This is a genomic window from Prosthecobacter fluviatilis (genome assembly GCF_042655725.1).
GTDB lineage: Bacteria > Verrucomicrobiota > Verrucomicrobiia > Verrucomicrobiales > Verrucomicrobiaceae > Prosthecobacter > Prosthecobacter fluviatilis.
The window spans coordinates 56,591-114,261 of sequence record NZ_JBHSMQ010000008.1; the positions used below are offsets into that span (position 1 = coordinate 56,591).

Annotated in this window: 46 protein-coding genes (2 of these 46 running past the window's edge); 28 read left to right on the plus strand and 18 right to left on the minus strand. The window is 61.3% G+C overall.

Going from position 1 to position 57,671, the window contains the following annotated elements; genetic code table 11:
* The 6 genes from ACFQDI_RS19200 to nth form a co-directional block, all read left to right on the plus strand.
* Positions 1 to 836 carry the 3' portion of an MFS transporter gene (locus ACFQDI_RS19200; protein WP_377169843.1) on the plus strand. It extends 493 nt beyond the left edge of the window, so 836 of the gene's 1,329 nt are visible here — the last part of the coding sequence; its start codon lies beyond the left edge, outside the window; it ends in the stop codon at positions 834 to 836.
* A gap of 64 nt (positions 837 to 900) precedes the next feature.
* The gene (locus ACFQDI_RS19205) at positions 901 to 1,389 is read left to right on the plus strand and encodes a hypothetical protein (RefSeq protein ID WP_377169845.1); all 489 of its coding nucleotides are present in this window, start codon (positions 901 to 903) and stop codon (positions 1,387 to 1,389) included.
* 21 nt (positions 1,390 to 1,410) lie between these two features.
* Positions 1,411 to 2,112, plus strand: a complete 702-nt coding sequence (locus ACFQDI_RS19210) for a CDP-alcohol phosphatidyltransferase family protein (RefSeq protein ID WP_377169848.1) — start codon at positions 1,411 to 1,413, stop codon at positions 2,110 to 2,112.
* A 60-nt stretch (positions 2,113 to 2,172) separates the two neighbouring features.
* The gene (locus ACFQDI_RS19215) at positions 2,173 to 2,595 is read left to right on the plus strand and encodes a thioredoxin family protein (RefSeq protein WP_377169850.1); all 423 of its coding nucleotides are present in this window, start codon (positions 2,173 to 2,175) and stop codon (positions 2,593 to 2,595) included.
* A gap of 209 nt (positions 2,596 to 2,804) precedes the next feature.
* Positions 2,805 to 3,284: a 3D domain-containing protein gene (locus ACFQDI_RS19220; RefSeq protein WP_377169852.1), complete on the plus strand. Its 480-nt coding sequence runs from the start codon at positions 2,805 to 2,807 to the stop codon at positions 3,282 to 3,284.
* A 30-nt stretch (positions 3,285 to 3,314) separates the two neighbouring features.
* Positions 3,315 to 3,968, plus strand: a complete 654-nt coding sequence (gene nth, locus ACFQDI_RS19225; protein ID WP_377169854.1) for an endonuclease III — start codon at positions 3,315 to 3,317, stop codon at positions 3,966 to 3,968.
* 81 nt (positions 3,969 to 4,049) lie between these two features.
* Here nth and ACFQDI_RS19230 read toward each other — a convergent pair whose 3' ends face one another.
* From ACFQDI_RS19230 to ACFQDI_RS19240, 3 genes are all read right to left on the minus strand, one after another.
* Positions 4,050 to 4,847: a superantigen-like protein SSL4 gene (locus ACFQDI_RS19230; RefSeq protein ID WP_377169856.1), complete on the minus strand. Its 798-nt coding sequence runs from the start codon at positions 4,845 to 4,847 to the stop codon at positions 4,050 to 4,052.
* A gap of 294 nt (positions 4,848 to 5,141) precedes the next feature.
* Positions 5,142 to 6,161 (minus strand): hypothetical protein, encoded by a 1,020-nt coding sequence (locus ACFQDI_RS19235; RefSeq protein WP_377169858.1) that lies wholly within the window; start codon positions 6,159 to 6,161, stop codon positions 5,142 to 5,144.
* 516 nt (positions 6,162 to 6,677) lie between these two features.
* A complete protein-coding gene (locus tag ACFQDI_RS19240; protein ID WP_377169860.1) occupies positions 6,678 to 10,700 on the minus strand; it encodes an outer membrane protein assembly factor BamB family protein in 4,023 nt (1,340 codons plus the stop codon).
* 355 nt (positions 10,701 to 11,055) lie between these two features.
* Here ACFQDI_RS19240 and ACFQDI_RS19245 point away from each other — a divergent pair, with 355 nt between their 5' ends.
* From ACFQDI_RS19245 to ACFQDI_RS19255, 3 genes are all read left to right on the plus strand, one after another.
* Positions 11,056 to 11,775: a metalloprotease gene (locus ACFQDI_RS19245; protein WP_377169862.1), complete on the plus strand. Its 720-nt coding sequence runs from the start codon at positions 11,056 to 11,058 to the stop codon at positions 11,773 to 11,775.
* 28 nt (positions 11,776 to 11,803) lie between these two features.
* Complete coding sequence (locus ACFQDI_RS19250) at positions 11,804 to 12,910, plus strand: hypothetical protein (protein ID WP_377169863.1); 1,107 nt, start codon at positions 11,804 to 11,806, stop codon at positions 12,908 to 12,910.
* A gap of 638 nt (positions 12,911 to 13,548) precedes the next feature.
* The gene (locus ACFQDI_RS19255) at positions 13,549 to 13,827 is read left to right on the plus strand and encodes a hypothetical protein (protein ID WP_377169865.1); all 279 of its coding nucleotides are present in this window, start codon (positions 13,549 to 13,551) and stop codon (positions 13,825 to 13,827) included.
* Between the two features lie 817 nt (positions 13,828 to 14,644).
* On the opposite strand, the gene ACFQDI_RS19260 is transcribed toward ACFQDI_RS19255, so the two are convergent.
* Complete coding sequence (locus ACFQDI_RS19260; RefSeq protein WP_377169867.1) at positions 14,645 to 14,902, minus strand: hypothetical protein; 258 nt, start codon at positions 14,900 to 14,902, stop codon at positions 14,645 to 14,647.
* Between the two features lie 410 nt (positions 14,903 to 15,312).
* Between ACFQDI_RS19260 and ACFQDI_RS19265 the strand changes: the two genes are divergently transcribed.
* The gene (locus ACFQDI_RS19265) at positions 15,313 to 18,477 is read left to right on the plus strand and encodes a fused MFS/spermidine synthase (RefSeq protein WP_377169869.1); all 3,165 of its coding nucleotides are present in this window, start codon (positions 15,313 to 15,315) and stop codon (positions 18,475 to 18,477) included.
* A 32-nt stretch (positions 18,478 to 18,509) separates the two neighbouring features.
* On the opposite strand, the gene ACFQDI_RS19270 is transcribed toward ACFQDI_RS19265, so the two are convergent.
* Entirely contained in the window at positions 18,510 to 18,719 is a 210-nt protein-coding gene (locus tag ACFQDI_RS19270) for a hypothetical protein (RefSeq protein ID WP_377169871.1), read from the minus strand.
* Between the two features lie 66 nt (positions 18,720 to 18,785).
* Here ACFQDI_RS19270 and ACFQDI_RS19275 point away from each other — a divergent pair, with 66 nt between their 5' ends.
* Entirely contained in the window at positions 18,786 to 19,856 is a 1,071-nt protein-coding gene (locus ACFQDI_RS19275; protein WP_377169873.1) for a cytochrome-c peroxidase, read from the plus strand.
* Positions 19,857 to 19,978: 122 nt separating this feature from the next.
* Here the strand turns inward: ACFQDI_RS19275 and ACFQDI_RS19280 are convergent, their stop codons facing one another.
* The 3 genes from ACFQDI_RS19280 to ACFQDI_RS19290 form a co-directional block, all read right to left on the minus strand.
* Positions 19,979 to 21,550 (minus strand): hypothetical protein, encoded by a 1,572-nt coding sequence (locus tag ACFQDI_RS19280; protein ID WP_377169875.1) that lies wholly within the window; start codon positions 21,548 to 21,550, stop codon positions 19,979 to 19,981.
* 312 nt (positions 21,551 to 21,862) lie between these two features.
* Complete coding sequence (gene rlmF / locus ACFQDI_RS19285; protein ID WP_377169877.1) at positions 21,863 to 22,774, minus strand: 23S rRNA (adenine(1618)-N(6))-methyltransferase RlmF; 912 nt, start codon at positions 22,772 to 22,774, stop codon at positions 21,863 to 21,865.
* A 99-nt stretch (positions 22,775 to 22,873) separates the two neighbouring features.
* Positions 22,874 to 23,143 carry a Precorrin-3B methylase gene (locus tag ACFQDI_RS19290; protein WP_377169879.1) on the minus strand — a complete coding sequence of 90 codons (270 nt, stop codon included), beginning with the start codon at positions 23,141 to 23,143 and terminating at the stop codon, positions 22,874 to 22,876.
* 97 nt (positions 23,144 to 23,240) lie between these two features.
* Here ACFQDI_RS19290 and ACFQDI_RS19295 point away from each other — a divergent pair, with 97 nt between their 5' ends.
* The gene (locus ACFQDI_RS19295) at positions 23,241 to 25,670 is read left to right on the plus strand and encodes a hypothetical protein (RefSeq protein ID WP_377169881.1); all 2,430 of its coding nucleotides are present in this window, start codon (positions 23,241 to 23,243) and stop codon (positions 25,668 to 25,670) included.
* A gap of 156 nt (positions 25,671 to 25,826) precedes the next feature.
* The gene (locus tag ACFQDI_RS19300; protein ID WP_377169883.1) at positions 25,827 to 26,555 is read left to right on the plus strand and encodes a segregation and condensation protein A; all 729 of its coding nucleotides are present in this window, start codon (positions 25,827 to 25,829) and stop codon (positions 26,553 to 26,555) included.
* 230 nt (positions 26,556 to 26,785) lie between these two features.
* Here ACFQDI_RS19300 and ACFQDI_RS19305 read toward each other — a convergent pair whose 3' ends face one another.
* Positions 26,786 to 26,956 carry a hypothetical protein gene (locus ACFQDI_RS19305; protein WP_377169885.1) on the minus strand — a complete coding sequence of 57 codons (171 nt, stop codon included), beginning with the start codon at positions 26,954 to 26,956 and terminating at the stop codon, positions 26,786 to 26,788.
* 52 nt (positions 26,957 to 27,008) lie between these two features.
* On the opposite strand from ACFQDI_RS19305, the gene dusB reads away from it, so the two are divergent.
* Positions 27,009 to 28,037 carry a tRNA dihydrouridine synthase DusB gene (dusB, locus tag ACFQDI_RS19310; RefSeq protein WP_377169887.1) on the plus strand — a complete coding sequence of 343 codons (1,029 nt, stop codon included), beginning with the start codon at positions 27,009 to 27,011 and terminating at the stop codon, positions 28,035 to 28,037.
* Between the two features lie 287 nt (positions 28,038 to 28,324).
* On the opposite strand, the gene ACFQDI_RS19315 is transcribed toward dusB, so the two are convergent.
* Positions 28,325 to 29,227, minus strand: a complete 903-nt coding sequence (locus tag ACFQDI_RS19315; RefSeq protein ID WP_377169889.1) for an alpha/beta hydrolase — start codon at positions 29,225 to 29,227, stop codon at positions 28,325 to 28,327.
* A 159-nt stretch (positions 29,228 to 29,386) separates the two neighbouring features.
* Between ACFQDI_RS19315 and ACFQDI_RS19320 the strand changes: the two genes are divergently transcribed.
* Both ACFQDI_RS19320 and ACFQDI_RS19325 read left to right on the plus strand, forming a co-directional pair.
* A complete protein-coding gene (locus tag ACFQDI_RS19320; RefSeq protein WP_377169891.1) occupies positions 29,387 to 30,619 on the plus strand; it encodes a M48 family metallopeptidase in 1,233 nt (410 codons plus the stop codon).
* A gap of 87 nt (positions 30,620 to 30,706) precedes the next feature.
* Positions 30,707 to 33,571 (plus strand): DUF1549 domain-containing protein, encoded by a 2,865-nt coding sequence (locus ACFQDI_RS19325; protein ID WP_377169893.1) that lies wholly within the window; start codon positions 30,707 to 30,709, stop codon positions 33,569 to 33,571.
* Between the two features lie 285 nt (positions 33,572 to 33,856).
* On the opposite strand, the gene ACFQDI_RS19330 is transcribed toward ACFQDI_RS19325, so the two are convergent.
* Both ACFQDI_RS19330 and dnaX read right to left on the minus strand, forming a co-directional pair.
* Positions 33,857 to 35,317 carry a peptide MFS transporter gene (locus ACFQDI_RS19330; protein ID WP_377169895.1) on the minus strand — a complete coding sequence of 487 codons (1,461 nt, stop codon included), beginning with the start codon at positions 35,315 to 35,317 and terminating at the stop codon, positions 33,857 to 33,859.
* Between the two features lie 54 nt (positions 35,318 to 35,371).
* Complete coding sequence (gene dnaX / locus ACFQDI_RS19335; protein ID WP_377169897.1) at positions 35,372 to 37,297, minus strand: DNA polymerase III subunit gamma/tau; 1,926 nt, start codon at positions 37,295 to 37,297, stop codon at positions 35,372 to 35,374.
* A 307-nt stretch (positions 37,298 to 37,604) separates the two neighbouring features.
* Between dnaX and ACFQDI_RS19340 the strand changes: the two genes are divergently transcribed.
* Complete coding sequence (locus ACFQDI_RS19340; RefSeq protein WP_377169899.1) at positions 37,605 to 38,813, plus strand: radical SAM/SPASM domain-containing protein; 1,209 nt, start codon at positions 37,605 to 37,607, stop codon at positions 38,811 to 38,813.
* 138 nt (positions 38,814 to 38,951) lie between these two features.
* On the opposite strand, the gene ACFQDI_RS19345 is transcribed toward ACFQDI_RS19340, so the two are convergent.
* From ACFQDI_RS19345 to ACFQDI_RS19365, 5 genes are all read right to left on the minus strand, one after another.
* Complete coding sequence (locus ACFQDI_RS19345) at positions 38,952 to 39,620, minus strand: transposase (protein WP_377169901.1); 669 nt, start codon at positions 39,618 to 39,620, stop codon at positions 38,952 to 38,954.
* Between the two features lie 323 nt (positions 39,621 to 39,943).
* Positions 39,944 to 40,819: a protein-disulfide reductase DsbD domain-containing protein gene (locus ACFQDI_RS19350; RefSeq protein WP_377169903.1), complete on the minus strand. Its 876-nt coding sequence runs from the start codon at positions 40,817 to 40,819 to the stop codon at positions 39,944 to 39,946.
* A gap of 24 nt (positions 40,820 to 40,843) precedes the next feature.
* Entirely contained in the window at positions 40,844 to 42,208 is a 1,365-nt protein-coding gene (asnS, locus tag ACFQDI_RS19355; protein WP_377169905.1) for an asparagine--tRNA ligase, read from the minus strand.
* A 99-nt stretch (positions 42,209 to 42,307) separates the two neighbouring features.
* Positions 42,308 to 43,192: an SMP-30/gluconolactonase/LRE family protein gene (locus ACFQDI_RS19360; RefSeq protein WP_377169907.1), complete on the minus strand. Its 885-nt coding sequence runs from the start codon at positions 43,190 to 43,192 to the stop codon at positions 42,308 to 42,310.
* 55 nt (positions 43,193 to 43,247) lie between these two features.
* A complete protein-coding gene (locus ACFQDI_RS19365) occupies positions 43,248 to 44,117 on the minus strand; it encodes an alpha/beta hydrolase (protein WP_377169909.1) in 870 nt (289 codons plus the stop codon).
* 309 nt (positions 44,118 to 44,426) lie between these two features.
* On the opposite strand from ACFQDI_RS19365, the gene ACFQDI_RS19370 reads away from it, so the two are divergent.
* The 4 genes from ACFQDI_RS19370 to ACFQDI_RS19385 all read left to right on the plus strand — a co-directional run bounded on the left by ACFQDI_RS19370 (position 44,427) and on the right by ACFQDI_RS19385 (position 49,378).
* Positions 44,427 to 44,777 (plus strand): hypothetical protein, encoded by a 351-nt coding sequence (locus ACFQDI_RS19370; RefSeq protein WP_377169911.1) that lies wholly within the window; start codon positions 44,427 to 44,429, stop codon positions 44,775 to 44,777.
* A 41-nt stretch (positions 44,778 to 44,818) separates the two neighbouring features.
* Positions 44,819 to 45,814 (plus strand): hypothetical protein, encoded by a 996-nt coding sequence (locus ACFQDI_RS19375; protein ID WP_377169913.1) that lies wholly within the window; start codon positions 44,819 to 44,821, stop codon positions 45,812 to 45,814.
* Positions 45,815 to 45,911: 97 nt separating this feature from the next.
* Complete coding sequence (locus ACFQDI_RS19380; RefSeq protein WP_377169915.1) at positions 45,912 to 48,338, plus strand: DUF1549 domain-containing protein; 2,427 nt, start codon at positions 45,912 to 45,914, stop codon at positions 48,336 to 48,338.
* A 65-nt stretch (positions 48,339 to 48,403) separates the two neighbouring features.
* The gene (locus ACFQDI_RS19385) at positions 48,404 to 49,378 is read left to right on the plus strand and encodes a ThuA domain-containing protein (RefSeq protein WP_377169917.1); all 975 of its coding nucleotides are present in this window, start codon (positions 48,404 to 48,406) and stop codon (positions 49,376 to 49,378) included.
* Here the strand turns inward: ACFQDI_RS19385 and ACFQDI_RS19390 are convergent, their stop codons facing one another.
* The gene (locus ACFQDI_RS19390; RefSeq protein WP_377169919.1) at positions 49,379 to 51,403 is read right to left on the minus strand and encodes a type II secretion system protein GspD; all 2,025 of its coding nucleotides are present in this window, start codon (positions 51,401 to 51,403) and stop codon (positions 49,379 to 49,381) included.
* A gap of 265 nt (positions 51,404 to 51,668) precedes the next feature.
* Here ACFQDI_RS19390 and ACFQDI_RS19395 point away from each other — a divergent pair, with 265 nt between their 5' ends.
* The 7 genes in view from ACFQDI_RS19395 to ACFQDI_RS19425 are tightly spaced (at most 20 nt apart) and all read left to right on the plus strand, a layout consistent with a single transcriptional unit that may run on beyond the window.
* Entirely contained in the window at positions 51,669 to 53,168 is a 1,500-nt protein-coding gene (locus tag ACFQDI_RS19395) for a choice-of-anchor K domain-containing protein (RefSeq protein WP_377169921.1), read from the plus strand.
* Positions 53,169 to 53,174: 6 nt separating this feature from the next.
* Complete coding sequence (locus ACFQDI_RS19400; RefSeq protein ID WP_377169924.1) at positions 53,175 to 54,239, plus strand: type IV pilus twitching motility protein PilT; 1,065 nt, start codon at positions 53,175 to 53,177, stop codon at positions 54,237 to 54,239.
* Positions 54,226 to 55,095: a hypothetical protein gene (locus ACFQDI_RS19405; RefSeq protein ID WP_377169926.1), complete on the plus strand. Its 870-nt coding sequence runs from the start codon at positions 54,226 to 54,228 to the stop codon at positions 55,093 to 55,095. Before ACFQDI_RS19400 ends, ACFQDI_RS19405 begins: the two co-directional genes overlap by 14 nt.
* A gap of 12 nt (positions 55,096 to 55,107) precedes the next feature.
* Complete coding sequence (locus tag ACFQDI_RS19410) at positions 55,108 to 55,662, plus strand: hypothetical protein (protein ID WP_377169928.1); 555 nt, start codon at positions 55,108 to 55,110, stop codon at positions 55,660 to 55,662.
* A gap of 20 nt (positions 55,663 to 55,682) precedes the next feature.
* The gene (locus tag ACFQDI_RS19415; protein ID WP_377169930.1) at positions 55,683 to 56,291 is read left to right on the plus strand and encodes a hypothetical protein; all 609 of its coding nucleotides are present in this window, start codon (positions 55,683 to 55,685) and stop codon (positions 56,289 to 56,291) included.
* 3 nt (positions 56,292 to 56,294) lie between these two features.
* On the plus strand, positions 56,295 to 57,200 hold the full coding sequence (locus ACFQDI_RS19420) for a hypothetical protein (protein ID WP_377169932.1): 906 nt from the start codon (positions 56,295 to 56,297) through the stop codon (positions 57,198 to 57,200).
* A protein-coding gene (locus tag ACFQDI_RS19425; protein ID WP_377169934.1) for a hypothetical protein crosses the window boundary here: on the plus strand, positions 57,197 to 57,671 show its 5' end (the start). Its footprint extends 509 nt past the window's final position; the window shows 475 of its 984 coding nt (coding positions 1-475); it begins with the start codon at positions 57,197 to 57,199; its stop codon lies off the right edge, out of view. Before ACFQDI_RS19420 ends, ACFQDI_RS19425 begins: the two co-directional genes overlap by 4 nt.

Below are 57,671 nucleotides of genomic sequence, written 5' to 3' on the forward strand. Positions count from 1 at the left end.
GCGTGGCAGGCGCGCTGCAGTTCCTGGGCCTGGATGTGGCGGTGGCCAAGACCACGACGATGAAGCTGCCGCTGCTGCTCTGCCTGGGCACTGCCGTGATCTGCCTGATGGTGACGCTCAGGATGACGGAGGCGCGCACGCCTGCGCCCAAGGCCCCGATGCTCCAGAGCATGCGGGAGGCGTGGGCCTCCATCTTGCACACCGGCGGCTGGATCTGGCGCACCAAGGCGGCCTTTGCCCTGATCGTTTTCGGACTGGTCTTCGACAGCGTGATCCGTCTGTTTCTGACCGTGGCGAGCAATTTCTACCGTCTTGTCGGGATCGAGGAAGGCTGGTATGGCGTGATCGGCACCGCAGTGTCCCTGCTCGGACTCGTGACGGCCGGCCTGATGGAAAAAAGCACCCGCGTCATGAATGTGCGGCAGAACTTCCTCTGGCTGGGGCTCGCGGTGTTTGGCGGCCTGATGGCGGCGGCTCACCCCATGGCAGGCTGGGCGGGCATCGCCATGGTCATGCCGCTCTTCCTGAGCATGCGCTTCCTGCAGTTCTTCCTCTCCCATTATCTCAATGAGATTGTGGACTCCGAGCAGCGCGCCACGGCGCTGAGCTTCCGCGGACTGACGATCAATCTGGCCTACGGCACCCTGACGCTGCTCTTTGGCTGGCAGACGGCCTGGGTGGGCGGACGGCTGCACCTCAGCGCGGACGACCCGCGCGTCTTTGCGGAGTCTCTCAAGCTCTGGCCCTGGTGGTTTGCAGGGACACTGATCTTGGCGGGTGGCTGGATGCTGCTGCGTGTTTTTCAGCCAGCCAAAAGAATCGTATTGAACAATTAGCCAGCATTCAACGTCATTAAGAATATTCGACAAATCTCTTCACTGGCAGCACACTTCTCCAACCATGAAAACGTCCTTTTTCATCCGCCTCTGTCTGGCTGTGATCGTCACCACCTTTTTCGTGCAATGCTCCTCAACCCCCAGGACTCGCATCGAGAAAAACCCGCAAATGTTTTCCAAATTGAGCAGCAAAGACCGCGAACTTGTGAGCCATGGACTGATCCGTGAAGGCATGACGCGGGATGCGGTGTTTCTCGCCTGGGGCCGGCCGGACAGTGTCTCCGTCGGGATCAATCGTGGCAAGGAAAGCGAAAACTGGACCTATGAAGGCCAGCGCCCTGTTCGCTCCATGAACATGGGCATGGGCTTTGGCTACGGTGGCTTTGGTTATGGCGGCTTCGGATACCCCGGCTTTGGTGGTTTCGGCCCCTATGGCTATGGCGGCTACCCCATGTGGGGCAGCGGCACTTCAGTGACCTACATTCCCTACACCGCTGGCACAGCCGACTTCGTCAACGGTCGGGTGGTGAGTTGGAAGTCAACCGCACGCTGAGCCTGCGCACCGCGCCTGCCGATGAGTGTGCCTGAAGAACATCTGGCCTCGCGCCGCAGCCTGAAATCCCGCGACACGCGCTGGGCGCATGCGCTGGCCGGATGGCTGGTGCGCTCCGGGGTGAGCCCCAATGCCATCTCGGTGCTGAGCGTGCTCTTTGCCGGCGGTGCCATGGCCTGCTTCATGGTGGCCGGAGACCAGAGCAGCACGGCGGGCATTCTTGGCGTCTGGCTGGGAGCCCTGGCCTGCATCCAGCTCCGGCTGCTGTGCAATCTCATGGACGGCATGGTGGCCGTGGAGGGTGGCAAGGGCTCGGCTGTGGGCGCGATTTTCAATGACGCCCCGGACCGCGTGGCGGATGTGCTCATCATGGTGGGGGCGGGCTACAGTGGCGCGGGAGATCCAGGGGTGGTAAAGCTCTTCCACGTCATACCCATGGGCTGGTGCTGTGCGGTGGTGTCTGTCTGGACAGCCTACATCCGCGTACTCGGAGCCTCCCTGACGGGCAAACACGACTTCCAAGGCCCCATGGCCAAGCAGCACCGCATGGCCGTGCTGTGCGGCGGCACCCTGATCGAGCTGACCCAGCACCTCATGGGCTGGGAGCGCTGGGGCATCCTAACGGCGCTGTCCCTGATCTTCTTTGGCGGGCTCTGGACCTGCTGGCAGCGGCTAGCCCTGCTGGCCCAGGCGCTCAGGGCCGGGGAAAAGCCCTCCGTCTGAGGTGCCCGGCTTTCGGCCGTTGAAATATTTCCTCCACCTCGTGCGTCCCTTCCCTGCCCCATGAAACATGCCTTCCTCCTGCTAGCCGCCCTCTTTTCACTCAGCCTCCACGCCGCAGACTTCCCCAAAGGCAGCCCGAAGTTTTCCACCACCTATGCGGGCGTGCTCAAAGCCGCCAAAGAAAACGGCAAGCCCATCATCCTGGTCTTTTCCGCCTCCTGGTGCGGCCCCTGCCAGCAAATGGTCAAAAACGTCTATCCCAGCAGCGAGGTCCAGCCTCTGCAGGACAAGTTTAACTGGGCCTATCTGGACATCGACGACGAAACGAACGGCAAACTCGCAGAAGGCTTCAAGGTGGACACCATTCCCCACCTCTTTTTCCTCGATGCTGCGGGCAAGACCACGCTGGATGACCTCAAGGACGTCACTCCGCCCAAGGACTTTGCCAAAAAGCTCCAAAGAGTCCTGAAGAAGACCGAGTGAGCACATACGCAGAGCGGCACCTGACCTCCAGCCCGGCAAGATTCCCCCGCACTGGCAGCCATCTCCAGCGCCCCCTGGCCACCTCCCTCAGAGAGGGGGCGGCGCATCGTCAAAAGTGACGTGAAAATCAAAGATTGATTTCAAACTCGATTTACCCCACAATAAGAGGTGTAAAAGGAAAGTTAATAATCAGCATATTGCTAATAACAATGCGCCACTACATCCGCCTGCTCCCCATCCTTTGCGCCTGTCTTTTGGCCTCATGCTCTTCCTCAGGCATCTTTAAGCACAGCACCCGCATCACCTCAGTCCGTACAACCGCCTACACCCATGGCGAGTCGGACCACATTGTTTACGGCGCAAAGACAGCAGTGGGAACCCAGCTTCGCTATGGCAACGTCCGCAGTGCCGCCGCCGACTGGTCCGTGTATCCCGTGGGCACCATTTTCCAGATCGAGGGGCTGCCGTACGTGTATCAGGTGGACGATTACGGTTCCGCCTTGGTAGGCACCAACACCATCGACCTATACAAGCCAGACAAGGCCACCATGAACGCCTGGGGCGTCCGCAATGTAAACATCCGTGTTCTGAAATGGGGTTCCTTCTCCAAGAGCCTGTCCATCATGAAACAGCGCACCGGCTACGAACACATCCGCCGCATGGTTGCTCGTATCGAAAGCAGTTCATAGGCCCCATCCTCCCCTCACCGATCTACTTCAGTGACCAAACAGGAGCGTGCGGACTACGTCCGGAATCGTCTGGGGCAGCTGTACCCCGCCCCTCCAGTCCCGCTGGACCATACGGATGCCTTCACCCTTCTGGTGGCCGTCCTGCTTTCCGCCCAGTGCACGGACATCAGGGTCAATCAGGTGACGCCCGCCCTGTTTCGCCTCGGCAGCACGCCAGCCGCACTGGCCGCCGCCCCGCTCGATCAGATCGAAGCCATCGTCCGCCCCTGCGGCCTGGGCCCCCAGAAAGCCAAGGCCATCAAAGAGCTCTCCCGAATTCTCGTGGATGAGCATCAAAGCCAGGTGCCCGCCTCCCTGGAGGCGCTGGAGAGGCTCCCCGGTGTGGGGCACAAAACCGCCCAGGTCGTGATGGCGCAGGCCTTTGGCATCCCCTCCTTTCCGGTGGACACTCACATCCACCGGCTGGCCCAGCGCTGGGGCCTGACCGATGGGAGGTCCGTGATTCAGACAGAGCGCGATCTGAAGCGCCTGTTTCCCGAAGAATCCTGGAACAAGCTGCACCTGCAGATCATCTTTTACGGCAGGGAGTTTTGCACCGCCCGCGGCTGTGACGGCACCGTCTGCGAGATTTGCCGCACCTGCTACGCCAAGCGCCGGAATCCAGTCAGCACCAAGAAGGCCTGAGCCAGTCGCTTGCAGGTCGAGAGCTTGTTTCGTGGCTCTGTGACATCTTCCCGGGGAATGAACAGTTCATTCCCCGTCAGACTACCAGCGCAGACGCAGGCTGGTGCGGAAGGCGCGGGTGGTATTGCCAAAATCTCCGCCGACACCGACGTCAAACATCGGCAGCACGCGGAAGTAGGAGGACAAATCCACCATCTTGCTGTCATACTTGTCCGCGCTGCTCACCGTCACGCCAGCCTGCAGTTCGAGCCAGTCCATCGGGGTAAAGCGCAAGGCAGGACGGACATAGATGGAGCCGTCGCTGAAGCTCACGGTGGTATCCTGGGCCTTCAGGCTGGCATACACCAGACCGGCCTCAGCCACAAACGTCAGCTTTTCATTGATCAAAGAGGTATGAAACCCGACGCCGGCCTGAATGCTGGCAAAGTCATAGTTTCCCTTTGTCACCCCCGTGACACTGCCACCGCCGCCACTGCCCCAGGAGGCACCAAACTTGAGGTACAGCGGATTGAACAGGGCCACCGTCAAGGTGCCTCCAATGGTGTTGGCTCCGGAAAGGTTGTTGGCCTTGGGAGCCACGTAGCGGTAGTAGGCTTCCAAATTGTTGAAATTCACCATGTTAGACCCTGGGCGCGCCCCATAGTTGGCTGCGCTGGCAGGCGGAGAACTGTAATTGCTCACTCCCTGCGGCGTGTAGGAAGACACCTGCCCAGGCGGGGGGGCAGAGGCATAAGGGTCCACGTAGGGCGGTGGTGCCGTCACATTGGACGAGATGGAAGATGGCGGCAGTGAATTAGGATAAGCAGGGACACTCGGCGGTGGCGGGCTGTAGCCCGCAGGCGTCGTCCCATAGCCTGGAGGAGGCGGTGGAATCCCCATGACTCCATATCCAGAGGGTTGACCCACAGCAGTTTGGCAAAGGGCCACGCCGACACAGAAAGCGTAAACTGAGATCCTTTTCATGAGAAGTGGGGCATCTATTGATTATTTAGATAAGTTAAATAATCTCTCAAACCAATGGATTCGGCAAATCTTTTTTTCAGTTTTGAGATTTCCAGTCACTAGAGAGAACTTGGATTTCCTCACTGAATGGAAAAGCGCGACCTAAGACTGGCCACATCCCGGCATGAGGACCTGCCAAATGGACCTCCGACGCTGCCTCCTGCCCGGTCTTTATTTCCTCAGCCAACGCGGTATCAAGACCAGCAGCGCCAGTCCCGCCGCCAAGCCAGCAATCAGCACTCCTTTGGAGCCTTTGACTGGCTCTTCTGGATTGATAGTCAGCAATTCAGGAACGGCCGCAGGGACGATCATTGAGCGGAGCTCTGGCGGCTGCGCGGGGATGGCCGCAACCGTTGGTGCTGATTTGGGATCGCTCGTTGCAGCAGCAGGCAAAGCCTTCTCCCAGTCCACATTGAGCAGGATGTCCCAGCCGGGGCTTTCGTTTTTGAGACGGCAGCCGCAGCGGCCCACGAGAAACATGCAGGCGTCCTCCAGCGAGGCATCATCCAGAATCTCCAGCGGCCAGGCACCGAGCACCCGGCCACGGCCAAACACCGCACCGGCAAAGCTGGTGGTGGCGGGATCAAAGGTGGCCTTGGGCCCGGCGATCATGCGCAGCAGCAGGGCCTCGGCGGGGTCGTCTCGTCGCAGGCGGAGGCTGGCAAACTTCAGCCGCAGGGGCGGGCCGGGGCCGAGCTGGCTGTCTGGGTCGTTGGGGTCCTGGATGGGCAGTGAGGCGACCTGTTCGAGGAATTTGAGCCGCTTCTCCACGCGCTCGGCTTCGGCGGTGTCCAGCGGCGAGCCGCTGTCGGCGATGACCCAGATGACGGAGTCGCCCGCCAGGAGCTGCTGCACGATCTTCTGGCGCGCGGGAGAGTCCAGCACGGCGGCGAGGCTGGAGGCGTCCAGCTTGCCGGACCACACCTGCTTTTCGTCATCGCCCCGGGAGTAGCGCAGCACGGTGTCTTTCAGTGCGGGGTCCTTGGCGGTGGCGAAGTCGAGGTTCGCCTTGCCATTGGCCCTCAACGGGCGCAGCAGGTCCTGCACCTCCGGTGTCTGCGAAACCGCCGCAGGCATGACGAGATGAAACTTGTCCGCCTCCCAGCGGTCCAGCGCAAAGCGGAACACCGGGATGGTGCAGGCGCAGGCGGCGCTGGTGCCGAGGGCGATGAGGAAAGTAGCAAGACGCATGTGTTCGTGGAAGTGCTCTGGGCAAATGACTAATGAGTAAATCCGAATGACTAAATAATGACGAGGATCGAATGGCGAATGATGGCGTCTATGGTCGAATCGAGACCAGTGGCCCGGCGCGTGGCGCGTGGTCGTAGGATGGGTGTGGCGACAGCCCGCCCGTCCATCAGCGTGCTGCAAGCACCACGGCGTACGTGCGTCCTGGTGGTCGGGCGGTTTGGCGGAGAGGTGTTTGTGTGATGAAGAACATCCTGCGCGCCAAACACACCCAACCTACGGCTGGCGTGCTGCATGACTCGTAGGATGGGTGTGGCGACAGCCCGCCCGTCCATCAGCGCGCTGCTAACACCATGGCGTACGAACGTCCTGGGGGTCGGGCGGTTTGGCGGAGAGGTTTGCATGAGGCTCAGGAATCGGAATGCGCCAAACACACCCAACCTACGTTCCGGAGAGCGCTTCGGCATTCGGCATTATTTCGGCATTCGGATTTACTCATTAGGCATTTCCATCACACACTCACTTCCCAAAGCACTGCAGCCGCCCATCCATCGTGCTCACATACACACGGCCCTGCGCCACAGTGATGCCATCCCACACGGCGGGGCTGGTCAGCTCCAGTCCGGCGCTTTGCTCGCCGGTCTCGGTGTTCACGGCCCACATCTTGGCACCGCGCTTGCCTTCCAGCGCTTCGTCCTGCTCTTTGAGCTCCTGCAGGATGGCGGGGTCTTTGGCGGCGAGGCGTTCAAAGGCGTACTCTTCATCAATGGTGTCCGGTGCGCCGCTCACCAGCACGGTCTTGCCGGCCAGCGCCATGCTGCGGGCCACGATGGGCACAAAGCGATCCCAGGTGTGCTTCACAAAGCTGCCGCTGTTTTTGCCCCCTTTGCCACCGCCTGCGGCATCGCCCTTGAACCAAAGCGCGCCGCCCACCTTTCCTTTCCCTGACTCCACGCCTGCGCCCACGCCGTGGGCTTCATTGCCGGAGCTGTCGCGGGAGTCGCCGTTGTCAAAGTTGCACACCAGGACGGCGTCGGCGGGTTTGGCGTCCGGCTCTTCAAAGCGGCGCTGCACCTCGGCGGCGGTGAGGGCCTTGTGGTAGATGGCCAGCTGGTCCAGCAGGCCGCTGTAGGCTCCGGCGCTCTCCTCAGCCACGCCGTTGCCATTGCCCACGATCAGAGGATTGGCGGGCTTGGCGGAGATGAGGTTTCCGGCGGTGCCTTCGGCCACCAGCTTGCCGTCTATATAGAGGGTCATCTTCTTGTCTGCCGCCAGCACGCCTGCGATGTGGTGCCAGCCGTCGCCAAAGGCCTCGGCGGAGACAATGGTGCTGACCTTGCTGTCATCGCGGATGTGGAACTGCGGCTTGCGATCATGGAAGTCGAGCCCCACACCGAGGCGCGGGCCGCCGTGATTGATGATCGTGCCGCTGGGCTTGTCTGGCAGTACCCAGGCCTCCACGGTGATGGCGGTCTCCTTGGGATCAAGCACCGGCGTATCGGGGAACTGCACGCTGCCGGGGATGGGTGCGTTCTTGGCCTTGGCTCCGCCTTTGGCATTGCCCTTGGCCTCGCCGCCTTTGCCCTTGCCTTTCTTTTTGGCCTCGGCCTGCGCCTTCAGAGTCTCGCTGTGGCCCACCTGCGTTTCACCTTTGGGCTGCACGGCCAGCGGCACGCCCTTCTCATCCAGCACGACGCTGTTGCCTTTGCGCTCGGTGGTGGCGGACTCGGTGTCGTAGGCCTCCTCCGGTGGCGCTTTGGGGGTGGCAAAGAGGGTGTACTCCATCGTGGTCGTCCACTTGTAGTACTGCGCCTCGCGGCCGTAGGAGTACACGTTCTTGTCATCGTGCACCAGAATGCGGCCCGCAGGCGCATACTTGCCTGCCTGGAAGTAACCACCGTGACCACCGGCGAAGCTCTTGCCATAGACCCAGTAGCTGCGGTGGAAGTTCGAGTCGTCGAGGAAGCCCATCGGTGCAAAGAGGTGCTGCCCTTCGCCTTTGTGCGCGCCGCCCTGCTTGTCGAAATCTCCGCTCACAGGGCCCACTTCCACACGCTTGCCATCGGCCCCGATCTTCTGCGTGCGCAGGAAGGTCCACTTGCCGTCGCTGCTGAGGATGTCGTTCAAAGCGACCGGCATCTGCAGGGTCTTGTGGCGGTCGTTCAAATCGCCGCCGGTGTCAGGATCGCGGTCATCGTAGTTCACCTTCACCTTCATCTCGCCGGTCTTGGCGTCCACACGGTAGAACCACAGGCCGCCATCCAGGAAACAGGAGTGGCCGGAGACGAAGCTGACGAGGCCGTTTTCCACCAGCACGCTGCCGTGCACGGGCCACACGCTCTCCATCATCTCCCACGCGCCGTGGCTCAGCATGACGGGTGCGCCTTGGAACTTCCACACCAGCGCGCCGTCCTTGGCACGCAGGCAGTAAACGTTGCCGTCGTTGCCACCGACATACACGCGGCCCTGCCAGTAGGTGGGCGGTGAGTCCATGCGACCACCGGCGATGAAATGCCAGGCCTCCTTGCCTGTGGCGGAGTCAAAGGCGTGCAGCGTGTGCTTGTCCACTTCGGAGACAAAGGTCAGCCCGGCGGCGCTGGTCGTCGTGCTCAGCGGTGGCGTGAGCTTCACCTCCCAGGCCATGCCGAGGTCCTTCTTCAGATCCTGATTGGAGTAGCCGCTACGCGCATTGTCAGAGCGATACGTCGGCCAGTCCTTGGCATCGGCGGGCTTTTCCTCGATGGGCTCGGCGTAGGCGGGGCCTTTGGTCAAACGCGCGCTGTCCGCCGTGTGCGGCGGCATGGGATAGCGCGGCGCGGAGGCCATGGCGGCCATGCCGTCCAGCTTGGCCTCGGGGTAGCAGGCGCAGTTGTGCGGACCGGCATACGTGAGGCCGTTGCAGGGCAGCACGCCATAGAGGCAGGCGCCGCGCACCCAGTGGTTCAGGTCCCAGTGCTGCTTCTCCATGTCCACATACTCGATTCCGGTGCGGGACGGGATGATGAACTTCTCCGTGGCCTTCGCCATGTAGCAGCGATGGTGGAACCAGTAGGTGCCCTGCGGCACGTCGGGGTAGAACTTCTTCTTCACCTCGCCCGTCAGCGGATCGCGACCCGTGTACTCACCGGTCTGGTTTCCCTGCGTGGTGCCCGCATTCCACACCAGCCCCTGGGCCACAATGACATCTTCCATGCTGCGGTAGCCGCTCTTCTCGTGCGAGGAAGACCACAGCTCCTTGCCCGTGTCCGCGTTGATGCCCTTCATCAATCCATCGCCACCGGCATACAGGATCACGTCATTGTTGAGCACCACACGAGGGGCAAAGTTGAACTCATAGAGCTTGCGGCGCGCCTCCGGCACATCGGCAAAGAGCACCGCGCCCGTCTTCACATCGCGGCTGGTGAGGCCATCGCCGTTGTAGTACACCATGCGCTTGTCATCCAACGCCAGGGTGATGGGCCCCACCTTGTCGTCCACTTTCCACAGCGTCTTGCCGCTCTCGGCGTCCAGCGCCATGAGGTGCCGCGTCTTGCCATCCCAGTTGAACTCCGTCTCCACGCGCTTCTGGTCGCTCTGCTGCTTCACGGCAAACTCTTCGTTCAGCCGCCACGCCTCGGGATTCACCAAGGCATAGAGAGTTCCATTCCGATACAGCAGCTCTTCCGCGCCCTTGGTCTGCGGATACTCGCGGATCACCTCGCCCGTCGCGCCATCGAGGCAGGTGATGGGATCGGAGATACCGAGCGTCACATACACCTTGTCCCCAATCGCTGCGAGACGCCTCGTGAGCTGCGTGGGGCCGGACTTCAGCGGCCACAGATGCGTGCTCCACTGCGGGATCGACTTTTTCCACAGAATGGTGCCGTTGAAGGCATCGCGCGCGATCAGCGCAAACTTGGCCGGCATCAGGATGGAGATGCGGCTGCCCTCGTCCATGATGTAATACAGACGCCCGCCCGCGCTGACCTCCGCGCTCACGGACGACATGCGGTCATGGTGGCGGCTCCAGCGTGGATTTCCCACCCACTGCATGCGGCTGGGCGGCCCGGTGAGCATGTCCTTGGAGGTGGGATTGCCCTTCGAGTCATACGCATAGTGCGTCCACTCATCCATGCCCTTCGGCCAGGGCTTCACGATCTTCTCCCAGCCGCCGCCCGCCTTGCGCACCATCGCCACGCCCAGCGGCGTGAGCACGCGGTCGATCTCCGCCTTGTCCACCGCAGCGGCGTCTTCCACCACCAGCAGGTTCACGTAATTCTCGATGTAAGGGAGGTGCTTCCCATCCCAGGAATCCACCGCCACGGGGCCGTACTTGCCCGTCTGATGAATCGACTCGCGAATCCCCGGCAGCGCCGCTGCATCCTGCGTGAGGCCCTGCACTTGGTAGCGCTCGCTGGCCCGCAGCGCCTGCGTGGTTTTGCCATCCCCGCAGCCCACATGGACGATGATCCCGCCCTTCACGCCCGATTGGGAGAGCAGGTCGGCGGCATCATCAGCCAGGAGTGGGGAGGAAAGCAGGAGGCAGGTGAAAAAGCGTTTCATGCGGTTGAGTGACAGCGCGTAACGATGCCCGCAAGGCGGATGTTTCCGGTGTTTTTCAGGACAGGAGCGCGGAATTCATTCCGCAGCTCTCCGCCGCCCGCAGAACTCTTATTTAACAGCGGCGCTCTCCACACCGGGAACCAACGTGCTTGCGCCACGCAGACACGCATCTCCTGCTTCGTGTTTGCGACCTGCTGCGGACTAAAGTCCGCGCTCCGGGGCTGCGTGGCACGCGCATGCGACGGGTGCTCTTTTCGACTCAGTGTCGGCTTACCCTCACTTGAGCCATATTCCAAAAAGCCTCATTGACACCGCACATGCCGTCCCGGCATGATGCGGGTTCTTTTTCCCCCTCATGCTCCGCTTCACCCTCTTCGGCTTCCCCGTCCAGATCCACTGGATGTTCTGGCTCAACACCGCGCTCATGGGCGGAGCCTTCAGCGCCGACACACCTGAGGGCTTTCGTTCAGTGCTCGCCTGGGTGGTGGCCGTGCTGCTCTCTGTGCTGATCCATGAGCTGGGTCATGCCATGGCCATGCGAAACTACGGCGACAGGCGCGTGGGCATCGTCCTCTACGCCTTTGGCGGGCTGGCCATCGGCAGCAGGCCGCGCACACGGCAGGAGGATTTCCTCGTCAGCGCCGCCGGTCCGGGGCTGGAGATCCTTGCCGGTCTGGCCGTGGGCTGGTCCATCACCCTCTGGCCGCCGCCCTCGCCCTGGCTGCACCAGATGCTGGATGCCTTCACCGTCGTCAGCATTTTCTGGGCATTGCTCAATCTGATGCCCGTGCTGCCTCTCGATGGCGGCCACCTCTGCCAGGCCTGGCTCGGCCCTCGCAAGAAGCGGCAGGCCCTGACCATCAGCATCGTCTGCGCCGTGTGCCTGGCACTGCTCTCCGTCATCGGCGATCTCTGGCTGCGTCTGCAGAATACCGTCCTCAGCTTGCTGGACATCGATGCCGGCATCCGCGTGGGCAGCGGCCTTTTCACCCTGCTGCTCTTTGGCATGCTGGCCTGGAATAATTGGAAGGAGTTGCAGAATGAGCCGCAAATTCCTTGGATGAACGCGCGTTGAGAGTGCATTGGACTGTTTTTGTCCCCTGATGCTCCTCTCCCGAACACTTTTGATCCTTTTCGCGGCGGCCACCCTCGCCGCCGCCCAGTCTCCCAAGCCCGAGCTCATCTCCCCCCAGGTGAAGGCCGCCGTGGACAAGGCCGTGGCCTGGCTGATCCGGCAGCAGAAGTCGGCGGGCTTGATCGTGGACGAAAAATCCGACGCCAGGCCCAAGCGCGGCGACCTCCCCTCCCACAGCGCGGCCATGACCTCGCTCGCCCTCATGGGGCTGGCCTCCGTGGGCCACATGCCGGACGATCCCACCCCCGAGGGCCAGGCCTGCGGCCGCGCCCTGCGTTACGTGGTGGAAGGCGTGGAGCCCGATGAAAACGGCTACCTCGGCCGCAGCGACCGCTCGCGCATGTACGGCCACGGCATCATGTCTCTGATGATGGCCGAGATGATCGGCCACGCGCCGGACGAGGCCACGGACAAACGCCTGCACAAGCAGCTGGAGGGCGCCATCCAGCTCATCATCCGCTCCCAGCAGGTGCCCAAGAGCGAGGCCAACCGCGGCGGCTGGCGCTATGAGCCCAGCTCCAGCGACAGCGACATCTCCGTGAGCGTGTGGCAGGTGATGGCCCTGCGTGCCGCCAAGAACGCCGGATTTGACGTGCCCAAGGGCGCGATCGACAGCGCCGTCTCCTACATCAAGCGCAGTTACCGCGTGGAGCGCGACTCCAATGGCAACCCGAAGAGCGACAGCGCCGCCTTCAGCTACGAGCCCTACGGCGGCCGCCAGACCTTCTCCACCACCGCCGCCGGACTGCTCTCCCTCCAGGTATGCGGCCAGTACGACGCGCTGGAGGTGGTGGGCTCTGCCAACTGGCTCATGAAGTCCCCCCCCGAGATCAATGAGCCCTGGTTCTTCTACGGCTGCTACTACTACGCCCAGGGCATGTACCAGCGCGGCGGCGACCACGCCGCCACCGCGCGCCAGAAGACCGAGCAGACCCTCATCGCCGCCCAGGGCCAGGACGGCAGCTGGTACCCGCGCAATGGCAACGAAAAGAGCGCCGGCGCGGTGTATGCCACATCCCTCGCATTGCTGAGCCTGAGTGTGCATCATCACTTCCTGCCGATTTATCAGAAGTAGGGGGCGGGAGATCCGATCCGGTAGATTGAGGGCTGTATCTGACTGAATTGTCCCCGGCCCAAGCATGTTGGACGTTGTGGCCTGACTGGCATCTTATCTTCTGACGGAGGATAGCCGTCCCGGCTGTCCATGGGAGACAGTGCCTCCGGCCTGTCCTTCCAGCCCATGGTGATCGATCCCGCTGGGTGGAAGCTGGAGGCGGGACGCCTCAGGCCCCGGTCAGGCCGGAGGCCTAACCTCCATGCCCCTACTCCCGTCGAAGGATAGGCCTCCCTGGGCCAGGACGGCAGTTGGCACTCGCGCAACGGCAAACGCATGCCTGCTTTGGCGATCTTGGACACGGCGGAGGCTTTCCTTGTTCCGCAGGAACAAGGCTACGCTGGCTCCGCCTAGCGCGGGAGCGCCAGGTAGCGCAGTTCCTGTGGAACTGCGGAGCGCCCCCTTCATGCCGCAAGTATGCGTGTTCCTCTGCGGGCATTGAAACGCTACGGGGCCAAGCACTACGACAATTTTGGCCGATGAGCCTGCCCCTTTTTTTTGATCTTCGTTTCCCTGGCGGTGCTTTCCGAGGCTGAGCGCTCATCCTCTCCATCGACCGAGTTTCGGAGGTTTTGGCGGTTCGTTTTGAAAGGTTGCCTATGACGACCGCGCGCCACCCCATGGGGGTATTGGCGGTTTCGGCGGTTTTGGCAGTTCCTTTTAAAAGGAGGCCTTTCTCTGTAAAGCAGGTGAAGCCGGATGTTTTGAGGGTTTTGCTGGTTTTGCTGGTTCGTTTTAAAAGGGGGAGCTTTTCTCGTGGGGAGGTTTCGGGGGTTTTGCTGGTTTTGCTGGTCCTTTTTGAAAGGGGGAGGCTCTTTTCCATCTCCCAGGAGGAACCCAGCGGCAGGGGTTTTGTCAGTTTTGGCAGTGGATTTTAAAAGGGGGTCGTTGTTTTCGCAGACACTCAGACAGATGGAGAAGGGGCGGGCAGAGAGAATTTGGATGCCTAAGGGACCAGGATATTGTTTTGTGGTAGGATGCCATGGAAAGATGAAAGGAAGATCTCTCTCGTATCCTCAGGAAGTACTCCTGAAAGACAGGATAATCCCCCTGACCCGCCATCCCATCATGAGTCAGCCTTGAGAAGGCTGCTGCTGCTGGCCAGCCAGGAAGCTCCATCTCAGAATGTGCAGGACAGGTGAAATCCTCTGCGCATTCCTTCCTCCTCCCGCCACTGGCTGCCATGAAAGCAGATGTCGTAGGATGGGTGTGGCGAAGCCCGCCCGTCCATCAGCGTACGGCAAACACCAAGGCGTGCGAGCGTCCTCGAAGTCGGGCGGTTTGGCGGAGGGGGCACGGGTGGATGGCACCCTTTGGACGCCAAACACGACCGACCTACGGCCGGAGCGTCATCCATGAAGGTAACGCAGACCTGCTTTCAAAGCAGTCACAGCATCATAATACCAGTAGAAACTATATCGTTACATTTAACACCACCCCTTTCCTGCCCCCCCTTTTACAACACTCACCCCTCCAAGAATGCACTGACAAAACTGACAGACCTCCCTGGAGCCAAAACCTTGGGCCGACGTTTTGCCTCCTCCTGCCATGACATTCCCCTTCCCCTTTCGGGCCACCTTTCTCTCGATGCTCCTGAATATCTCCCCCTTTCAAAAAGGACCAGCAAAACCCCCGAAACCTCCCCACGAGAAAAGCTCCCCCTTTTAAAACGAACCAGCAAAACCAGCTAAACCCTCAAAACCTCCCTTCTCGAGAAAAGCTCCCTCTTTTAAAAAGCACCGCCAAAACTGCCGAAACTGCCGAAACTGCCGAAACTGCCGAAACACCTTCCGCTGCCACCTCGTCAACATCACCGCCCGCACCCGCAGCGCTCTGGTCTTTGATCCCGCCAAAGAGCAGTTGATCAGCAATACGAATGCTTCCAAGAAGCTCCGGCGCGAGTGACGCGATCAGCGGGCCACTCTGATGAAATGAGCCGTTTTTTCTTGGCATGATCGCCCCATTTGGGCCTAAAGTGGATCAGCCCGTACTTTCGTGCTGGCTTACTTTACTGCCAGCCCCTTGAAAGGAAAAACATAGCCATGGATGTATTCGGAATGATGGGTTTCATGTTCGGTATGATGGGCTTCATTTTTAGCATGACAGCCTCCACGCAAATCTCCGCGCTGAAAAAGGAAGTCGATCAACTAAGGGCTGAACTGCAGCGCAGAAGTTGATCCTGCGTCTCAGAGCCCGGGGCGTTCCCCCGCCCCCTGCGGAGTTCATTTGGAGCACGATAGCGAAGCTGCTGTTTTCGAGCGTCTCCCGACAATCACAGCCCCTGCCAACCTGTGCGAACTCATAAGCTGCTCGGTAGAGAGAGACTGGACACCTGAGACTTCGTGCGTCTTGATAGCATGCCGATGCCCTTCCCAACCTCCCCCCGCCTCCCCTTCCTCGCCTGCCTGCTGGCGCTTTCCGGGGCCTGCGCGCTCATCTACCAGATGGCGTGGCTGCGGGAGTTTCGGCTGGTGTTTGGCGGGGCCACACCGGCCACAGCGGCGGTGCTGGCGATCTTCATGGGGGCCATGGGCGCGGGCAGTGCGCTGTTTGGCCGCAGGGCGGAGGCCTCCGCGAATCCGCTGCGGCTGTATGCGTTGATCGAGCTGGGTGTCGGCGTCGCCGCGCTGCTCACGCCGCTGCTGCTTGCGCTGGTGCGCTGGCTGTACCTGAGCACCGGCGGCATCGCCGCGCTGGGCGTGGTGCCGGCCACGCTGCTGCAATTGATTCTCGCCACCGTGGTGCTCGCCCCGCCCTGCCTGCTCATGGGCGGGAGCCTGCCTGCGGCCTTCAAGTGGGTGGAGACAGACCAGGATGCGCAGCGTGGCAGCCTGGGCGTGCTGTATGGCGTGAACACCCTCGGCGCGCTCGCGGGTGTGCTGCTCAGCACCTTCTGGCTGCTGGAGCTCTGGGGCATCCGTACCACCGTCATGGTGGCGGCAGGTGTGAACCTGCTCATTGGTGGCATGGCGTGGTATGCCGCCCGTGGTGTTCAGGAGGCGGCGGAAAAGGAGAAAGACTGGAAGGCGGATGGAAAACAGGGCTCTCCGGGCGCGCTCACGCGTCGCTTCCTCTATGCCGCCGCAGGCATCACCGGCTTCACCTTCTTCCTCAGCGAGCTCGTCTGGTTCCGCATCCTGGCCCCGCTGCTGGGAAGCTCGGTCTATGGCTTTGGCCTGATCCTCGCCCTGGCACTTGCTGGTATCGGCCTGGGCGGCCTGATGTACCGCACGCTGTGGGCATCGCGCGCGGGCGCGGTCACGCTGACGGCGCTCTCTCGTGTGGCGGCATGGCAGGCGCTGTTTCTGGCGCTCCCCTGGGCGCTGGGAGACCGCATCGCCGTCTTCGCCATTGAGGCAAACCAGCTTCGCTCACATGGCCTCTCCGGACAGATCGCGGGCTGGGCTTTGATCGCCAGCCTGCTCGTGCTCGGGCCGTCCATCCTCGCAGGTGTGCAGTTCCCGCTGCTGGTGGGCCTGCTGGGCAGCGGCAGCCGCGATGCGGGCCGTCATGCAGGCTACGCCTATGCGGCGAACACCCTCGGCGCCATCCTCGGCTCCCTCGCGGGAGGTTTCATCCTGCTGCCCTGGCTCAGCGCGCTCGGGGCCTGGCGCTGGGTGTTTGTGCTGACGCTGGTTCTCAGCCTGGGGGCCGCGCTTCTGGGCGCACGCTCCATTTCAAAGCGGGCGTGGCCTGTCACCGCCGCCCTCTGGCTCAGCGCAGGCTGGCTCATGTTTGTCCCCACAGGCCCCACCGCCGCCTGGCGGCACAGGCCCATCGGCTATGGCCGTGTGGAGGCGCTGCCGACCTCCATCAACGGTCTGCGCGGCTGGCTGCATGCCAGCCGCTGGAAGATAGCGCATGAATTTGAAGGCCGCGAGGCCAGCGTGGCCGCCGTGGACAGCGACGACGGCTACTGCCTCTACGTGAACGGCAAGTCCGACGGCTCCGCCTTTGGCGATGCCGACACGCAGGTGATGCAGGGTCTCGTGCCCGCCATGCTGCACCCCGCGCCGCACACCGCCTTCATCGTCGGCCTCGGCACCGGCACCACCGCTGGATGGGTGGCCGACGTGCCCGGTATGAAACAGGTCGATGTGGTGGAACTCGAGCCCGGCATGGCCGCCCTCGCCCGCGATCACTTCGCCCCGGTGAACCGCGATGTGCTGGGAAAGGCCAACGTCCGCCTCATTCCCGGAGACGCCCGCGAGGCCCTGCTGGCCGCAGGAAGCCGCTACGATCTCGTCATCTCCGAGCCGTCCAATCCCTACCGCGCCGGGGTTTCAACCCTCTTCACTCAGGAGTTCTACACCGCAGCAAAAAACCGCCTCACTGAGCACGGCCTCTTTGCCCAGTGGGTGCAGGGGTATGAGGTGGACGCCCAGGCCATCCGGCAGGTGTATGCCACGCTCACCTCCGTTTTCCCCCATGTGGAGACCTGGATCTCCGGCCCGAACGACCTGCTCTTCATCGGGCACCAGAAAGCACCCGGATATACCATGGAGCAGCTTCGCGCACGCATCGCCCAGCCGCTCTTTGCCGAGGCGCTGAAACGCGTGTGGCTCACGAATTCCGTCGAGGGCGTGCTGGCCCATCACCTTGCCACGCCGGAGTTTGCCCGCACTCTGCTGCAGGCCAGCCCGACCGCCATCAACACCGACGACCGCAACCTGCTGGAGTACGGCTTTGCCCGAGCCCTCTCCAAGGACAACACCTTTGAAACCACTCAGGTGCTTGCCATGGCGATCGAGCAGGACCTCGATGTGCCCGCGCACCTCGCCTCTCAGATCGACCGCACCCGCCTCACCTACGAGCGCCTGCGCATGCTCGCGGCGGACGGCGCCAGCTTTGACATGCTGGACCTTCTCAGCGGCGACGACCAGCGCCGGGCCGAAGCCGCCGACGCCTTTGCCAAAGGCGACTACGCCACCGTGCTCTCCGCCTGGACCGGCACTCCCTCCAGCCCCGGAGAGCAGCTCATGCTGCTGCAGTCCGCTGCACAGGCCGGCACTTCGGAACAACTGCAGCCCCACATCGCCACTCTGCGTCAGGACTGGCCCGCCGATGCCCACTTTGCCACCGCGTTGTTATCCTTCCGAAACGAAGCCTACGACGATGCCGCCGCGCGCCTGCTCGATGGATTCAAAGCCCTGCGCCCGCAGGTGTGGGTGCGGCTCTCCTCCGTGCAGACCGCCCTCTCGCTCGTGCCACCTCTAGCAGCCAACAACCGTGATCTCGTGCCGCAGTTCATGGCCGTGCTGAACAAGCCCTTTCCCGGCGGCTTGGCCGAGCCCAGCCGCCTGAACACCCTGATCCAGATCATCCCCCTGCTCACCCCGGCGCAGCAAATCGAAGTGCTCTCCGAGTTTGAACCGAACCCGCCCTGGCAGCGCCAGTTCCTGGAGTTTCGCGCCAAAACCTACCGCGCCGCATCCCATGCGCTCGCACCGCAAGCCGAGCGCGATTTGCAGGAGTTCCTGCGGCATGCGGATCGTCCGCTGAATGAAGCTGCGGACAAGGAACGTTAATGCGAGATGATCACCAGAGAGGGATGATGACCTTAATCCTTCTTTTTTCGCATCTGCTTATGGCGGACCCAAAAGGCTAAAATAGATCGATTGGCCGCCCAGTGCTGCAGGGTTTCTTCGTCGATATCATAGCCTGCAGTGTCAGGCACAAGGTTCTTCATGAGTACGTTCACAATCCTTTCCTGCACTTCTTCGGGAAGGCTGTCGAAGCGTGTTTTCTGTGAATTGATGCCCCAAGACATAACAAAGGCCACTTTGGAACGTCTATCTCCACAGCGCACCGTTTTTGTTGTCCCCGTTCCCTCCCCATGCTCTCCACCCTGCTCGTGATCCTTGCGACGGCTGCGGCTGAACCGCTGCCGGACACCAAGATCGAGGCGCTGCCACGCTCGGCCGCGCTGCCCGGCGACACTCCTGCCAGGATCGCCCTCGGCCGCATGCTGTTCTTTGACCCCATCCTCTCCGCCACGCGCGATGTCGCCTGCGCCACCTGTCACAGCCCGCAGCATGGCTGGGCGGATGCACGCCCCACACCGCTCGGCGTGCATGCCAGCGGCATCGGTCCCGCACGCAGGCTGGTGCAAGGCGCGGCCTTTCAGCCGCTCACGCGCAACACGCCCACGATTCTCAACGCCGCCTTCAACGGCATCGAATCCGGCAAGCCTTTCGATCCCGCCCAGTCGCCCATGTTTTGGGACAACCGCGTGCGCAGTCTCGAAGCCCAGGCGCTCGCACCCATCCGTCAGCGCGAGGAGATGCGTGGCGAGGCCTGTCGTGAAGCCGAGGCCGTCCCCGCCATGGTCGAACGCCTCAAAAGCATTCCCGAATACGTGAAGCTTTTCGAAAACGCGATCACCGCAGCAAAAGTCACCCAGGCCATCGCCGCGTATGAGCGCACACTCATCACACCCGACAGCCCTTTTGACCGCTTCATGCGTGGCGACAAATCCGCTCTCACGCCCGCGCAGCAGCAGGGCATGCAGGCCTTTCAGAAAGCCGGATGCGCCCTCTGCCACAACGGCCCCATGCTCTCCGACTTCAAGCTGCACGCCATCGGCCTCACCGACAGCGCCACCCGCCGCACCGAATTCCGCACGCCCTCCCTGCGCAATCTGAAGCACACCGCGCCCTACATGCACCACGGCGGCAGCACCACGCTCGATGAAGTCCTGCTCTTCTACGACCGCCTCATGGACCAGGCCGCCGAAACACTGGAAGGAGGAGACACCAGCAGCCTGCCCCCGCTCGATCCCCTGCTCCGCCATATGAACATGCTGCCGGAAGACCATGAGCCGATCAAAGCCTTCCTCGAATCCCTCAACAGCGATGATTACGACCAGTCCGCGCCTGAGCGCCTGCCGAGTGGATTGAAGCCCTGAAGAGATGGCCGCAAAAGTGCGCAAAAAATCACAAAAAGGATGAGCCTGACCTGACAGCCTGCCTTCTTCTCTCTGTTTTTTTGATTCCTTTTCTTGCGCCTTTTTGCGGCCATACGATCTGCTCACCACTCATCCGTCCGGAACGGCTGCGCGGGCAGTCCGTCCAGATTGAAGAGGTTCGCCCATTGGAAGGCGTTGCTCCATGCATAGCGCACTGCGGCAGGCTGCGGCACGTCCTTGCTGGAAACAATCACGGTGTCGCCCTCGATCACGGCATCGGCCCACACGAATTTCTTGTCGGCTCCGGCGATGGAGAATCCCTGCAGCCTGTCGCCGTTTTTGAAGGCGAGTCCTTTGCCGCTGTGCTTGAACTTCAGCGTCACCTTGCCGCCAGCAATGGAGTGGGATGCCAGCTGAGGCCCCAGGTATTCATTCCCCTTCTCATAAGCCACCGCCAGCGCCACCTGCACGGCACGCGCGCCGTAGCCGGACTTGTTCGGCGGATGAATGCCATTGCCCAGATCACTGCTGATGACCATGTGCGTGTTCGGATACTTCATGATCTGCTCAAAGACCACGTGCGAGTACTGCATGTCCGGGTTGTTCGGAATGGTCTTGGGCAGCGGCGCAAACTTCTCGGCCAGACGATTCATGGGCTGTGAATAGTCAAAGGCGCAGCCGCCACCGCTGGGCTTTTCCACATACAGCCAGGGGAAGTCACCCTGCCCCCAGGCCTTGCGCCAGCCGCCGATCAGCGCGCCCATGAGCGTCACCTGATCAACGCCCACGATGTTGGTGCGGCTCTCGCCCTGGTCCCACAGCACTCCCTTGATGCCATAGCCCACATACGGGCGGATGAAGCGCTCAAAGAGTTCGCCCACCTTGCCAAAGTTCGTCTCGCCTGCCTTGCCCACCGGCTGCGGCGCGCGTGGTGCGCGGGCAGGCTCTTTGCCCGCCTTCTTGTCGGCCTCGGCCTGGAGTTTCCAGGCGGCGAACTCGGCATCCCACTTCGCCTTGTCCACGGCATACTTGGCCAGCAGCTCGTCATACTTGTAGGTCGGGGCAAACTTCTTCACCGCCTCAGCGCAGGCGGCATCGCTGCGGTACATCTCCTCGCTCAGCCAGAAGCCGGAAGGCGTGCCACCCACCGCGCCCACCATGAGGCCCACCGGCACACCGATCTCCTTTTGCAGTGGAAAGCCAAACGAGAACAGCAGCGCGCTGAATTTCACATTTGTCTCCGGCGTGGATTGCTCCCACACCGCGTTCGCGTCCTTGCGCAGCAGGCGCAGGTGCGGGTAGCTCTGCTTGGAGGCGGCATCCAGCACGGGGTCGTCCTTGGTGTAGCTGCTCACCGTCATGTCCATGTTCGACTGGCCGGAGCCCACCCACACATCGCCCACCAGCACGTCCTCGATCTTCTTGTCTCCGATCGTCAGCGTGCGCGGCTCGGTGCTGGCCTGCAGTGCATCCAGTTTCACGCTCCATGCGCCCTTGTCATCCGCCGTGGCCGTCTTGCTCTGACCAGCAAAGGAGACCGTCACCTTTTCTCCCGGCGCCGCCGTGCCCCACACCGGCACCGCCATGCCACGCTGCAGCACCATGTGCGGCGTGAAGACCTTGGAGAGCTTCACTTCGGCATGCAGTGCGGAGGCAAACAGAAGCAGGGAGAGGCAGGCGTGGAAACGTTTCATGTGACAAGGCTATACGAGCGGCAGCCTCCGATCTAGCGCCCGCATGCAGGATGGAGGATAGGCCTCCGGCCTGTCAGCGGATGACAGCCGTCCCGGCTGTTCTGAGATCAAAGCACGCCGTTACCTTCCAGACTGGAGGCGGGACGCCTCAGTCCATTGTCAGGCAGGATGCCTGACCTCCGCTTCAGAAGCGCCACGCGCCCGGAGGATAGGCCTCCGGCCTGTCAGCGGGAGACAGCCGTCCCGGCTGTTCTGAGACCACATCCCCACCACCACCTCCCAGACTGGAGGCGGGACGCCTCAGGCTATCCGTCAGGCAGGATGCCTGACCTCCGCAAACCGCCACGCCAGCACGCGGCTCTTCTTCTGCCCCTGCGCCATCTCGATGATGCGTACCTCCGCAGCCTTCGCCTTGCGCAGTGTTTTCTCCAGCGGCCCCAGGTTCTCGCTCTTCGACACCAGCGTCGTGAACCACCCGCACTGCGCGGAAAACTCCACGCTCTCCGCGATCATCCGGCGGATGAAGCCCAGCTCGCCACCCTCGCACCACAGCTCGTTGGACTTGCCGCCAAAGTTCAGCCCCGTCCTCTTCGCGCCCAGGTTGCGCAGCTTCCTCTGCGTGCCTGCCGCTGCTTCCGCCGCAGAAGCATGAAACGGCGGATTGCACATCGTGAGATCAAAGCGCTCGCCTTTCCCGATGATCCCGCGAAAGCACTGCTGCGCCTGCTTCTGCAAACGGCACTCGATCAAGCCCGCCACACCCGGATTCGCCGCCACCAGCTTCCGCGCCCAGCGCCACGAGGCAGGGTCAATCTCCGCCCCCACAAAGCTCCAGCCATACTCACTCGCGCCGATCAGCGGATAAATGCAGCACGCCCCCATGCCGATGTCCAGTACACGCACCTCAGCACCACGCCGCAGCGCAATCAGATCCGCCAGATGATGGATGTAATCGCTGCGCCCAGGAATCGGCGGGCACAGCGCCCCGGGCGGGATGTCCCAATGATCCACTCCGTAGGCACTCTTCAGCAACGCCGAATTCAGCGCCTTCACCGCCAGCGGGTCTGCGTAGTCGATGCTGTCATCCCCATGCGCATTCGGCTTCACAAATGCCCCCAGCGCCGGGCTGCCCGCTACGAGCTGCGGGAAGTCGTAGCGCGTGTTGAAGCGATTGCTCGGGTGCAGTCCTGCTTTGCGAACCTTGTCCATATCAGAAGCACTCATGAGGTTGGCCACAAAGAAACGCAGAAACCGCAAAAATAACCGGAACAAACATCTCCCATTTTTTGAATAACTTGGCGTCCTTTCGCTGCCATTGGATCCTCACCGTCCACGTCCCGTCGGACTGCTTCCACGGCCAAAGGCCTTCCTGCTGCGAAAGTGCAGCCACTCCCGTAGCATGAACGGCACCCTCGCCCGCTCCGCCTCGGTCATAGAATGTTCAAGCGCCAGCGCCTTCGTTCGCTCGCTCCGGAAGGCGCCCTCCGCATGGGCATACCAGTAGCTTCGCGCCTGCCGGATGTGACGGCCCAGGTTTTTGATGGCTAAAGAGTCGGAGAGCGGCCTGGAGCGGAAGTTCTTTTTGGGAGGCATGGGATGGGAAAACATAGATGCATGCGGAAGCCTGAAAAAGCGAATGACATGGAAATTTCAATTGCCCTTCCGCCATGGAATCGGGTAAAACGCGGCCATGCATGCACGCTGGCAGATCCGGATGCTGATTTTGGCCGGGTTCGTCTCTTCATGCCCATGCAGAGCACAGGAGCCCGGAGTCCAGGTCACGCTCAAGGTCACCGCCGTGAAGGAAAGCGACTGGCAGCATGAGATGGCCGCAGGAACCACGCCAGACGGACTGCGCGAGCGCCTCCACGCACGCACGCTCGCGGAGCTGACCGGCGAGGTGAAGGAAGAAGGCACCACCGTCATGCTCAGCGGTGAGAAAAGAGACATTGTCACCCGGTGGGAATTTGACCGCATAAAGGATCAATCCCTGGCAAACAAGACCGCGCAGGAGCTCATCGGCACCGAGGTGCGGCTGCAGCAGGAGCCACCGAAGAACCAAACCGATGCCACCCGCATCAGCCTCAGCCTGATTCATGATCTCAGCCCTCCGCAGTCGCAGTCGTTCTCCTATGCCAATGCGGCGGAGGGAGCCGAGCGTGAGAAACACAGCGTGACCGCCCCGCGTTTCGAACGCCTGCGCTGGCAGGGAGAGGTGCTGGTCGGAGTGAAGGAGCGCATGATCGCCAACTTCGTCCCCGCAAACGATGCGAGCACGCGGATCGTCGTCTTCTTCAAAGGCAGCGCCGGCAGCCCCCTCGCTTCGAGCCTGGAAATGCAGCAGACGATTTACCGCATACCGGAGCTGGAGATGATCGAATGGCTGCTGCAGAGCAGGCCGGACGACACAGCCCTGGCCGCCCATCTGCAAAAAGCGGTGACCGCCGGGCGCGCCAGCATCGTCTCCAGCACCGCCCTCTCCGTGGCTCCCCATGCCAGCACGGAATTGCAGACCGGCACCGAATGGCGGCTGCCCTCGGAAGTGGATCAGGTCTTGGACCGGCTCTATCTCGTCCCTATCGCCTTTGGAAAAGCGCTGGAGGGCACGCGGTTGAAGGTGAATGCCACGGGAGATTTTCACAGTTTCTGCGCTCCCCGTGCACCACTGGCCGTGCGCTGGCCCACCTCATGGCTGCGCGCCAGGGATGAGCAAGGCAATGGCACCAGGGCGCTCCATGGCTGGATGGACTGGTATGACCGCTTTGAGCAGGAGATTGTGGGAGTGCCTTTGTCCGCCAGCGCTTCCCCGCAACTCGTGGCGATGATGCAGCCTGCGGATCAGGTTTGGGGTGCCGATCGCAAGGGACGCTGGCTGGATGTCACACTGGCGCAGCTCTCAGGCGACGTCCCCAAGCCTGTGGAGAAGCCTGCCACACCGACACCCGCTGATCCCTTTGCTTCGCCACCCAATCCTTTCACCACAGGCTGGTCAGCGAATTCACCGACGATGCGCTCGCTCTTCCTCGGCATCGCACTCGACACCAGCACGGCGCATGCCCTGCTCCAGTCACGCCAGCCGCAGCAGGATGAGGCCCTGCTGCGCGATCTGCTGGCCCGCGTCAAACGTGGCGAAGGGCGGGTCATAACCAGCGCGTTTTCGACCCACAATTCCAACCGCTATGCACAAAGCAGTGCGCGCCTCCATGCCCGCCCCACAGAAATGCCCAGCATACCCTCCGCCTGGGAGGATGTGCCCGTCGGCACCCGATTGGAGCAGGACGGGCAAATCCTCGCCTTCATCCAGGACCTGGCACCGCCCGCACGCACGGAGTGGAAGCTCACCCGGGATGTACCTGAAGCGATCATGTGGCAGCCGCGCTTCCGAAAGTTCTCCCTGACGAGCACCACGGCGGCCGTGACCACGCCCGGCACGCATCTGCTCGCAGCAGTCCAGATTCCTGCGGTGATGACCAGCGCGGATTTCCCGGCGCAAGAAACCATTTTCCTCTTCAGCCACCTCGACTCCAGTGCTGCCGCGACTGAGGACAAGCCACACGATGTCGAAATCGAAACTCTGACATTCGAGATTCCTGCACAGGATGCTGCGGCGTGGCAGGCGGTAAAAAGCCCCGACATTGCCACCTTCACCCAAGAACGCATGAAGAGTGGTCATGCAAAACTGCAGTCACAGACGCTGCTGAGGATGCAGCCCGGCCCCAACGCCGCATTGTCTGTCGTGGAGGAGTACCGGACGGCCACTGAATTCGATCCCCCATCGCGTCAGGCTCCCTACCGCATGCGGCCCACCGCACTGCAAATGATCCCGGTCGGGCTGCAACTTGAAGCGCACCTGACGGAAAAAGCCAATGGCACGGTCATTCTGGGCTTCAAACTTCAGCACTCCACCGCCCGCCCCAAAGAGCCCGGCCTGGAAGAAACCCTCCAAATCTTCGCCAGTGGAAAGGATGACTATCCGGGTGCGAAGCATGCATTCGAAGAATGGATCGAAACCTTGGACGCCCTCCCCGGCCAGTATCACTGCCTCGGCATCCTTCCCGCACGCGACGGCGGCATGAACACCACAAGCATCATTTTTGTACGCGCACGCGCGGTGAAGTAAGACGGGCCGCAAAGAAACGCAAAAAGCTTCCAAGAGACTGAAGATTGAGGCGGAACATTCCCATCCGGATTTCTTGCGGCTTTTTGCGCATCTTTGCGGCCAATGGATCCCCCATTTTCCTCTCGCCATCCCCCGTTCCCCGTTCTATCTCGCTCTGTGGAAGAAACCGACTACAAAGTAAGACTCGAAATTTTTGAAGGCCCGCTGGACCTGCTGCTCTACCTCATCAAAAAGGAGGAGATCGACATCTACAATGTCTCCCTGGAGCGCATCACGCGGCAGTACCTCGACTACATCGACACCTTCAAGGCGCTGAACATCGAGCTCGCCAGCGAGTTCATCGTCATGGCGGCCAACCTCATGTACATCAAGAGCCGCGAACTCCTGCCCCAGGCCGTGCAGCCGCCGGAGGAGGACGCTGAGGAAAACGATCCGCGCTGGGAGCTCATCCGCCAGCTCGTCGAGTACAAGAAGTTCAAGGAGGCCGCCCAGTTCCTCGGTTCTCAGGAGGTCAAGGGAGACGAGCTTTTCGTCACCACGCCAGAGCTGCCGGACCTCGACGCACCCGTCGCCAGTGTCGGCCAGGTGGGCATCTTCGACCTCATCCGCGCCTTCCAGCGCATCCTCAAGCGCTTTGAAAACGCCAGCGACTTCCGCGAGATTGTCAATGACCGCTACACCGTGGCGGACAAGATCGAGCACCTGCTCCAGATCGTGCCCGTGGGCAGCAAGATCAAGTTTGAAGACCTCTTCAGCAGCGCCGCCAGCCGTGGCGAGGTCATCGTGACCTTCCTGGCCATGCTGGAGCTCATCAAGCTCAACCACCTTCAGGTGGAGCAGGAGCAGCTGCTTGGGGAGATCGTTGTTGTACGCCCTGTGGTGTGAGGAGCGATGGGGAGAAAGAATGACGAATGAGTAAATCCGAGCCGAGCGGAGCGAGACAGACAGCCATAGGGTGCCCCTTGGGGTGAGCAAAGCGAATCAATGACTAAATAAGGCCGAAGTTCGAAGGCCGAATACCGCCTCTGCCATCATCCAGCTAAAGCTGCTAGTTCGTCATTGGGGCTTTGTCATTCATTCTTCATTCGGATTTACTCATTCGTCATTTCGCATTCCTACTTCCCCTTTCCCACCGCTGGCGCTGGTGGCGGCTCATTCCGCACGATCTTGGTCGCCTTCCCCAGCACCCAGTAAAACCCGCCGATGCTGCCCAGCAGCACGCACGCCGCCAGCACGGTCCAGAGACCGGGAATGAGGGGTTTGCGGTAGCGGCGGCGTCTTGCCATCGCTCAATGTGACACGACTTGCCGCTCTGTGCCAGTGCGGCTATCATGGAAGATGCTTCATTGGTTCCAAAACGACCGCTTCCCTCTGTACCTGGCCCCCATGGCGGGAGTGACGGACGTGATTTTCCGCCAGCTCTGCAAGGAGCAGGGCGCGGACGTGATGGTGACGGAGTTTGTCAGCGCCGAGGGCATCCTGCAGCGCGACGACCGCACCCGCCACTACACCGACTTTGACGACTCGCAGCGTCCGCTCGGCGTCCAGCTCTTTGGTTCCGACGGCGTACGCATGGGCGAAGCCGCCCGTAAAATCATCGACTGGAAGCAGCCCGACTTCATCGACATCAATTTCGGCTGCCCCGTCAACAAGGTCGTTTCCAAAAACGGCGGCTCCTCCCTGCTCAAAGACTGCCCCCTGCTCGCCAGCGTCGCGCGGGAGGTGGCCAAAGCGGTGTCCATTCCGGTGACGGCCAAGATGCGCATCGGCTGGGACGCCACGCATGTGAACGCCGTCGAAGTCGCCCGCATTTTGGAAGACTGCGGCATGCAGGCCATCGCCGTGCACGGACGCACCCGCGCCCAGGGCTACACCGGACTGGCCGACTGGGACGTGATCGGCCAGGTGGCGGATGCCGTGCGGGTGCCGGTCATCGGCAATGGCGACATCTCCAGCGGCGCCGATGTGGAGATCCGCCGCGCGCAGACCAATGTGAAGGGCGTCATGATCGGCCGCGCCGCCATGACCAATCCCTGGGTGTTTAAAGAGGCCAAGCACTACCTCGCCACCGGCACCCACGTCCCCCATGCCACGGTGGAGGAGCGCTTCAGCTTCATGCGCCGCCACTGCCAGATGGCCATCGCCCGCAATGCGCACATGGGCGAGCTGCCCACGCTGCGCTCCATGCGCAACCGCCTCATGAACTACACCAAGTCCATCCCCGGCGGCAAATGGCTGCGCCAGCGCTTTTCCCAGATCGGCAGCCTGATGGAGCTGGAGGACATCTTTGCCGGCTATCTGGAGCACCAGGCCACGCACGGGCATGAGCATGTGGTCAATGCAAACATGGAAACCGACGTGGAGTGAAAATGAAGCGGTTTCATTCCGCCACAGTGTGAATTTGGAGTGCGGTTGCGGAGCGAAGAATGAGCGCAGCCACCGCTTTCGAGCGTCTCGTGGCAGGCATGGACAGACTGGCCTTCGAGAGCCTCAGATCGGCCGCCTGAGTTTAGCAGCTGTGCTTCATATGCCGTCCTGCCTTCGGAAGGCGGTAGCTGCGGTCGTGCCTCACTCCGCGACCGCACTCCAAATGAGACGCAGGGATCTGCGATGCTGAAGAATCGAAAGCGATTCAGCTCATCCCTTTTCCCTTTTTACTTCTCAAACACCTTCTTCAGCCACGCGTCCACCACCGGCGTCGCCGGATACGCCGGATCTCCCATGCGGCGGTTGATCTCCGCGTGCCCCTGGAGGCCGTGACCTTCAAAGCCTTTCACCTCGGCGGGGGTACCGGCTTTGCGCAAAGCTTCACCAAGTGCGATGGACTGGGCCGTGCCGTCCACGCGCTGCACGTGCAGGATGAGGAAGGCCGGGGCATTGGGCGCAGCGGCCTGCTTGGTGGGCGAGAGCCTGGCCTGCCTTTCGGGATCGGTGCCAAAGGCCTGCAGGTAGGTGTCGTGCATGAAGTCGCCACCTTCGGTAATCTGCCTGGCCACATCGTAGGCCGCGCCATCCAGCGGGATCACCCCGCGCAGGGCCTTCGGGCTTAGCTCTGCCTGCTTGAGATAGCTCAGGTCCGTGCCCACCAGCGCCACCAGGTGCGCCCCGGCGCTGTGGCCCATGAGGACCACACGCTTCCCATCAAAGCCCAGCTGCTCAGCACGCCTGACGAGGAAAGCGACAGCATGCGCCACATCAGCCGCCTGCTCCTCCACCGTGCAGGAGGGCACCAGGCGGTAATTGAGCGAGGCAAAAGCGTAGCCCTGCTGGAGGTAGTGCACACTTTTTTCACCGGCTGCCAGTCCTTTGTCTCCGCGCTTCCAGCCGCCGCCGTGCACATAGATGACCAGCGGGGAGCCCGGCGTGGTGGGACGCCAGTAGTCGAGATTTTGCATCGAATCACTGCCGTAGCTCATCTCTTCCTTGCCGGGGGCCTGTGCGGAGCCTGTGCCCGGCTGCCTGCGGTTGGCGATGAGATCGCGCAGCCTGCCGCCGAGCTGTGCGGAGGCCGGAGTGACGCTGGCAAGGGCAAGGAGAAACAGCAGTGAGCGGATCATGACGTGCGTGTGGTGAGTTTGGGAGGTGGTCATTGACTGAAATGCAGCGCAGGGCGAGTGGTTACACAAAATTTTGGGAAAGCCGGCAGCCTCTGCAGCCACTTTCCCAGCCGCATTTCCCACCACCCCATCCCTCCGGACCACGGTCCTCGCCATCACATGTCTTTTTCAAATCCCTGGTTCATCGCCGCCGTCGTCGGCGTTCTTGGCGTCTTTCATCTTGAGATCATCGCCACGTTTCTGAACCTCGCGCAGTTCCGCCATGCGTTGCCTGCCCGGTTGAAGGCTATCTTCTCGGAAGAAACGGTGCAGAAGGCGGGCGAATACGCCGGCAAGTCCTCCCAGCTCGATCTGCTCCGCAGCACCTTCTCCGTGGGTGCGCTGGTCCTTTTCTGGTGGAGCGGCGGCTTTGACTGGCTGCAGCGCTGGAGCTCCGGGTGGGGCTGGAGCGCGGTTTACACGGGCATGGGCGTCATCGGCGTGCTGCTCCTGGCGCAGAACCTCCTCTCCCTGCCCTTTGATGCCTGGGACACCTTTAAAATCGAGGCCGAATACGGCTTCAACCGCACCACCGTGGGCACCTTCATTGGAGACCGGGTCAAAGGACTCCTGCTCACCGCGCTTCTGGGCGGACCGCTGCTGGGGCTGATCCTGTGGTTTTTCCAGACACAAGCCCACGCTGTGCTCTACACCTGGCTGACGGTGGCGGGCTTCAGCATCGTGATGGCCTGGCTCTCTCCACGGCTGCTGATGCCGCTGTTTCTCAAGTTCAAGCCGTTGGATGACGGCCCGCTGCGCGAGGGGCTGCTCGCCCTGGCCGCACGGCTGCAGTTTCCCGTGGTGGACATCTCGGTGGTGGACGGCTCCCGCCGCTCCAGCAAGGCCAATGCCTTCCTCAGCGGCTTTGGCAAAAACAAGCGCATCGCGCTCTATGACACGCTCATCGAGAAACACTCGCAGGCAGAGCTGGAGGCCATCCTGGCGCATGAGATCGGCCACCACAAATGCCGCCACGTGCCGCAGCAGCTCATCCTGGGCCTGCTGGAGAGCGGGCTCATGTTTTACCTGCTGCATGCCGCCCTGCAGTCGCCGGAGTTTTTCCGCGCGTTCGGCGTGTCCAGCCAGCCGCTGGGCCTGGGGCTGGTGCTCTTCAGCATCATTTACCAGCCCGCCAGCCTGCTGCTGGGGCTGCTCAGCAGCGCGCTGAGCCGCCGGCATGAGTTTCAGGCAGACGCCTACGCCCGCACCGCCTGCGGCAGCGCCCCGCTCATGGATGGGCTGAAAAAGCTCTCGCTCGACCACCTCACGCACCCCAATCCGCATGCACTGACCGTCTGGCTGCACTACTCCCACCCGCCCATCGGTCAGCGGCTCGCAGCTCTGGAAGCCTGAAGGGCTTATTCACAGTGTTTTTTCGCATCTGTGATAAATGCCTCCCCTCAAGCCCGTAGCTTGATTAACCCCTTGATCCTACCCTTTATGAAAAGCCCCTTGCGAGCTTCTCTCTTTGCACTCGCCATCGCCCCACTCGGTTTTGCTGCCCCCCCCGCAGCGCCCGCAGCCACTGCCCCTGTAGCAGCAGCTCCTACAGCCGACTCTGGCGTCGATTTCGCACGTGATGTGCAGCCCATCTTGGAAACCAAGTGCCTGGAGTGCCACAACCCCAACAAGATCAAAGGCAAGCTGCTCATGGACTCCTCCGCCGCCCTGCTCAAAGGCGGTGCCGCCGGCCCAGCCCTCGTCGTCGGCAAGCCCGATGAGAGCGAGATGATCAAGCGCATCGTCCTTCCCAAAGATCACGATGACATCATGCCCCCCAAAGGCGGCCCCCTTGCAGCCAAGGAAATCGACGTGCTCAAGCGCTGGATCGCCGCTGGTGCCCAGTGGCCGCAAAACCTCACCCTGCAGTACAAGACCCCTGAGCAGCGCCAGGCGCTGGCAGAGCTGCAAAAGAAGCTGCCCACGCTGAAAAACATCCAGATCCTGCCTGACAAGTACTCCTTGGAAACCAAGCGCGACTACCACCGCGTCATCGTGCTGGCCACCTTCCAGGACGCCACCACCAAGGACGTCACCAATGTCTGCGATCTCAAAGTCGCCGACCCCAAAGTCGCCTCCCTGGATGGCCTGACCCTCAAGCCCGTCGCAGACGCAGGCAGCACGGAAGTCATCGCCACCCTCGGCGGCCAGACCGTGAAAGCCGCAGTCGAAGTCAAGGACGGCACCAAGGACCGCGCCATCTCCTTCCGTCTCGACTGCATGCCCGTCTTCATGCGCGGCGGCTGCAATCAGGGCGGCTGCCACGGTGCCGCCCGCGGCAAGGACGGCTTCCGCACCTCCCTCTTTGGCATGGACCCCGCAGGCGACTACATCCGCATCACCCGCGAGATGCCCGGCCGCCGCATCAATCTCGCCATCCCGGAGGAAAGCTCCCTCATCGAAAAAGCCGTGGGTGCCGTGCCGCATTCTGGCAACCAGTGCTTTGAGCCCGACTCCGTCTACAACAAGGCGCTGCTCGAATGGATCTCCGCCGGTGCCCCCGATGACAAGGCCGATGTGGCCAAGGTCACCGGTATCGAAGTCTTCCCCAGCCAGATCGTCATGGAGGGCAAAAACGCCACCCAGCAGATCACCGTGCGCGCCACCTACTCCGACGGCACCGACCGCGATGTGACCAACCTCGCGCTCTTCATGTCCAACAACGACCCGACCGCCACCATCGACAAAAGCGGTCTCGTCACCTCCGGCGACCGTGGTGCAGCCTTCATGCTCGCCCGTTTTGACGTTTACTCCGTCACCGCCCAGGTGCTCGTCATCCCTGCCCAGCTCCAGTATGAGCGGCCTAAGCTCGCCGAGACCAACTACATCGACACCCTGGTGGATGAAAACCTCCACAAGCTCCGCATCCTGCCCTCCGGCATCTGCACCGATGAGGAATTCGTGCGCCGCGCCTTCATCGACATCGCCGGTGTCTATCCTGAAGCCAAAGACATGCGCGCCTTCCTGGCCGACAAAAACCCCGACAAGCGTGCCGCACTTGTGGACAGCCTCCTGCAGCGCAAGGAGTTCACCGAACTCTGGGTCATGAAGTGGGCCGAGCTGCTGCAGATCCGCTCCGGCATCGCTGGAAACAACAACCAGCCGCCCTTCTACAAAAACGCGCTGCTCTACTACAACTGGCTCTCCGAGCGCATCGGCAAGAACATCCCCATCAATGAGATCGTGCAGGAGCTGCTCTCCTCCTCCGGCGGCACGGTTTCCAATCCTGCGGTGAACTTTTACCAGACCGAGCTCGACCAGCTCAAGCTGACCGAAAACGTCGCCCAGGTCTTCATGGGCATGCGCATCCAGTGCGCCCAGTGCCACAACCATCCCTTCGACCGCTGGACCATGGACGACTACTACGGCTTCAAGGCCTTCTTCTCCCAGATCGGCCGCAAGCCCACGGACGACCCTGCTGAAGTCATTATCTACAACAGCAAGGGTGGTGAATCGAGGCACTTCCTGACCCAGGCCGTCATGAAGCCCAAGTTCCTCGGTGGCGAGATCCCCGAAATGAAACCCGGTGAAGACCGCCGCAAGGTGCTGGCCGAATGGATGGCCTCCCCTCGCAATCCCTTCTTTGCCCGCAACATCGCCAACATCATCTGGTCCCACTTCAACGGCGTCGGTGTTGTCGAGCCTGTGGATGACGTGCGCGTCTCCAACCCGCCCTCCAACCCCGCGCTCATCGCCGCCCTGGCCGAGCACCTGACCGAGTACAAGTACGACATGCGCAAGTTTGTCCGCGACATCTGCACCTCCCAGACCTACCAGCGCAGCACCAAGGTCAACGAGACCAACGCCGGCGACAAACGCAACTTCTCCCACGCCCAGGTCCGCCGTGTGCGCGCCGAAGTGCTGCTGGACGCCATCTCCCAGATCACCGAAACGCCGAACAAGTTCCAGGGCCTGCCTCTGGGTGCCCGTGCCGTGCAGATCGCCGACGGCGCTGTCTCCAACTACTTCCTCACCACCTTTGGCCGTGCCAAGCGTGAGTCCGTCTGCTCCTGCGAAGTGAAGATGGAGCCCACCCTCTCCCAGGCCCTCCACCTCATGAACGGTGACGCCGTCAATGACCGCATCAAGCAGGGCCGCGTCGTCGCCAAGATGATCCAGGAAAAGAAGAGCGACCGCGAAATCGTGGAAGACCTCTTCCTCCGCGTCTTCGGCCGCATGCCCAATGACAAGGAATGGACCAACGTGCAGCAGGCCATCACCGAAGACCCCGGCGCCCGTCAGAGCGTCCTCGAAGACCTTTTCTGGGCCCTGCTGAACTCCAAGGAGTTCTACTTCAACCACTAGTCATCTGCTTCTTCATAACGGGCGTTGAGCTGTTTCTGCTCAACGCCCTTTTTTGTTAATGTTCGAACATCTCTTTTCCAAGCAGCAGCGAGGCTGGCGCGCATGCCGTAGGTTGGTCGTGTTTGGCGCCGAACACGTTTCCCATCGCCCTCCGCCATCTCCGCCAAACCGCCCGACCGCGAGGACTTTCCCACTCTAAACTGTGTACAGCACGCTCACAGACGGCATTCTTCAAACCCGTTTCCGACTGCTTGTGAGATCCTGCCAGGCGAGGCGCCTGCCCCCTCATTTGATCCCCGGCATCAGCTTCGTGATCCAGCGCGCCAGCAGCAGCAGCACAACACCCGAAACACCTGCCGTCACCGCCACGTGGTGAAACCGTTCCGGCATCTGCACTGTGGCATCGCCGGTCACACCGCCTGCCAGGATGCCCGCCAGAATGTCTCCCAACGAACTGCCGAGAAACCAGATGCCCATCATCTGCCCAGTGAGGCGCGGCGGCGAAAGCTTCGTCACCGCACTGAGCCCCACGGGGCTGAGGAAAAGCTCTCCCAGCGTGTGCAGCAGCACCACGGACATGAGCCATGTCGGCCACACAGGCCCGGTGCTCAGCGCACGATGCGCCGCCCAGCCAGCGACCACAAAACCCAGCGCCAGCATGAGCAGCGCCCAGGACATCTTCGTCGTCAGTGAAGGCGACATCTCACGGCTCGCCAGCTTGGACCACAGCAGCGCCACGACCGGCGCCAGCGCGATGACACACAGCGGATTCAGCGCCTGAATCCAGCTCGCCGGCACCTCCCAGCCGCAGAACTTCCGGATCGTGAAGCGCTCGGCAAAAATGCTGAAAGACGAGCCCACCTGCTCAAAGCCCGCCCAGAACATGGCTGAGGCCAGAAACAGCACCAGGATGACCACCATCCTCTTCTTCTCGGGCGCATCCAGTCTGGCCAGGAAAAACGCCCAGAGAAAGTACAGCAGTGCCACCCCAGCAATGAACCACGCGGTGTGGTGGGCAAACTCCACCGCATTGATCCGCAGGACCCCGGCCACACCGAGCACCACCAGAATGACCACCCCGGCCAGCCCCGCAAGGAGCATGCGCCACTCCCGCCGCACGTTCTGCCCCGCATGCACCACGCGGCTGCCGATGTGCGCCACATGCCGCTCAGTGAAACGGAACTGCACCAACCCCAGAAACATGCCCACAGCCGCAGCCGAGAAGCCCCAGCGCCAGCCCACATGCTCGCCCAGCCAGCCGCACATGAGCTGTCCGAAGAGCGCCCCTACATTGATGCCCATGTAAAACAAGGTGAAGCCCGAGTCCCGCCGCGCACCGCCCTCCGGATAGAGCTGGCCCACCAGGGCGCTCATGTTCGACTTCAGCAGCCCCGACCCAAAGGCCACCAGAATCAGGCCGATGAAAAACGACTGCGTGCTATGGATGCCCAGCACCACATGCCCGCATGCGATGATGACTCCCCCCCACCACACAGCCGAGCGTGCCCCCAGCAGCCGGTCCCCCACCCAGCCACCCGGCAGTGCCGTCATATAAACCAGTGCCGTGTAGAGCCCGTAGATGGCGGCCGCCATTTCATCCGTCAGCCCCATGCCGCCACGCTTTACCTCCGCCACCATGTACAGCACCAGGAGCGCGCGCATGCCGTAGTAGCTGAAGCGCTCCCACATCTCGGTGAAAAAGAGCGTGTAGATGCCGCGCGGGTGTCCGGTGGGTTCGGGAGTCATGGCGTGAGGAGTCCGTCATCCAAAGACATCCGGCTCCTCTTTGCCAGCTTTTCCTTACTCCGCAGTCACCAGTTTTGCCTTAAACTTCACCATCGCCTGCTGGATCAGCGGATCATTGTAAAAGTCCTCCGGCGGCTTGGGCGCGGCGGCAGCTTCAGCAGACGCAGGCGCCTTGGCGGGCTCGGCCTTGGCCTCCACCTTCGGCTCAGGCTTGGCTTCTGCCACGGGCTTGGGAGCAGGGGCAGGCTCGTTCAGCAGCCCCAGGTCGATCTCGGCAAACACCGGTGCTTTTAGATTCGCATCCAGCACAAACTCAAACTTCATCGCCTGCCCGGTCATCTCCTGGGCCAGCCCCTCCAGAAAGTTGATCTGCGCAGGACGCATCAGGCTGTCACGCGCAAAGCTCTCGCTCGGCGGAAACCCCACCTTGATGGTATTGCGAGTAACGCCCAGCAGCGTGGCAGCCTGCAGCCAGGAAACCGCCAGAGGGCGGCGCTGCTGCACCAAGCCGGTAAATTTGGACCAGAAAACGTCTTCACTGAAAAGCTCCCCCGGTTCCTGCACAGGCGAGGCCTCTTGCACTTTCACCTCTGCCACGGGCTTCGGCTCAGGCACTCGGGGCACAGCAGGCGGCGGAGCCTGCTCCACAGCTCGGGGCTCAGGTTCCGCCACCTTCGCCACGGGCGGTTGCTGCGGCTCAGGCTCTGGCGTCCTCGCCACCGCAGGCGCGGGTGCGGGTGCGGGTGCCGGCTCACGCACGACCGGCGCAGGCTTGAGCGGCTCTGTTGCACGCCGCACGGGCGGCGGTGCCACCTGCACACGCGGCGCAGGTTTGGCCAGACCTTCGGCACTGCCGGAATCCAGCGCCTCAATCACATCACTGATCGAAACTTCATTCAGGCTCTGCACGGCGGCGATCACGCCCAGCTCAAAGTGCAGGCGCTTGTTGCTGGCCCAGCGCATGCGCGCATCCACATCGGCCAGTCCGTCCACCACACGCAGCAGCTGCTCCGTGTTGGCCATCTGGGACTGCGCCACCACTTCCTCCGCCACTTCCGGGCTCAGGTCTTCCGCCGCCGCCTCAGGGTCTGCCTGCTGCACCAGCAGCGTGCGGAAATGCTGGATCAGATCGCCCAGGAACCGGCCCAGCTCCTTGCCCGCCTCGTTCTGCTCATACACGGCACGCAGCGCGCTCACGGTGTCGCTTTCCAGTATATGCCGCGCCAGCGCCGCCACGGACTCGCCGGAGGTAAAGCCAAAGACGTCCAGCACATCCTGCTCGGTGATCTTCTCCCCGCAGAAAGCCACCAGCTGGTCCAGCATGGACTGCGCATCGCGCATGCCGCCCTCCGCGCCCTTGCCGATGGCGTAGGCCGCTTTCTCGTCCAGGTTCACCCCTTCCAGCTCCGCAATGTGCAGCAGATGCTTCGCGATCACCGCGTTCGGGATGCGCCGCAGGTCAAAGCGCTGGCAGCGGCTGATGATCGTGGGCAGGATCTTGTTCGCCTCCGTCGTGGCAAAGATGAATTTCACATGCTCCGGCGGCTCTTCCAACGTCTTGAGCAGCGCATTGAAGGCCCCAGTGGTGAGCATGTGCACCTCGTCAATGTAGTAGATTTTGTACCGGCAGCGCGTGGGCGCGTACTTCACGTTGTCACGCAGCTCGCGCACCTGCTCCACGCCGTTGTTGCTCGCACCGTCGATCTCCAGCACGTCCATGCAGCGCCCTTCGGCGATCTCCAGGCTCAGTTCGTCCTCGGGATCAAAATCGATCGTCGGCCCGCCCTTGGCGCAGAGTGCCTTGGCAAAAATACGTGCCGTGGAGGTCTTGCCCGTGCCACGCGGCCCCACGAACAGATAGGCATGCGCCAGCCGCTGCTGGGCGATGGCGTTGCGCAGCGTGCGCACCACATGGTCCTGGCCGAGCACATCGGCAAAAGTCTTGGGTCGGTATTTACGGGCAAAAACTTGGTAACTCACCCTTTCAGACTAACGAAGCGCTGAGTGGAAGCCAATGGAAGTTTGCACGAACATTAGGATCACCCTGTTGAAGACGAAACCAACGCAGGGTTGACATCTCATTCACGACAATTCCTGCCCAACCTCCGCTTTCACGTCAAAAAATCAAATCCCGGCAGCGTTCCCTTTTCGGTCGTATAAACTCCATCCTCCTGCCCGGGCTATCCACCCCAAGCCCCCCTCCCAATTTTCATTTTTCAGTTTTCAGTTCCTCCATCCCTCGCCTCCTTTGCTCACACCATAATCGAGGCCGCCCCCCTTTCCCTCCATGATCTTCTCGCTGACCTCCCGCATCCTGCAAACCGTCGATCCCCTCTGCCTCGCCAAGATCGGGTGGAATTTCGGCTTCAAAGGTGCGCGCTCCGTCATGCTGCACAAGCAGCGCATGAAGCAGGGCCAGTTTTTCCCGCCGTTCTTCTACATCTCCATCCTCAACTCCTGCAATCTCCGCTGCCAGGGCTGCTGGGTGGACGTGGACAAGCCCCGCGAATCCCTCAATCTCGATGAGCTCAACAAGATCGTGAACGATGCCAAGCGCCGCGGCAATGCCTTCTTCGGCATCCTCGGCGGCGAGCCCTTCATGCATCCGGAGCTTTTCGACTTCCTCTCGATGCACCCGGACGCCTATTTCCAGGTCTTCACCAACGGCCAGATGATCACCGCCAAGGCCGCCGAGAACATGCGCAAGCTGGGAAACATCACCCCGCTCGTCAGCATCGAAGGCACCGAGATCGTCAGCAACGAGCGCCGTGGCAACAAGGACGTCCTCACCCGCACCCTGCGCGGCCTGCAAAACTGCCTCGACGCCCGCGTCCTCACCGGCGTGGCCACCAGCCTCTGCAAAACGAACATCGACGATCTCCTCACCGAGCGCTGGCTGCGCCGCCTCATCGACATGGGCGTGCACTACGCCTGGTATCACACCTACCGCCCCGTCGGCCCCAAGATCAGCGCCGAACTCGCCCTCACGCCTGAGCAGATCACCCAGGTGCGCAAGTTCGTCGTCAACATGCGGGCAAAGCTCCCCATCGCCATCGTGGATGCCTACTACGACCACAACGGCCAGGCCCTCTGCCCCATGGCCAACGGCATCAGCCACCACATCAGCCCCACCGGCGCCATCGAGCCCTGCCCCATTATCCAGTTCGCCAAAGAAAGCGTCCGCACCGAGCGCGACCTCTACGACGTCTTCACCGGCTCCGAATTCCTCCGCGACTTCCGCAGCATCGCCTCCCAAAACACGCGCGGCTGCATCGTCCTCGAGCGACCCGACCTCGTGAAAGCCGTCGTCACCAAACACACCGCCAAAGACTCCACCATCCGCCAGACCGCCATGGCCGAGATCGAATCCATGACCCCACGCACCAGCCAGTGGCGCGAAGGCGAAGAGATCCCCGAAAAACACTGGATGTACTGGCTCGCCAAGAAGTTTTTCTTCAATGACTTCGGGGTGTATAAGGGGCTCGAGAAAAAGTAGGATAGCCGTCCCGGCTGTCAACGGGAGACAGGCTTCCAGCCTGTCCTAACTGCAAGTGATCGCGCTGGATAAAAGCTGGAGGCGGGACGACTCAGGCCACAGTCAGGCTAGAAGCCTAACCTCAAATTCCGATGCCGCTCACTTGGCAAAACCCCACCCGGCTTTCTCCCAAGTGGGATGTACGTACCGTACCCAGTGCGACTCAGGCAAACCTGCCTTTGCCGGATTGTTGCCGATATATCGTAGCGCTTTCCAGAGATGCTCCACGTCCCGAATCAGCGTGTCGTAGCTCTCAGCCTCCCAAACCTCACCGGATCGCTCCAGGCGTTTGTTAATCTCCTTGGCGGTGAAGCTTTTCCAAGAGTGCAGCAAGTCTGCCAAGTCCATGCCCACAAACGGACGCACCAGGACGTGTGCATGGTTGGGCATGATGCAGTAGCTGGAAAGAAAGCAGCGCCGTTCATGAAAATGATGCAAGGCACGGCTGACGATTCCGGCACAGGCCGGATCGCTCAACCAGCAGGCTCCACTGCCAGCATCCAGCCATTCATCCACACGGCGCATGGTCTCGCGATGAAGCTCCTGCCAAGACTCATCTTTACGCGGTTCAGGATGTGCGAGCAGCCACTCTTCACGAAAGCGCTCCAGTTCATCGAGCTTTTCGGCAGGCAGTGAATCGGCCAGTCGAAACGTGATGAAATAGGTAGCTCCATCCTGAGTCCAGTGCGGCAGCTTGCGCCGAAGTTTGACAATGGGACGCGACGGGTCCAGCGGCTCAAAATCAGGCGGCCCATCACGAAAACTCATGCATTACTTTGGAGGATAGCCGTCCCGGCTGTCAACGGAAGACAGGCTTCCAGCCTGTCCTAAGTCCAAATGCCCACCCTCGAAAGAAGCTGTAGGCGGGACGCCTCAGACCATGGTCAGGCTGGAAGCCTAACCTCCTGCAAAAACATGTTCTACGAGCTGACTGCCAATACAATGCCGCAACTCCAGGAGGATAGCCGTCCCGGCTGTCCATGGGAGACAGGCCTCCGGCCTGTCCTTCGAGCAAATGAACGCGCAGGATAAAAGCTGGAGGCGAGACGCCTCAGGCCATGGTCAGGCGGGACGCCTAACCTCCAAACCAATCACCCCCGCACAATCCTCGGCTCCACCCGCAAGCACCTCAGCGCCCCACCCTGCAGCCACCCCTCCTCATTCCTCAGGATGGCACGCAGCGTGGCCGGAGGCTTGCCGCCCATGTAGGTGTCTGCCTTGATCAGCGTGATCGTGAGCGTGCCGTCGGAATGCAGCAGCACGGTCTGCGGCTTGTCGCTGTCGAACCAGCCGTCTTCGGTGAAGACGATGATCTTGTCCGCCTCGCGCTGGTTTTTGCACACCCGGGCCTCGGCGCTGGCGGGCTTGAGGATTAGGGTGATCGTCTCGCCCTTCTCACTGACGCTGCTGGTCCAGGCATTGCTCGTCCGCTCGGCGCGGGCGCGTTCGGCATCCAGCAGCTTGTGCCACTTCGCATTCACTTCAGCCGTGGCAGCCACAGGCAGCGTCAGGCTGAGATCCATGGAAGCGGGGTGGCAGGTGTTGCCACAGCACATCCATGAGGCGAGACCGCTGAGCGTGATGGAGTCCCCCGCTTTCAAATCCTTTGGCGGCGTGATCTCCGTTCGCAGCATCACATCGCGGTCAAAGCCCTGCGCCTTGATCTGAAACATCAGCGTCCGCTCAGGCTCCGGATACACCAACTCCCCCGCCTTCCAGCCGCGCGGCAGATTCCACTTCATCTGCGTGGGCACGCCGACGATGCCCGGAAAGCGCCAGTAGGTGTGCCAGCCGCGATCATGCTGCAGCCAGAGTCCCACGGTGAAGGGCTGGCCGGGGACGATGGCGGTGACTTCGGAGACGAGTTGAATGCGGAGGCCGGTCTGGGAAAAGGCCGAATGAAACGCCGCAAATGATGAAATCCAAACCGCCAGCAGCAGCCAGCGGCGGCTCAGCCTCTTTATCATGGTGCGTTTGTCATACTTCATTTCTCAATAAGCCGCATGTCCCGGCGTGCGCGCAAAGGGAATCACATCGCGGATATTGGGTACGCCTGTGACAAACATGAGGAGGCGCTCAAATCCCAGCCCATACCCGGCGTGCGGCACGCTGCCGTAGCGGCGCAGGTCGGCGTACCAGGCGTAGTTCTCCGGATCGAGCCCCTGCTTCGCCATCAGCGCCTCCAGCACGTCCAGCCGCTCCTCACGCTGGCTGCCACCCACGATCTCTCCGATGCCCGGCACCAGCAGGTCCATCGCCGCCGCCGTTTTGCCGTCGTCGTTCTGGCGCATGTAGAAGGGCTTGATGTCCTTCGGGTAGTTGAAGATCGTCACCGGCCCCTTCACATGCTCCTCGGCCAGATAGCGCTCGTGCTCCGTCTGCAGCGACTCGCCCCACACCACGGGATTTTCAAAACTGCGCCCGCTCTTCAACAGAATCTCCACCGCATCCGTGTAGCTGATGCGCTCAAACGGTTTGGCCAGCGTCTGCTTCAGGCGGTCGATGATCCCCTTGTCGATGAACTTGTTGAAGAACTCCAGCTCGTCCGGGCATTCGTCAAACATCGCCTGCACCAGGTAGCGCACCTGCTCCTCCGCCAGCGTCATGTCAGCGGTCAGATCATAGAACGCCATCTCCGGCTCGATCATCCAGAACTCCGCCGCGTGGCGCGTCGTGTTGCTGTTCTCCGCGCGGAAGGTGGGGCCAAAAGTATAAATGTTTCCCAGCGCGCAGGCAAAGGCCTCGCCCTGCAGCTGGCCGCTCACGGTCAGGTAGGTCGGACGACCGAAGAAATCCTGCTCCGGCTTCGTCGGCGTGTTCGGCTTCAACGTCGTCACCTGAAACATCTCGCCAGCCCCTTCGCAGTCGCTGCTGGTGATGATGGGCGTGTGCACGTAGAAGAACCCGCGCTCCTGGAAAAAGCGGTGCACCGCGTAGGCCATCTTGCTCCGTACGCGGAAGACGCTGCCAAACAGATTCGTGCGCGGCCGCAGATGCGCAATGGTGCGGAGAAATTCCGGCGTGTGCCCCTTCTTCTGCAAAGGATACGTCGCATCCGCCTCGCCCAGCAGCCGCAGTTCCTTCGCCTGTATCTCCCACTTCTGCCCGGCGGCCGGAGAGGCCACCAGATCTCCCACCACCTCCACGGACGCACCGGTCAAAATACGCGGCAGCAGCTCCGCCGTGGGCAGCGCGGCATCCACCACCACCTGCAGCCCCTTGAAGCAGGAGCCGTCGGAAATTTCAAGAAAGGAGCAGGCTTTGGAGTCACGCTTCGTCCGCACCCACCCCCGCGCGATGATGCCCGGACGTTCGGATTCGGAATGAATGAGAGAGTGGATGGTGTCGAGGGACATGCGCGAAAAGCTAGCGCACGCCCGAGTCGGAGCAAGAAAGTAGTCCAGAGCTTTAGCTCGTTCTGGAGAACTCCGACTCAACCAACTACGCGCCAAACCTCACTGCGGCTTCCCGAAATACCCCTTCACCTTCACTTTGCGGCCATAGACCTTCTCGCCACCGGCCACATAGAGAATGTCGTGGTCTTTGCCTGCAAACTCCACACTGACCACCTTGCCCAGCGGGTCCGGCTTGGCGATGATTCCCGACAAACGCCCGGCAGTATCAAAAATCTGCACGCCGAGTTCCGTCGTCACAAAGTAGCGACCATTGGCCTCCGTGGTGGAGCCGTCGCCTGCGGCGGACTCCTTGCCCACAGGCAGCCACATCGTCATGTAGGGCGCACCACCGGTCAGGCTGCCATCGTCCTCGATGCGCCACGTCCACACATGCTTGCCACCGTATTCAGACACCGCCAGCGTGCGCTCGTCCGCAGAGATCGTGATGCCATTCGGCTTCACCACATGGCCTTCATCCGCAACCACATGCTTCTTGTCTTTCGTGATCAGGTGAATGCGCTGTGTCGGCGTCTCCGTGAAATACAGGTTCCCCGATTTGCTCACCACGAGGTCGTTGCACTTCACCCCTGTGAGCAGCACCTCCACCTCGCCCTTCATCGAGATGGCGATGATGCGCCCCTCCTTGTTGTGGCAGGCGTAGAACTTCCCATCCGGCCCGATCTGCAGCCCGCTGATGCCGGGCAGGCTGTCGAGAAAGAGATCCACCTTCCCCGTCGCGGCATCCAGTTTGTAGATCCCCTTGCCGCCCTTCACATCGGTGAAGAACAGGTTGCCCGCCGCATCGCAGCACAGGCCGTCCGTAAAAACATAACCACCCGCGACCTCCCGCCATGGCTCACCTTCAATGAGGTAGTCATGCAACGAGGTATCCTGGGCAAAAAGAGTGCTGGAGAGGAGGCAAAGAGCCAAGAGCGTGCGCTTCATGAGTGGATCTGAATTCAATGTTCAATGTTGAGCGTTCAATGTTCGAAGTTCACTCTCACTTCTTCCACAGCCAGCGCAGCGTGTCCGGCAGCAGTGCCCCGCCGTGCTTGCCATTGTGCGTGCCTTCGCCGAGCACAAATTGGTAGTCATAGCCTGCAAACTTCAGTGATGCCGCCATGTCCTGGTTCGCCAGCGGCCAGTTGCCAAACTGGTTGTCCAGGTCGTTGCTGCCATCCTGCAGGAAGACCTTGATCGGCTTCTTCTCCGTCTTGCGGATCAGCGCGGGATACACGTAGCCGCCACGGATGTTTGTGAAGGAGCCAATATGGCTGACCACCTTGCGGAAGGCGTCCGGCCGCTCCCATGCCACCGTAAAGGCGCAGATGCCGCCGCTGCTGTTGCCGCAGATCGCGCGGCCCTCAGGATCGTCCGTCAGCTTGTAGCTCTTCGCCACCTCCGGCAGGATTTCCTCAATCAGGAATCGCGCATGCAGATCGCCCAGGGAGTCGTATTCAAAGCTGCGGTTGCTGCGTGGCTTCTCCTTCGGATTCTTGGTGGGAAACACCCCCGGATTGATGAAGATGCCGATCGTTACCGGCATCTCCCCCTTGGCGATGAGATTGTCAAACACCACCGGCACGCGGAACTGGCCGTCCGCCTTTACAAAGCCGCCGCCGTCACAAAAGACCATCACATTTGCAGGCGTCTCCGGCTTGTACTGCGCCGGCACATAGATCCACCAGTCACGCGTCGTCCCAGGGTAGATCTTCGACTCTGTCCAGGCTGGCATCTGCGTCACCTTGCCATGGGGCACACCTTCCTTCACCTGTGAATCAGGCCCGAGCACATACTGGTCATCCTGCGGAGCAGCATGGGCGAGTGAAACAAAAAGGAACGAGGCTACTGCAAAGGGGAGAAACTTCATGGGAGAATCCGAACGGGGCCAGTGCCAAACATCTTGCAGCATTGCCAATCGCCGACCGCCTTCCTCCCCCGTCACCTCCGGAATTTCGTAGCAGAAGGTGGGATTGACGCATGGCTGTCACCACGGCTCCGCCGGATTTCGCTGCTGCAGTCCCACATGTGCAGATGATGCAGCTGCCAGGCTCAGAAAGAGCCACCACCCCCAGTCCATCATTTTTTCATCCCCTCCAGCCACCGTTTGTAAAACCCCTCACACATTCCCACACAGAGCTTGCAAGAAATAAAGAGTTGAATTAGAACCGCGCCCAATATGAAATCATCCCGTTCCCGAGGCGCCGCGATCTGCGCCACGCTTCTGGCCCTCTCGCTTTGTTCCTGCAAGGAGCAGCAGGCAGTGTTTAAGGAAAAGGCGGATCTGGAGACCGAACTTCAGAAGACCAAGGGCGAGGCCGAATTTCTTGAGACTCAGATCAACTCCGTCCCGCAGGGGCTTTACTATGCCGGGATCGCCCTGCAGAATCAGGCCAAGACCTCCGAAGCCACGAATCAGCAGCTTGAGCAGGAGATTGCCACTCTCAGCAGCAAATCAGAACGGCTTGACGCAGCGCTCAAAAAATTCCGCCCCCGGTTTGAAGCCTACAAGGCAAAATACCTCCGCTAACTTTGCTGGCAGCTTACGTCCCGGTTGAATCAAGCCCTTTCATGAAAGTCATCCTCTTCCTCACGATCATTGTCGGCGCGCTCTACGGCATCCAATATTACTTCAAGTATGAGCAGGCCAGGACAGAGGCGCGTGACATCAAGCAGCAGCTCATCGATTTCCAGGTCCTGCGCGACAGCAGAAGCAAGGACTGGACCGCCTACGACACGCTGAAAACCAAGGCCACTCAGGCCGCTGCCAGAACTGAGCACCTCGAAAAGCAGAAGGAGGAGCTTGAGAAAAAGTTCCGGGCAGCGGAAGGAGAATTCAAATACATGAGCGGAGCCGCGCGCGACGCCGTGGAAAAAGTGCGGACGTCCACCGCCAACACAGCCATCCCTGAAATCAAACTGACGGATGGCAGAATCTTGAAGGATGCCAAAATCCGCAAGATCGAGATCGGCCAGATCTCATTCGCCCACTCGGACGGCATCGGTTCAGTGCCTTTCAACCAGCTCCCTTATGCGCTTTTGGATCAGCTGGACGTCGGCGCAAACTCCTTCGTCAATGAAATCACCACCACGGAAAACGACATCTTCACCGGCATCACTCGTGCCGCAGGCATCACCCTGAAAAGCCCCATCACCTTGGCTGAGATTCCTTACTCCATGAACGTGCCTGCCGTGGCCGAAGTGAAACGTTTCGAGGGCAAGAGAGCAGACGAGTTTGAAATAAGCGTCGCATACTTCCGCTACGTAGCGGGCACAGCGATTGATCTCGATAACGCAGCCGCCGGGTCTCTGAAGTCGCTGTCCGCCATGGAAGGCATGCTAAATCCCCAGCAGCAGGCCCGGGACATCAAAATCTCCAGCCATCCGGCCAAGCGCCTGAGCTTTAGCGCACGCCGTTTCGGCGGCGAAGTTTCCGCCGAAAGCCTGATCCTCTACAACGGTGAGAAAATGTGGGTGGTTCAGATCGTCTTCACCAACAAGTCCAAAGGGGCAGGCCCCGTCGCGGAAAGCATTCTCAGCTCCGTCCAGATCGACCCCGGCACTTGAGAGACTGCAGCGAATCAAAGCCGCAAAGCCAGCGCACATTTCGCGTGAGCAAACCTGCGAGGACTCAGCCTGTCGCTCCGTTCATTGAGGCGTACCCATGTCTCGCCGTCTCCCCTTCCTAGTTTTGCTTTCCTGGTCTGCCGCCGCGTCTGCTGCGGTTGATTTCTCCCACCAGATTGTGCCGATCCTGCGGGAGCATTGCTCCGAATGCCATGCGGGAGACAAGAAGAAGGGCGGCTTTTCCATCAATGACCGCAAGTCCCTGTTGGAGGGCGGCGAGGACGGCCCTGCCGTGGTCAGCGGCAAAAGCATGCAGAGCGCCATGATCAAGCTCATGCTCTCCGCAGACCCCGATGAACAGATGCCCCCGAAGGGCAAACGAGTCCCGGCAGAGCAGATCGCGCTGCTGAAACAGTGGATCGATGAAGGTCTGGTCTGGGAGGAAGGCTTCGCCTTCAAGAAAGCGGCCTATGAGCCGCCGCTCAAACCAAGAATGCCGGAGTTGCCCGCCGCAGTGGATGAACGCAACAACCCGGTTGATCGTATTCTCGACCACTACCTGGCACAAAAGAAACTCCCGCGCCCTGCCCCCATCGACGACGCCACCTTTGTCCGCCGTGCTTTTCTGGATCTTGTCGGCCTGCTGCCCTCACTCCAGGACATGGACGCTTTTGCCAAGGACGCCTCCGCCGGCAAACGCGAGCGTTTGGTCCAGTCGCTGCTCAAACGCGACATGGATTACACCGAGCACTGGCTCACCTTTTGGAATGACCTGCTGCGCAACGACTACGGCGGCACCGGCTTCATCACCGGCGGGAGAAAGCAGATCAGCAACTGGCTCTATCACGCGCTCATCACCAACATGCCCTTCGACCAGTTCGTGCGCGAGCTCATCGCTCCGCCGAATGACGAAAGCCGCGGCTTCATAGACGGCATCAAATGGCGCGGCGATGTCAGCGCCGGACAGACGGTTGAAATCCAGTTCGCCCAGAGCGTCTCCCAGAGCTTCCTCGGCATCAACATGAAGTGCGCCTCCTGCCACGACAGCTTCATTGACCGCTGGAAGCTCGCCGAAGCCTACGGTCTAGCCGCCATCTACTCCACCCGGCCTTTGGAAATCAACCGCTGTGACAAGCCCACCGGTCAGCAGGCCGTGGCCTCGTGGTTGTTTCCCGAAATCGGCCAGGTCGATCCCAAGGCACCCCAGCCCGAGCGCCTGAAGCAGCTCGCTGCGCTGATGACCCATCCGCAAAACGGCCGCGTCACACGCACGATCGTGAACCGCCTCTGGCAGCGCCTCATGGGACGCGGCATCGTTCATCCTGTGGACGCCATGCAGACAGAGCCCTGGAATGCAGACCTTCTCGACTACCTGGCCGCTGATTTTGCCGAGCACGGCTATGACTTGAAACACACGCTCGCCCTCATCGCCACCTCGCAGGCTTATCAGTCGCACTCCCAGGTCATGTCCAAGGGCATCGATGACCACGGCTACACCTATGCCGGCCCACGCACCAAGCGCCTTACGGCCGAGCAGTTTGTCGATGCCATCTGGCAGCTCACAGGTGCCGCCGCCACCAAGATGGACGCAGGCGTGCTGCGCGGCAAAGTCGATCCCGAGCTCGCCAGACAGATCAAAATCCAGGGCCAGTGGATCTGGGGCCACAGCGCCAAACCCGGCAGCACACCTCCTTCCGACGAAACCATCACCCTTCGTAAAACGGTCAAACTCGACGCCGATCCCGCCAGCGCCAGCGCCGTCGTCACCTGCGACAATGGCTACACGCTCTTTGTCAACAACCGCAAGGTCAGCGCCGGGGAAGACTGGACAAAACTCGCCGCCGTGCCTCTGCAGACCGCCTTGCACAAAGGCGCAAACTCGATCCTTGTCATCGCCACCAACGCTGGCAAAGGCCCGAACCCCGCCGGATTTTTCTTCGATGCCCGCATCCGTGATGCTGCAGGCAAGGAGTCCGCGATCAGCAGCGATGCCACCTGGGAGTGGTCCGCCAAGGCCCCGCCGGCCAAGGAAGGCCGCCTCGCCGCTTTTGACCCCAAGGACTGGCAGCCCGTCACAGTGGTCAACGCCCTGGGTGCCTGGCAGCAGGCCATCCACGCTCAGGCCCCCTCCCTCCTGGCCCAGGGAGCCTCGGCCTCGGACCGCATGGTCCGCGCCTCGCTCATGAAATCAGACTTCCTCATGCGCACACTCGGGCGGCCAAACCGCGATCAGATCGTCACCGCCCGCCCAAACGACCTCACCACCCTGGAAGCCATCGACCTCGCAAACGGCAGCACCCTCTCCTCAGCCATCGCCAGAGGGGCGCAAAATCTGCTCAAAACGCCGCCCTCTTCTCCGACCGCTCTGATCACCAGCCTCTACCGTCAGGCACTCTGCCGCGAGCCCGCTGCTGGCGAGCTCGCCACAGCCCTCGGCATGGTCGGTGAAAAGCCCACGCAGCAGTCGCTCGAAGACTTGCTCTGGGCGGTTTGCATGCTGCCAGAATTTCAGGTCGTTCGCTAGCGGCACAGGCTTCGGTCCTTGATTTGGGCCAGAGCATGGGAATGATGGCCGGTCTAACCACCACCATGAAACCACTCTCACTGCTCACCCTTTTCCTTGCCGCCGCCGCTTCACTTCAGGCCGTCACGCCTGATGGCAAACAGAAGCTCGTTCTCATCGCCGGCAAGCCCTCTCATCCTCCGGGCATGCATGAGTTCCGCGCGGGTACAATGCTCCTGGAGCAATGCCTCAAAAACGTGCCCAACCTCGTGGTGGACCGCCATGAAATGGGCTGGGTGAAGGATGAAAAAACCTTTGAAGACGCGGATGCCGTGGTCATCTACGCAGACGGTGGCGGCAAGCACCCCGCCGTGGTGGACGGGCATCTGGAGACTCTGCGCAAGCTCATCGCCAAAGGAGTCGGCTTTGGCTGCATGCACTACGGCGTGGAAGTCGTGGCAGGCCAGGCCGGCAAGGAGTTTCAGGAATGGCTCGGCGGCCACTATGAGCACGCCTACTCCTGCAATCCCATCTGGGACGCCAGCTACACCCAGCTTCCCAAGCACCCCGTCACCAGCGGCGTGCAGCCCTTCACCACCAAAGACGAATGGTACATCCACATGCGTTTCCGCCCGGCCTTCGGCCACGGCGTGACGCCCGCAGAAGATGGAGCAGCCAAGTTTGTCCCCATCCTGGTCGCCCCTCCGAGCGATGCCACTCGCGACGGCCCCTACGTGGCCCCCAAAGGCCCCTACCCTCATATCCAGGCAGAAAAAGGCAGCCCTGAAACCATGATGTGGACCCTTGAACGCGCAGACGGCGGACGCGGCTTCGGCTTCACCGGCGGCCACTTCCACGCCAACTGGGGCAACGACAACGTGCGCAAGGCCGTGCTCAATGCCCTGCTCTGGGTCGCAAAAGTCGAAGTCCCTGCGGACGGCGTCACTTCCACCGTCACCCCCGAGGCGCTCACTCAGAACCTGGACCCGAAACCGGCGCCCAAGCCTAAAAACGCAGGCATCGAAACACCCCGCGTGTTTCAGCGCGTGGCCGCACGCTGATCAGAAGTGCTCCTTCTTGAACAGGATGCTCGCGAATGACTCCAGGCGTTTGAGCACATTCCTCAGCATTTGCTGATGCTGGTCGATCATGGCAAACCGCCCCGGTTCTGACAGCTTCATGCTTTCGCACTGTTCCTCGACACGCTCCACGGCGACTTTGAGCTCCTTCAGCTTCTGCCGCACCTCGGGTGTGATCCGGCTCTCCTTGATCGTGTTGCCCAGCACCTCCGCCTCACGTGAAAGATAGTCCACCGTCTTCGGCAGTGCGGCGCTGCCACCAATCAGCGCCCCGCTGTTCGTGTCGACCTTGGGCTTGCCTGCCAGGTGCGGCCTCTGAGGCACCACCGACTGCGGCTCCTCAGGCAGGCCGCCGTTGCGTGCATCGATGATCGTCGGCGTGATGAAAAGCATCAGGCTCTTGTGGTTCTTGCTCCGGCTCTTGTAGTCAAAGAGCCACTTGAGACCTGGCACCTTGCTCAGGAAGGGCACCCCTGCCTGGGCCTCCTTTTCAGTCGCCTCGTCCAGTCCGCCCACCGCCACCGTATAGCCGGACTCAATCTCCACCGGTGCGCTGTACACGCGTGAAGAAGCAATAGGATACGGATTGCCGGAAATGACCTGCGTTCCAATGATGCTGGACACGGTGACCGCCATGTTCAGCAGCACCTTGTCTGCCTGCATGCGCTTGGGCAGGATGTTCAGCACCGTGCCAATGGGCAGATAGGCCACCTTGGTCGTGGTGGTGGCGCCGATAGACCCCGAGCTCGCCGTGGAGCTCGCATCCAGCACAGGCTGGTTCACCACCGCTCGAATGGCCACCTCACGGTTGCTCAGTGTCACCATTCGGGGATAGGAGGTCGTGTTTGTCTCCTGGTCGCGCATCATCGCCCGCAGTTTCACATTCACATCCTGCGAGCTCAGAATGCTCGTGGCCGGAAAGCCCAGCGTGCTGCCCACATGGTTGAGGTCCGCAGCGCTCAGCAGGTTCGCCAGATCCGTGCGGTAGCCACCCGTGGTCGGCACGTTGTTATAGTTCACGGTGGTGACGGGCAGGCCCGTGGTTGAGTCCGTTGACGTGGTCACGTCTTTGACCTGCCTGAAATTCCCGTTCTCCAGCGTTCCGGTCCAGTCGATGCCAAATTCACGAGAAGGATCACGCGACGTTTCGATAAACTTCACCTCCACCGCGATCAGCGTCTGCGGTTTGTCAGCAGCAGCGATGTAGCCCTCCACCCACATGTGCTGTAGGCGGGTGGCCACAATGTAGAGCGTGTTGGAGTCAGACTTCCAGATCACCTTGGGTTTCCGCACAGAGCTCATCTCGTTGGAGTTCATCGCACGCGCGGCGTTCTCATCCGTCCCAGACCCCATTCCTGGGATGCCGGCACCAGCCTGCGCTCCCTCCATTTCCTCGGGTGGCAGGCCCAGCAGCGTACGGATGTCATTGATCACTTCGCTGCGTTTCACAGAAAATGTCTGGCTCGTCCCCTGCAAATCCATCCCCACCGCCGCTCCGCTGACACCACCGCCACCGCTGCTGGAGCGCGTCGAAGACGACGTGGTGCCTGAGGTGACACGCTCCACCAGCTCGACCGCATTGTTCTTAATCTCATAGGACTTGCCGATGAGCTCGCGATCATCCGCTGGTCGGATGTACCAGATGCCATTGTCGGGAATGATGGCCAGGCCATTCGCCTTGCACAGTGTCTCAAGGACCTGGAACGGACTCGCCTTGATGGAAAACGTGATCAGCCGCGAACCATCCGCACTGTCGTCCGGCAGTGAAAAAAATGAAATGCCCGCGTCTGTAGCCAGAAAGCGCAACACATCGCTCAGCATGGCCTTGGAAAAGTCATACTGCTGCGGTGCTGCTGAGCGCAGCCTGCTCGCCTCGATCTCATTCTCAGGCGACATCATATGCAGCGTGCCTTGGTTAAACTGAGCGCGCAATGTCGTCCCCGGGACGCCCATCAGGACGAGGCAAACCAGGAGTTTGAACTGGAACAGTGCATTAAAATGGCGCATATTATGGTAATTATACTTGAAATAGAAAAACAAATCAACTGCCATTTAACAATGAAGCCTATTGATTTTATGTTTTGTCCCAAATATTCAGCCCCTCAAACATTTACAATCATATCTATTATATTTTCCATATCTTTTCCTTGAATTTAGGCCTTTTTAACTATTTAGTACCTCACCAATGATAGACGCCAGAGTCACAACTTTGCGTTCACCTGCACACAGCACTTGCTGTCGTGCGGGTTTTTCATTGCTCGAGCTGGTCATCATGATCTCCATCATTGGAGTCATCGCTGGCGTCGGCGCCGCGCTCATCACGGATGATTCAGACTCCGCCCGGGTTTCCAAGCTTCAGTCAGACGTCGCCACACTGAATCAGATGGTGGCTCTCTACATCGCAGACGGCGGCAGCCTTGCAGGTCTCACCACCCCACAGTCGGTGCTCGATAAAATGAAGCGCACGCGTCCCCAGTCTGAATGGCAGCAGCACGTGGGAATCGCTTCCGGCAGACTGGTGGACATCCGTCTGCGTGCCCAGATGACGTCCAAGCCGGACAATTCCAACAACCCGCGCGCTTTCTGGGACCGCACCAAGCAACGCTTCTTCCTCAGCAAGGCAGGAGGCAGTGCCGCAGCCGAGTTTTATCTTGATGACTCTCTGGCCAGTTCCGACTTCGGCACCGAAAAACGGACCAAATCCGTTGTTTCATTCAATTCCAGCAGCAGCGGCTGGGTCTGGGGCGCCTCGGTTTCAAATCCCTCTGCCGACTATCTCGATCCGCAGCCCTTCTCGCCCACCAAGCCAGGCATGCCCTTTGATCCCTCCGAAGAGGCAGGCCCCTCCTCCAATCCTCCGACAGACTCCGGCGGTGGTAGCGGCGGCGGCAGTGGTGGTGGCGGCGGCGCCCCCGCCCAGCCCACCTTGGCTCTCCTCCCCATCCCGCTCATTTCACCTCTCGGCGGCACCTACCCGTTCACCAGTTTCCCCACGTCTGTCACCATCAGCAATGGCGGCGCTCCATCAGATGTCTCCACCCTGATGTACAGCATCAATGGCGGTGCCTGGCAGGAATACACCGGCACCAGCATCCCATTGATGCCCGCCATGAGCCTGCAGGCGCGCAATGAAAGCACCCGGCCCGCAGAATACACCACCAGCTACACCAACACCCAGACCTATTACCGGCTCACCAGCGGTTTCAGCGGCTCGGCCGAAGGCAGCTGGGGCAATGCCCTGGGTGGTTCCAATCTGGTCACCAGCATTCAAAACAGCGGCACCACCTCCACCTTCAAATCCGGCAACACCAAGCTCGATCTCGGCAACGGCACCTACCTCGATGCCGGGATTGAAAATTCAATGAGCTTCACCCCCGCCAGTTTCGGCGGCATCACCCCAAACACGTGGTTCGACTTCGGATCTATGGTCATCGTCAACGGCACCACCTTCTACAACAGCGAAGCCACAGGCGTCACCCTCACGGTGAATCTCAATCTGACTCAGCCCTCCATCAGCGCCACCACCTACATCAATCTCGGCCTCGTCAGCACCAGCAACACCAGCGACCGCCTCGCAAGCGCAGACATCGTCCAGCTCCTCAATCCCACCACCGACTTCATCATCACCATCGACGGAGTGCAGTACCGGCTGGAGCTCCAGTGGGTGTCAAAGGACCCCTCGGGCAGCGTCGTCCAGGGCAACAACCTCCTCGTCTATGAAGGAGCCACGGCAAACGTGGAGCTCCGCGCCCGCTTCACCAGCAATTTCTAACACACCATGGAAGACATTCATGAACGCAGTCAGCTCGGGTATCGGATGCTTCACCTCTCGAAGGACTCGGGAGTCAGCGACTTTTATGTCACCCCCTGGGAGGCTCTGACCTACAAGCGCAACGGCAAGCTGTTTTACGACTCCTTCATCTACCAGCCGGAGCGCCCGCTGGAGTTCACCCCCGGCTGTGTGGACTACGCGCTTCAGCTCGGCTCCCGCCGCTACCGTGTCAACCGCATGGTCACTCGTGGCCGCCCCCGCTGGGTGCTCCGTCTGCTTCCGGAGAGCATTCCCGACATCAGCAAACTCATGGTGCCACCGCCCGCCATCAAGGCCTTCCTCGAGGCTAAAAACGGCCTGTTTCTCGTCTGCGGCGCCACGGGCTCCGGTAAGTCCACGACCATCGCCTCCATGATTCTGGAGCGCGCCAAACGCCGCCAGGAACACGTGCTCACCTTTGAGGACCCCATCGAATTCGTCTATCCCTCCGGCATTCCCTCGCTGGTCTCCCAGCGCGAGATCGGCACCGACGAACTCGACTTCAACAAGTCTCTGCGCGCCGCCCTCCGTCAGGCACCCGACGTGATCCTCGTGGGAGAAATTCGTGACGGCGAGACCGCAGAGATCGCCCTGCAGGCCGCCGAAACCGGCCACGTCGTCGTCGCCACCCTGCACACCTCCTCCGCAGCCCAGACGGTGCAGCGCTATCTCAAGCTCATCCCCAGCGACCGCATGGAAAACGCCATGCTCTCCTTCGCAGACTCCATCCGCGGGATTCTCTGCCAGCGCCTGCTGTTTGACGAAAACCGCGGCAAACGCTTCCCCATTCACGAACTGCTCCTGCCCTATGACTCCGTCTGCGGCATGATCCGCCGCGGCGAGTTCAAGAACCTGGACCAGGAGCTCGAGGCTGGCTTTACCCGTGGCATGGTCAGCTTTGAGCGCTGCCTGAACATGCGTATGGCCGACGGCTGGAAGCCCTCCACCGCACGCAAAACCGGCTACACCGAACACGAGGTGTACGACTTCCTTTCAAAAGAACAACTGACCTCCATTTATGCTGTTGGATGAAATCAAATCTGTCCTGAGCTTCGCAGCCTTCAAAGCCGACCCCGACGACTCTGCAGTCCCCTGGGGAAAGCGCTATGAAACGCGCAAGTCTCTTCTCCTCAACGTCAGCCGCAGCGCGGTCAGCTGGCGCTCCGTCAACAAACGCGGCCGTTTTGAAGAAAGCGGGGCGCAGGAGGGGGAGCTCGCCGACACCGCCCCCCTGAAAGGTGAGGAATGGCGCGGCATGACCGAAGGCGGCTGGTGCTCCGTCTCGGTCAACCACCGCTTCATCATCAGCCTCGAAAACAACCTCATGCGCGGGGACAACTGCGTCAGCCTCCTGCGCACCAATCCTCGCGCCGTGCTCGGCCCCAAGTATGACCGCGGCAAGCGCTACGCCATCTGTCACCATCCGGAGACCACCGCCAGCCTCCTGCTCGCAGTCGAGGAGTCGCTGGTGAAAGTGACCGAGGACGTCCTCAAGACAGTCCAGCTCAGGCCCGGCCGGGTATGCTGCGGATTGTTTGCCATGCTGGAGCACGCCATCCTCAGCATCTTTCGCGCAAGCTCTGGCGGAACCCCCTCCGACTTCGTCCTCATCGCCGCCTGCGAGGGCTCGCTCGCAGTCCTGGTGCAGCAGGAAGGCCAGTGGCGCGACATCCGCTGCCGCAGCGGCCTGGGCCCTGAGGCCGTGGAGACCGCCCTCCAGATCATCAGCCCCTTGCTGGCCAAGGTCCCCCAGGGCAGTCCTGTTTACTTTGTCGGAGACGGTCATGACAGCAAGTTCCGCACCGAACTCATGCTTCACCTCGAAAAGGTCGGCGCTGCGGATCTCACCCAGGACGACCTGCTCTGGACCATCATCGGGGAACACTAAGCCATCATTTGTATGAACGAATACCTCTGCCATGACTTCAAGACGCCGCGTACAGACACCTCCCGGCGCCTCCCATCCACCTTCCGCTCCATCCCCGTCATCTTTTACGTGGCCCTCGTCGGCAGCGCTTACGTGATGACCATGGACTACTTCAACTACAAAAAGGCCTTGAGGCAGAAGGTCGAGGCCGAAGAGCGCAAAGCAGTCAGCGAATCCCAGCGCGACTCTTTCAAAAGCGAAAAGGCCGATTTGGAATCCGAGGCCACCAAGGCCGAAAAAGTGGCCCAGTGGATGGAAGGCGCCCGCAACATCCAGCCCATCGCCGTCAAGATCGCTCGCGCCGTTCAGACAGACACCCGCATCACTCAGGTCGCCTTGGAGCGCAGTGAGCAGGTGCCCGCCAACATCGCCCTCACCATCCATCTGAACGGCTCCAAGGTCTCCACAGAGCTTGCCGCCATCGAGGCCGCGCTCGGCCAGCTGCTCTACCGCTCCTACTCGCCGCAGCAGACCAAAAATGGCGATGTCGTCGAATACCATTCCACACTCGTCCGCCAGGCGGACTAACCCTGCTCCTAACGCCCCGCATGAATCCCAAGCAACTAGCCTGCGTCATCCTGCTGATGGTCATCGGCGTGATGACCTACACTGCGCAGATCATCCATAAAACCGTGGCCACCACACGTGCGGAGGCGGAGGATGCTGAAACCGCCGCAGTCACCGCCGAAAACGAGCGCTCCACCGCTGAAATTGAAACCGCCGTCTTCAAGGCAAACACCGAGGACCTGCGGCGTTTCCTCCGGTCCTGGCTGCCTGCCATCGAGCATGTTCAGACCCAGCAGGAGGCAGAGCAGAACATCGAGCTCAGCCTGCGCGAGCGCGGCATCAACCTGGTGCGCTCGCGCAAGACAGAGTCAAAGCAGTCCGCGGGCAACAAGCTCATTCCCAAGTCCGTCATCACCACCCTCACCATCGAGGAGGAGTTTGCCAAAGTTCTCAACTGGCTTGGCGACATCGAGCGCCGCCTGCCCACCGCGCGCATGAAAGTCGTGCAGATCACCGGCGGCAGCACCGGCACCCAGCTCAAGATGGAAGTCTCATTTGAAACGCCGATTTTTGATCTTGCCGCCGCAGATGCGGACAAGAAAAAGGCCGCGGCCACGCCCAAGCCCAAGCCAAAAGCCACCAAATCCTAGCCCATGAACTTAGCTTACAGATTGCTGCTGCCGGGCCTGCTGCTCACCTTGACGGCTTTCCACGGTCATGCCCAGGAAGCCGCTGGAGAGGATGGCGACAAGCGCGTTCAATATCAGCTCGTGCTCCCGGAGGAGAAGACCCCGGAAAACGTGAAGCCTGAAGAGCACAACCCCTTTGAATCCGAAAACGAGGCGCTCAGCCGCCAGGCCACAGGAGACACGGAGGAAAACCGCGTGCGCGACAAGCTCCTCAAGCTGCCGGTGGTCGGCACCAAACGCATGGCAGACGGCCGCATGCGTGTATTGCTCGGAGACATCATCTTGGAGACAGGGCGCTCAGTCCCCCCCGTGCTTCCAGACCAGCTCGTCGAGTTGAAGGTCAAAAACATCACCCCTCTCTACATCGAGCTCGCCTGGCAGGAAAAGCGCCTCACCGGACTCCCGCCCAAGATCATGACCATCCCGATCAACATCGCCCCGCAGGTGCGTTACCAGATGTTCGGGCAAACCGAGGAGGAAGCCAAAGAAAGCAAGGGAGCCAATGCAAAGATGGAGCTCTCCTTGCGCGATCCTGCTGCCAATCAGCCGGTCGCTCAGCAAAGCGCCCCGCCGGCCACATCACCTGCCACAGCCCCCTCAGCTCCGGGCCCCATGCTCAGCGCTGAACCAGTCCCGCCACGCGCACTGGTCGTCGCGGATGATCCAGTCCCCTTCTCGCCCCCCCGTCTGGTCGAGCCCCCAGCCTCTGCGCCATCTACTGCACGGGATCTGGCCGCCACGCCAGCCAGGCCGCAGCCCCCACCCTCACCGACCGCCCCCACACCAGCCCAGCCCCAGCCGCCCCCTTCACCTGCGGTTGAGTCCGTCGTGCGCATGCTGTTTGGCAATCCTACGCCCGCCCCCAAATGATCCGCCGCTTCCATCAGAAAGGAGGTTTCACCTCCGTGGAACTCCTGCTGGTGCTCTCGCTTTCAGCGGTCATTCTTGGCGGGGCCGTCGTCTCCTACGGCACCCTCGTTCGCAGCCAGCCCAGTGTCTCATCCATGGTTGCCGTGCCACTCGGAGCCACGCGTTCGCAAAACTTTTATGGCACCACCAGCAGCACTGTCGATGTCGGCATGGCTCCTCAGTACGGCTCCCTTTCCTTGGCAGAAGAGCTCCGCGAACAATTTTTGACGGACACCCTCAGTGCCACCGCCGTTTACTGCCTGCCCCGCGACGGCATCAACACCTGGAGACCCTCCGTCATCGCCTACGACCCCACCAAGGACGACGAACTCGACACCCCGCAGAAGTTCCGCGCACACATCATCGCCCGCGCAAGCGTCCCGGCCTCTCTCTATCGCGATTATCGCAATCCCCTCAATGACGGGACCCTGG

Bases quoted from the DNA above. Each gene is read 5' to 3' on its own strand.
- ACFQDI_RS19380 (WP_377169915.1), top strand. From the start codon at position 45,912: ATGTCTCGCCGTCTCCCCTTCCTAGTTTTGCTTTCCTGGTCTGCCGCC.
- ACFQDI_RS19415 (WP_377169930.1), top strand. From the start codon at position 55,683: ATGAATCCCAAGCAACTAGCCTGCGTCATCCTGCTGATGGTCATCGGC.
- ACFQDI_RS19365 (WP_377169909.1), bottom strand. From the start codon at position 44,117: ATGAAGTTTCTCCCCTTTGCAGTAGCCTCGTTCCTTTTTGTTTCACTC.
- ACFQDI_RS19250 (WP_377169863.1), top strand. From the start codon at position 11,804: ATGCTCCTCTCCCGAACACTTTTGATCCTTTTCGCGGCGGCCACCCTC.
- ACFQDI_RS19400 (WP_377169924.1), top strand. From the start codon at position 53,175: ATGGAAGACATTCATGAACGCAGTCAGCTCGGGTATCGGATGCTTCAC.
- ACFQDI_RS19295 (WP_377169881.1), top strand. From the start codon at position 23,241: ATGCATGCACGCTGGCAGATCCGGATGCTGATTTTGGCCGGGTTCGTC.
- ACFQDI_RS19220 (WP_377169852.1), top strand. From the start codon at position 2,805: ATGCGCCACTACATCCGCCTGCTCCCCATCCTTTGCGCCTGTCTTTTG.
- ACFQDI_RS19240 (WP_377169860.1), bottom strand. From the start codon at position 10,700: ATGAAACGCTTTTTCACCTGCCTCCTGCTTTCCTCCCCACTCCTGGCT.
- ACFQDI_RS19325 (WP_377169893.1), top strand. From the start codon at position 30,707: ATGAAAAGCCCCTTGCGAGCTTCTCTCTTTGCACTCGCCATCGCCCCA.
- ACFQDI_RS19205 (WP_377169845.1), top strand. From the start codon at position 901: ATGAAAACGTCCTTTTTCATCCGCCTCTGTCTGGCTGTGATCGTCACC.
- ACFQDI_RS19330 (WP_377169895.1), bottom strand. From the start codon at position 35,317: ATGACTCCCGAACCCACCGGACACCCGCGCGGCATCTACACGCTCTTT.
- ACFQDI_RS19265 (WP_377169869.1), top strand. From the start codon at position 15,313: ATGCCCTTCCCAACCTCCCCCCGCCTCCCCTTCCTCGCCTGCCTGCTG.
- ACFQDI_RS19320 (WP_377169891.1), top strand. From the start codon at position 29,387: ATGTCTTTTTCAAATCCCTGGTTCATCGCCGCCGTCGTCGGCGTTCTT.
- rlmF (WP_377169877.1), bottom strand. From the start codon at position 22,774: ATGAGTGCTTCTGATATGGACAAGGTTCGCAAAGCAGGACTGCACCCG.
- ACFQDI_RS19385 (WP_377169917.1), top strand. From the start codon at position 48,404: ATGAAACCACTCTCACTGCTCACCCTTTTCCTTGCCGCCGCCGCTTCA.
- ACFQDI_RS19305 (WP_377169885.1), bottom strand. From the start codon at position 26,956: ATGGCAAGACGCCGCCGCTACCGCAAACCCCTCATTCCCGGTCTCTGG.
- ACFQDI_RS19405 (WP_377169926.1), top strand. From the start codon at position 54,226: ATGCTGTTGGATGAAATCAAATCTGTCCTGAGCTTCGCAGCCTTCAAA.
- ACFQDI_RS19210 (WP_377169848.1), top strand. From the start codon at position 1,411: ATGAGTGTGCCTGAAGAACATCTGGCCTCGCGCCGCAGCCTGAAATCC.
- ACFQDI_RS19375 (WP_377169913.1), top strand. From the start codon at position 44,819: ATGAAAGTCATCCTCTTCCTCACGATCATTGTCGGCGCGCTCTACGGC.
- ACFQDI_RS19255 (WP_377169865.1), top strand. From the start codon at position 13,549: ATGACGACCGCGCGCCACCCCATGGGGGTATTGGCGGTTTCGGCGGTT.
- ACFQDI_RS19230 (WP_377169856.1), bottom strand. From the start codon at position 4,847: ATGGGGATTCCACCGCCTCCTCCAGGCTATGGGACGACGCCTGCGGGC.
- ACFQDI_RS19260 (WP_377169867.1), bottom strand. From the start codon at position 14,902: ATGCCAAGAAAAAACGGCTCATTTCATCAGAGTGGCCCGCTGATCGCG.
- ACFQDI_RS19245 (WP_377169862.1), top strand. From the start codon at position 11,056: ATGCTCCGCTTCACCCTCTTCGGCTTCCCCGTCCAGATCCACTGGATG.
- ACFQDI_RS19345 (WP_377169901.1), bottom strand. From the start codon at position 39,620: ATGAGTTTTCGTGATGGGCCGCCTGATTTTGAGCCGCTGGACCCGTCG.
- ACFQDI_RS19270 (WP_377169871.1), bottom strand. From the start codon at position 18,719: ATGTCTTGGGGCATCAATTCACAGAAAACACGCTTCGACAGCCTTCCC.
- ACFQDI_RS19420 (WP_377169932.1), top strand. From the start codon at position 56,295: ATGAACTTAGCTTACAGATTGCTGCTGCCGGGCCTGCTGCTCACCTTG.
- dusB (WP_377169887.1), top strand. From the start codon at position 27,009: ATGCTTCATTGGTTCCAAAACGACCGCTTCCCTCTGTACCTGGCCCCC.
- ACFQDI_RS19340 (WP_377169899.1), top strand. From the start codon at position 37,605: ATGATCTTCTCGCTGACCTCCCGCATCCTGCAAACCGTCGATCCCCTC.
- ACFQDI_RS19215 (WP_377169850.1), top strand. From the start codon at position 2,173: ATGAAACATGCCTTCCTCCTGCTAGCCGCCCTCTTTTCACTCAGCCTC.
- ACFQDI_RS19315 (WP_377169889.1), bottom strand. From the start codon at position 29,227: ATGATCCGCTCACTGCTGTTTCTCCTTGCCCTTGCCAGCGTCACTCCG.
- ACFQDI_RS19280 (WP_377169875.1), bottom strand. From the start codon at position 21,550: ATGAAACGTTTCCACGCCTGCCTCTCCCTGCTTCTGTTTGCCTCCGCA.
- ACFQDI_RS19275 (WP_377169873.1), top strand. From the start codon at position 18,786: ATGCTCTCCACCCTGCTCGTGATCCTTGCGACGGCTGCGGCTGAACCG.
- ACFQDI_RS19290 (WP_377169879.1), bottom strand. From the start codon at position 23,143: ATGCCTCCCAAAAAGAACTTCCGCTCCAGGCCGCTCTCCGACTCTTTA.
- ACFQDI_RS19350 (WP_377169903.1), bottom strand. From the start codon at position 40,819: ATGATAAAGAGGCTGAGCCGCCGCTGGCTGCTGCTGGCGGTTTGGATT.
- ACFQDI_RS19390 (WP_377169919.1), bottom strand. From the start codon at position 51,403: ATGCGCCATTTTAATGCACTGTTCCAGTTCAAACTCCTGGTTTGCCTC.
- ACFQDI_RS19370 (WP_377169911.1), top strand. From the start codon at position 44,427: ATGAAATCATCCCGTTCCCGAGGCGCCGCGATCTGCGCCACGCTTCTG.
- ACFQDI_RS19395 (WP_377169921.1), top strand. From the start codon at position 51,669: ATGATCTCCATCATTGGAGTCATCGCTGGCGTCGGCGCCGCGCTCATC.
- ACFQDI_RS19360 (WP_377169907.1), bottom strand. From the start codon at position 43,192: ATGAAGCGCACGCTCTTGGCTCTTTGCCTCCTCTCCAGCACTCTTTTT.
- ACFQDI_RS19235 (WP_377169858.1), bottom strand. From the start codon at position 6,161: ATGCGTCTTGCTACTTTCCTCATCGCCCTCGGCACCAGCGCCGCCTGC.
- asnS (WP_377169905.1), bottom strand. From the start codon at position 42,208: ATGTCCCTCGACACCATCCACTCTCTCATTCATTCCGAATCCGAACGT.
- ACFQDI_RS19410 (WP_377169928.1), top strand. From the start codon at position 55,108: ATGAACGAATACCTCTGCCATGACTTCAAGACGCCGCGTACAGACACC.